Source organism: Alkalihalobacterium sp. TH-98 (assembly GCF_057473385.1).
In genome coordinates this window covers 1-57,671 of sequence record NZ_JBYCKM010000036.1, presented here as the reverse complement: position 1 = coordinate 57,671, position 57,671 = coordinate 1, and the positions used below count along the sequence as shown (strand labels likewise).

The following is a 57,671-nucleotide window of genomic DNA, read 5'->3' as shown; positions in this document are numbered from 1 at the left end:
TTAATTGAGCTTTTGCCGTCCCCAGTTACATTCGCCGGGATTCTAAGAGTAGCACTTATCACTTCATCTTTCACAACGTATACACGATACTCATTTCCAGGTATAAACTTTTCAATAAGATATTCATTATAGTCATATTCTGTTCGTAAACTTTCAATAGCACCATATAACTCTTGTGTATCTCCAATATTTGTATATACACCTTTGCCTAAACTTCCCGTTGTCGGCTTAAGAACTATAGGAAAGCCTAACTCAGCAACATAAGAAGTAACTTCCTCTATAGGAGTATCGACCAAAAACCTTCTCCCCTCAGGAACTGGAATATGTGCTAGTGAGAGAAGTTCTTTCGTTGTTTCCTTATTATTACAAATATCTACAGCTTCATTTGTTACTAGATCTCCTCTTGACCGGTTAAAAAAGTGTCGCTTTTCACCAAGACTTAGGGAGTACGTTTTTCCTAGGGGGTTAAAGCCAACGGTTTTTATATTTGTTACATTCCCAGGGGTATGATACCACTTAAGGGTTAACCCTCGTCTCCAGCCTTCCAATGCTACTAAATAGGCACAAAGGCTAAACCCGCGAACACCAGACATCTCTTTATTTGTTAAGCGATTTATAATGTAGTCTTTTCTTTCAACCAAATCTGACCCTCCTTTTCCATCGACATATTATGAATAACCTTACCTTTAAATTTAATATGCTATGCCAGATCAGGTGATTAAACCGGTTTCCTTATTAAATTTTTTAAATTTCTTATAAAGAACGTCATCTTCCAGGACCTACTGTTTTTTATCTTATGAATTTCTTTACTAAGTCGGTTTTTTTCTTTTTGTATTCTTTTTAGTTCTTTTTCTAAGTTTTTTAATCCTGCTTCTACCGATCGAGTACTTGATGCATTAAAACCTTCACTTATTTCGAAACCTACCTTCACAGGTGCTTTCCAGGCTTCTTCCCTTATATGTTTCACTTCACCAATATCCGGTCTTTTCGTAAATACTTCCTTGAAGTTATTTACTTCTTCTTTACTTGTACCTGAAATGACTACTTCGATTTCGCCACTACCTAAATTATTAATGAAACCATTTAAACTTCTATCTAAAGCTTCTTTTTTAATCCATTCATAATATCTCACACGTTTCACTGCACCAGATACAATGTACTTTTTAGAGTACATTTTCCCTATAGGGGCCGGTGCAACTTGCACCTCTACTGCTGATCGATTTTGTAATGGTTCTAGGACCGTATTAAAATCGAAGTAAACCATAGACTTTTCTTGATCATCCGATTTAGTCTCAGGAAAATAGTAATCAATGATTGCTGACGGGATATCACGTGCCCGCCCCTTAAGCGGGAATAATATTCCGCCGATTTGGGCAGTTGGATTCAATTCAATAACTACCGCTGATTCATTTACAGGTTTATTGTTATCTATAATTATATCTACACCGCCATGAAATAAACCTGGTATAGCTTTGACCGCATTTATTGCAATCTGTTTAATTTCATTTGGTAACTGATCTGTTACATCGATTGGATCTCCACCTGCTGAAACATTTGTCTTTTCATGCAGTAAAATCTTTTCTCCTTTTTTCGGGATACTGTCGAGTGTGTAACCTGCTGATCGAATAAAATCTATTGTGACTTCATCAATTTCAATTAGGCAACTAAATAAACGGGCGTTCTTTCTTCTCTGTTGATTTTTCATATCAATCAGTTGTGCTATATTATGGACACCATCCCCTGTTACATTGGCAGGTAACCTGTTATACGCAGCAATGACTTCATCCTCAATGACATACACTCGATACTCTTCTCCTGGAAAAAATCGCTCGACAATAACTTCACCGTAACCAAGCTCTTGACGTACATAGATCAGTGCTTTGCGAAGGGATTGTTCATCTTTAATGTTTGTAATAACTCCATTACCGAGACTACCGTTTGTCGGCTTAAGGACTACTGGATATCTTAACGTGTTTGTATACCTAACTATTTCCTCATCAGGGGTATCTGCTTCGAATTTGTCTCCCTCTGGTACAGGAACTCCAGCCCTAGAAAGCCAAAGTTTCGTTTCATCTTTATCGGCTCCAATTTCTACAGCTTCACTTGTGACTTTATCTCCTCTCGTTCTAAAGAAGTAATGGGTTCTTTCGTTTGAACTGAGAGAAAACAACCGTCCTGGTGGGTTTACTCCAAATGTAATCATATTATCAAATTTTCCTGAGTCAATTGTATACCATTTTAAAGTAAGACCTCTTCTCCATCCTTCTAAGGCTACCGCATATGCACATAATTTTGTTTTACGCGCACTTGTAACCATTTCATTTGTAAGATGAGGTAAAGTAATGATTTCAGTATTTTCCAAATTAATCACCTTTTCAGAGAACGTACTATATATTTAAATAAGTCTGCTAACTTACGAAATGGCATTGTTATTTGCCAAGAAAAGCTTTTTGAATACTTTCTGTGCTCACGTTCTATAACTTTGAACTCTTTTAGTAAGTCGTCCATCTCTTTTTTCATTAGCCTTAGTTGTTCGACTTGAGTTTTTAGATCTGCTTTTACGTCAAAACCAACCTTGACCGCACCACTCCAAGGCTCCTCTTTGATAGCTTCTACAGTCGATCTTTCGGGATCTTCTAGTAACGCTTGTCTGAATTTATCCAGATTTTGTATATTAGTACCAGCAACAATGACTTCGATGTCACCTGTCTCTAGAATACTGACATAGCCACTTAAGTTAAGCTCAAATGCACGCTTCCTCAATCCCCGATGGTAATCGACACCTTGTACATCTCCAGAGACCAAATACCTCTTAGTAAAAATTTCTCCGACTGGTGCTGCCGATACTGTTGTAACTGTTGATGCCTTAGAGCGTAAAGGCTCTATTACATCTAGAAAATCAAAGTAAATTTTAGACCTATCTGTGATAACCTCTGCTGTTTCAGGGAAATAATAATCAATAATTGCTGATGGTACATCACGAGCCTGTCCCTTCATAGGAAATAATAGGGATCCTATTTGAGCTGTTGGGTTAAGTTCAAGGATTACCGCTCCGTTTTCTATACCTCGATCTTTCTCAACCATTAAATCTACAGCACCATGGAACAAGCCTGGAACTGCCGATATTGCACGAACAGCAGTTTCTTTAACCATTGATGGCATTTTATCCAATACATCAATTGGGTCCCCACCTATTGAAATATTACTTTTATCCGTTAAAAATACCTGTTCACCTTTTTCAGGTATACTTTCTAATGTAAGGCCCTTAGAATTAACGAAGTCTACTAATTCCTGATCTATTTTTATTAAACAACTTATCAGACGAGGATTTAGTTCTCGTTCTTTATTCTTTTCATCTATTAATTCTTGGATTGAGCTTATTCCGTCACCAGTGACATTCGCTGGTACTCTATGGACCGCGGCAACTACACGATTGTCTACCACATAAACTCGATATTCCTCTCCTATTATATAACGCTCTAAAATAACATCTGGATACTTCATAAATGAGCGTACATGAACAAGGGCTTCTCTTAGCCTTTCTTCATTTTGAATATTAGTAATAACCCCACGTCCAAAACTTCCATCTGTCGGTTTCAAAACAACTGGGAAGCCAATCGTAGAAGCATATTTAACTATTTCTTCATTTTCTGTATCTTTATCAAACCTTTTACCTTCTGGAACCGATATTCCAGCCTTTAGAAGATAGTGTTTGGTTTTCTCTTTATCTGAACCAATCTCTACAGCTTCGTTCGTCACAATATCTCCTCTAGTTCTAAAGAAATAATGTGTGCGATCATTTGAGCTTAAGGAAAATAACTTCCCAGGCTTGTCTACAAACCACGTTTTCATGTCCGTGAAACGTTCTGAATCTTTCGTATGCCACCTAAGTGTTAATCCTCTTCTCCATCCTTCTAGGGCAATTGCATATGCATCTAATTCTGGACCTCTTGCATCTTCTACTACCATTGGTGTGAGATGAGGGAGCCATTCTCTGTTATCTTGCACCATCGTGCTTCCTCCTAAAAACGATCAAATGTGAATTCTATTGTCTATATCAATTCGCGGTTAAATTTTTATATCTATTGAATTGTTTACCTTTTAGTAAGTCCTCAATTAGTCGAGCCTCTGCTTCTAAGTAATAGTCACCAAGCCATTGGTCGGTAAGCTTATCAAATTCATCATAATTACCGGGTTTCGGTGTAAATTCACCAAATATAAGCTCCTGACTGGATTTTAAAAAGTCAATACGAATAAATGGTACTGGAATTTCAGAGCTTATTGAAGCAGCTAAATTTATTTGGTCTTGCGTAACACCTTCTCCAATAAATAAATCTTCTTCATACTTGCCAGTACTTATTCTCTCACCCTTTGCCGTCCACCAGCAATAGCTTATATATGGAAATCGGGTAATTTCCAAAATTAAAGCTACTTTTCCATAAAAGCAATAGAATTTTACATCTTTTGCGGGAGTTCGCTCTCTTTCATTTCCTAAAACTAACTCCTCTACCATCCAATTATCGGCACTTACCCAACCGAGCTCTAAATCCATTTTCATATGTTCTTTAAGTGCATCCCATGTGTTTAACTTTTCTGATCGTTTAACATCGTGAATTTCACTTTCATTTAAGACAAGGTAAACTCCTCTAGAACCTGCTCCCTCATAAGGTTTAATGACAATTCCACTATCTTTAGGGAGGTTCATCCATTGGTATTTATCTTTTTTTATCCAAGGTCTTCTGATGTTGAATTGATCAACAAAGTGGTACCCGGTTAGTTTATTATCTAGAATATTCTCTGGCGTATTTTCTCTCAGTTGTCTCACTCTTGCACGCATACTTAGCGCTGCACTAAAAGAAGAAGCTACCTTTAAAGACAGCTTACTTTCCTTTTCTGCTTCCCTAACTAAAAATTCCGGTACTCCTTCGGTTTGAAACCCTTTTAAGACTTGCCCGAATATAATTCCCTTATTATCTGGCTTTTCTTTATTGTATAGACGCGCAGTTTTAGTTAAGGCTTCAGCATAATAGGCTGCAGCCACAGTCTTTTTACACACTAAAGAATCAATGTATTCTATAATTTCTCCATTTTCTTTCGCTTTCTTTGCCTTAATATGAAGCTCTTGACTAACTTTTTCCGTGATTTTCTTAGTTATTAAGTTAGACGGATCTTTAAGACTATTTAACTCTCGGTTTATTTTTTGAAGTTCTTGTTTTAATTCCCAATTGGAACGTTGGACGTCTTCATGATCTTTTTTTAGCTTTTCATACTCTTTAATGGAAAATAATGACTTGACCTTAGTTTTCGCTCTTTCAGTGAAACTTATTACTTTACGTAGGGGGAAACTATATTTCCAAGCCAAGCTCTGCTTTATTTTTTTTATTTCTTTTTGATCGCGTTTTTCATTGCGCTCTATTTGTTGTAGTTTTTCTTCCTTAGTTAATACCTCTGAAAGGAGTGTATTTCCCCTCTCTTTTTCCTTCTCTAATTCCTTATCAATAGAAAGTGCATGAGATGATTGATTTGACTTTTCACATATGCTTTTTTTCTCCAAGCCTTGTTGGTCTTTTCTTTCATCGTTTGCCATATCATCACCTCTTATTAATCTAAATGAAAAGAGTGCTTATCTAAAAAGCATTCCTCCAACCTTGAAGCATGTTTTGTATATCCAAATTGGTTCTCTACAGAATCTTTGGCAATTTTCACCTGTTGTTCATATTTTTGTCGATCAGACATTAGTTCTTTAATCTTTGGCACAACTTCATTTGGATTAGCATAGATCGCTGCATCGCCAAATAACGGCTGGTAGTTTGGTGGAATAATTACTGGTACCCCGACAGCCATCGCTTCAAATATTACACGCCCAAACGCCTCTACCCACTTCGAATGTGTGTAATACACAAACACATCTAGCTGCGTTAGAAAGTCTTTCGGATGTAATTCACCAAATTCATAGACCCGCCAGTTACTCGGTAATTCTCCCAACACTTTCTTAGGTGCTTTTGCTCCACCTAATACGTGGATCTCATATTCTTCATTATTTGGGTAAATCATTAACAATTCATTTTTATCTTCAGGCCACTTGACATATTGGTCTCGGGAGTGGCGCCCGACACGAATCGCATTGTCATTTTGAGGGACAGTTGCTCTCTCCCACTCTTTTACATCAATTATATTTACCCAATCTTCGTCCATTAAGCTAATCGTTTTTAACTCTTCTGCATGATGCTCATACAAGGTTTCTCTAATTGCCGGCCCAATCGGAAACCATTTCCCTTGTTTACCAAAATACTGTTTTAAGTGTTTTGAACACTGGTGGATATTATATAAGGTAGTCCCTTTTTCACTATACTCTCTTTTGGGTGGCTGGTTAATAATAACGCGTACATGCTTTGCTTCAACATCCGGGATGTATTTTTGCCAGTCTTGTAAAACCGGCGGATGCCTTACAATTAATACATCACAACTTATCATTTCACCATAAACAAGCATTTCTACTTGATTAGCATCAACCAATTCTCGTATTTTTGGGTTAATTTCTTTAACCGATCTAAGGTCATAGCGCGACATTTGAATGAGCCCTGTACGAAGTCCCAACCTTTTCTGTGCTTTAATTTCTTCAACATTTGACATATTCGTCCCGCCAAGTAAACGAAATTCTGAAGCTATTACGACGTCAAAGTGTCTACGTCCCTTTGTTTTCTCTTCCCGTTTTGGCCGCATCGGTTCAGGTACAGGATATGGGCGTTGTACCTGGGGGTATGGATAATAAAGATCTTGTCCACTCTTATGATGTTGCTCATACACTTCTGTGTATTCCTTCCTTGCACCCATAAAGAAGCCATGGTAACCGAATACTTCATTACCAGTAAGTGAGTTTTCAGATTGCCTTTGAAATGAATAAGGCCCTGTTTTCAAATCAATTACTGCGTCTTTTCCAAAAATAATTTTGAGTCTTTTTTTAAATTCACCATCAGCCCCAAATCTTACACTATCCCAAAAACCTAGTTTTTCCATTACAAGTTTACGACGAAACATTAAAGAAGACATATTGGCAAAAATGTATTCTCCAGGTTTTCCTCGTCGGTAAAACTTGAGGCCTTCCGTGGCTCGTGCTTGCTCACTTGTATTTGCAACAATTGATTCATTTTCAATTAAATGTGTTACTTGATGCTCTATTTTTTGCGGGTGGGACCAATCGTCCGCATCATTAATTGTTACATAGTCACCCGTAGCCACTTTTAAGGCTTCGTTTCTTGCTACGTATGCTCCACTATTTCTTCTATTGCATACCAGTTTAACTCTATCGTCTTTCTCCATGTATTCTTGTACAACACCTACCGTACCATCTGTGCTACAGTCATCGGCTACAATGACTTCAAGGTTTGTCCAAGTCTGTTCAAGGATAGAGTCTAACGAAGTTGTTATACTCTTTTCAGCATTGTATGCTGGGATTATGATTGTCACTTTAGGACCTTTTTTTTGTTCGCTTTTATTAGTGTCATTTATTTTAACAGTTAAACGGTCATAAAAAGTTCCGGCTTTTGTTTCGTTCTCTTGTAACTGCTTTATATTTTTTATACCTAAACCTTTGTTAATCCATTTCAAGCGATCTATGTAAGATAACTCAAGGTTTGCTAATGCAAAGTATAGATCTATATGTTCTTCCATTTTTAGCGCCTGATTAATGACTTTTTTAGCCTCGTCAATTTCTCCTAATATATCATAGCTTTCTGCTTTTATGATTGCTATTTTCCTTAAAAACTCCTTAGAGCTTTCCCCTTTAGCAACAATCTTTAACAGCTCGAGGCACTTTTTTGCATAGTTTTCTTGATATTGATTGGCGTTCCATAATGCTAACTCCCAGGCAGAAAATTGCCGTATATACCGATTATCAGACTTGGCACATAGATTTTCTAATTCTTCTAGCGCCTTTTGAGTAAACCCAAGTTCATACAAACTATACTTAACTTTCTTTATCCTTTGATGTGCCTTTTTCTTTTGATGTGATCTATTTAATACATCTCTAACTGATCTTTTACCCGATAGAACTTTTACAATGAGTTTACCTTGGCGTTTTATATTAACTACTATACTCATTAACTTCCATACTTGGCTTTCTTTTAACAATCTGTATTCTGCTTCTATTTTCTCACGTTCTTGCTTCGTTGTTACGTTCTTTTCTTTTGCCTGTTCCACTTTTCGGTCGAGTTCTTTCAATTTAGTTGCCAGGTTACTGTTTCGATTTTGGACCTCTAAAAGTTGGTCCTCTTTACTGTGTGTTTTCTTCATGCATGCATTCCTCCAGCCTAGAGGCATGTTTTGTGTAACCAAAATGATTTTCTACATAAGCTTGAGCACTCTTTACTTGTCGCTCATATTCATCTTGATCGCTCATAAGCTGTTCAATCTTAGCTTGGACAGCTTGAGGCTCGGCATAGATCGCTGCATCCCCAAATAACGGTTCATAGCTTGGTGGTATAATGACCGGTACTCCTACTGCCATCGCTTCAAATATTACTCTTCCAAATGCCTCTACCCATTTAGGGTGAGTGTAGTATACAAATACATCAAGTTGCGCAAGAAAATCTTTTGGATGAAGTTCCCCAAATTCAAAAACAGTCCAGTTTGACGGAAGGTCTCCTAAAACTTTCTTTGGTGCTTTGGCTCCGCCTAAAACATAGATCTCGTATTCTTTTGCAGTTGGGTAGATCGTCAGTAGTTCCCCTTTATCCTCAGGCCATTTTACATATTGATCTCTTGAATGCCGTCCTATTCGAATTTTTTCTCTATGGCTTTCTCGTTTTGCTCTTTTCCATTCTTGTACATTTATTATATTCACCCAATCTTCATCAGCTAATGAAACTGAGTTCAATTCATCTGAGTGATGCTCGTGTAAAGTCTTTCTTATAGATGGTCCAATTGGATACCATTTCCCTGATTGACCAAAATACTCTATTAGGTGCTTTACACAACGCTCCATTTGATATAAAGTTGTTCCTTCTTTACTATAATCACGTTTTGGCGGTTGGTTTACAATTACACGAACATGCTTTGCTGCGACATCTGGAATATACTTCTGCCAGTCTTGCAAAATTGGAGGATGTCTGACAATTAAAACGTCACAACTCACTTTTTCTCCGTAAACTAATAGTGCTACTTGATTACCGTCGATTAACTCTCGAACTCTCGGGTTTACCTCAGTCACGGAGTTTAAATCGTAACGTGACATTTGAATGAGGCCTGTCCGTAAACCAAGGTTTTTCTGTGCTTTTATTTCCTCAACATTAGACATATTAGTGCCGCCTAGCAAACGAAACTCAGAGGCAATAATGACATCAAAGTGTCGGCGTCCCTCTACTTTCGGTTCCCTATAAGGCCACATTGGTTCAGGAACAGGAAACGGTCTATCTATTTGCGGAAACGGATAGTTCAGATTCTCACTCTTTTTATGGAAACTTTCATGTGCTTCAGCATACTCTTTTCTTGCCCCCATAAAGTAGCCCGGAAATCCAAAGGCTGAATTTCCCGTTAGCGAATTTTCCGATTGACGTTGGAATGATAAGGGAGCTGTTGCTACCTCAGTAATTGTTTTCTCCCCAAAAATCAGCTTAATTCGCTTGACAAATTCAGAGTCTCCAGCAAAGCGTACACTGTCCCAATATCCTATTTTCTCAAACACTTCTTTCCGACGGAACATAAATGAAGACATGTTTGCAAAAACATAGATCCCTGGTTTGCCTCTACGGTAGAATTTTAGGTCTTCGGTAACACGAGCTTGCTGCGAGAAATTACCGATTATATTAGGGTTTTCCTCTAGGTGTTCAACTTGAGCCTTTATCTTTTCCGGATGTGACCAGTCATCTGCATCATTAATCGTTACATAGTCACCCGTGGCTGCCTTTAGCGCAACATTTCTTGCTACATAGGCACCCCCATTCTTTTCCGTTGTTAATAAGTGAACACGTTGGTCTCTTTCTACGTATTGTTGAATAACTGCCTTCGTTTCATCAGAACTACAATCATCTACAACTAGTATTTCTAAATTGCTCCATGTTTGGTTTAACATCGATTCAATCGCAGTACCAATCGTAGTCTCAGAATTATATGCTGGAATAATAACTGAAACTTTTTTAGCAAAGGTAATGTTAGATTTTATCATGTTCTCAGTATCCACCGTTATTCGATCATAGGCCGACTGATTTTCTTTATCCTCTATGACAATTCCAGGCACTCCATATAGATACATACCTTTATTGATCCAGTTCACCTTTTCATCCAATTCATCAGCTAGACTCGCTGCAGCAAGATATAGGTCGATATGTCCTTGTATTTTCAATTGTTCTACTATCAGATCTTTAGCTTGGATTTTATCACCTAAGATTTGATAACTTTCAGCTTTTAGAATTGCTGCTCTGCGCAGGGCGTCTAAATCTTTCTCATCTTTTATAGCTGCTTCTATAAATTTCAGACAATTCTTAGCTCCATCTCTATTATACTGGTTCGCATGCCAGACAGCTAATTCCCAAGCTGCAAGTCGTTTTAAAAACAGATCATCATTTTGGTTAAAAAACTTTATCAATTCAGCCTTGCCTTTTTCTATGAAACCTAAGTTATATAATCGATATTTTACTTGTTCAATCTTTCTAAGTTGAGTGCGTTTTTTTCCAGGGTTTATAAGTTTTTTTAATTTCTCTTTTTGACTTTGAGTCAACAGGTTAGCAATTTTCTCTTTATGTTTTGTTTTTAAAAAACGGTAAAGAAACCAGTCCGTTCCCTCAATAACGCTTTTTTTAACTAATCGAAGCATAATTCACACCGCCGCCTTATCTAAGATACTCAGATTACTTCCTAAGGGGCCCTTTCCTTTGTTCAACGTGTTCTTGATAACGTTTTACTGCTTCGTCAGGTTCCCCATCGAAAGCCACTTGCCCCTTCTCCAACCAAATAGCACGAGTACATAATTGTCTTACTAAACTCATACTATGTGTTACGATTATAACAGCCTTCGCTTGTTCCATCATCTCTTGAATTTTCTCACTAGCTTTTTGTTTAAATGCCATATCCCCTGTTGATAACGCTTCATCAATAATAAAGATATCTGGTTGCAAGGTTGCAGCAATACTAAAGCCGAGTCTTGCTTTCATTCCACTGGAATATTGCTTTACCGGTTTTTCTATCGATGTTTCTAACTCCGAAAAAGTAACAATGTTTTGGTAATCCTTCTTCACTTTCTCCATTGGAATACCTAACAACATACCATTTAAAAAGATATTATCCTTACCAGATAATTGTTCATTGAACCCGGTCCCATACCCAAGAAGTGCGGTTGTTTTTCCATTTAGCTCCAAGCTTCCTTTTTCTGTATGTAAAATTCCTGTTAGTAATTTAGTTAATGTACTTTTGCCCGCTCCATTATGTCCAATAATTCCTACAACTTCTCCTTCTTTAATTTCAAAATTTATATTTTGAAGTGCCCAGAAATCTTTTCCTTTCAATTGGTAGGTCACAGCAACATCCTCAGCTTTTACAACGACATTATTTCTTATAATTGTATCTGTTTTTTCTAATTCTAATTTTCTTTTCCTTGATTTTTTAGGGGGCATCGTCTCTTTATACTTTTCAATGATTTGTTTAGGATCACTTATTTCTCGAATTTTTCCTTTTTCTAACCAAACCAACCGATCACAATTTCTTCGTGCAAAATTAAGGCTATGAGTCACAAGGATGACCATTTTGGCTTTCTTTACAAGTTCCTGCATTCTTTTGGCAGCCTTTTTACTAAATTCGCGGTCTCCTGTATTCAAGGCTTCGTCTAATATTAGAATTTCAGGCTCTAAGTGCGATGCAACACTAAATCCTAATCTAGCCTTCATACCACTTGAATAATATTTCATTGGTTGATCAAAAAAATCTCCTAACCCTGAAAAGTCATGGATTTCCTGAAGGTATTGGGTGATCTTTGCCTTTTCTACACCTAACATCATCCCATTTAGGTAAACATTTTCTCTTCCTGTTAATTCCTTTTGAAACCCCATCCCTAATGAGAATAAAGCTGTTACATTTCCGTCAACCTTTAGAGAACCTTCATCTGCTTGTAAGATTCCTGTAATTAGTTTACAAAGTGTAGTCTTACCTGCACCGTTTGATCCAATAATACCTAAGATTTCTCCTTTATATCCTTCAAAAGTTATATCCCTTAGCGGCCAAACCTTTTTATCTTCATCTTGATTTTTTCTAAACAGTCCCAAGGCTTTAGACTTATAATCATCTCTCTTTGGACCACTTCTATACGAAACCCCGATACTTTCCATTTCAATTATAGGCTCTTTTGTAATCTCTCCACTGTTCAACTTTACTTTTATCATAATTTATACCTCTACAATGCTTTAATAATTTTATGTTCATTCCGACTGTAGTAATATAATAGAGCAACACTGGCAAAAAACGAGATAATCCCTATTACAAGTAGACCCACGATATTTGGAACCTTCTGGTACATTAAGATATCACGGTAAGAATTGATCAGTACCGCAATAGGGTTTATTTCTACAATCCATCTATATTCTGGAGGTAAACGACTGCCTTCCCAGATAATTGGTGAGGCATAAAAAAGTAATCGAGTGAAGTGGGTCAACACGTAATCAATATCTCTAATGAAGACGGTAATATACGCTAAAAATAAACTTACAGCAATGAGAAATAAAAGCTGGACGAAAATTATCAGCGGTAAATATACAATATACCAACCTGGAACTATCCCATAAAACACTAAAAATAACGCAACAACGAGAAGGCCGAACGCAAAGTTAAAAAGCTGTGTGAATGTAAAAGAAAATGGAAAAATTGACTTCGGTAAGTATACTTGATTAATGATCGATGAATACTTCGTAATCGATCTTGCCGATGTATTTACTGTTGTGTTAATCCATCGCCAGGCAATTAAACCAATTACAAGGAAAACGGCGTAATTCTCTCCACCTCTCCCTAATATAATAGAGACCAAGAAGTAATAGACAGCTACATTTAATAATGGATCCAAAAGCCACCAGAAATAACCTAAATAGCTGTTACGATGTTCCGCCTTTAATCCAGATTTAACAAGATAAAACAATAAATCTTTTCGTTTAATAAGTTCGGATAAATAACTTTGCATAAATAAAAACAACACCACCTAGATGTTCTAATAACCTCAACTAGTCTACATTTATTAATACAATATAGTCTGCACAGTTTTCTATAATTTTTACCCTCTATATACCTACGTACACATATATTCACAATTTTTTATGTAAAGTTCATGATACATTATAATATTAAAAACCCCATATATCTAGGTACTAGGTATATGAAGGTGCTTTTTGGATTAAAAATGAAAATAGGAAAGACCACTAGCTTTAACTGGTGGTCTTTTAGAAATTAATCGGATTTATAATTTTTACCTATATGAAGTCTTAACTCGAACTGCACGTTTTACGATATCAAGAAACCCTCTAATAGGTGATGTGAGTTTCCACGAACGACTATTTTCAATCATGACATATTTTCTTTCTAAACGCTGACACTCATTAATAAGCTTTTGCTTTTCTCTTTTTACCTTTTCTATTTCTCTCTTAACCTTTTTGTATTTAATAGAATATCTTGCTGCCTTTTCTAGCTCTGTCTGTCCTAGGTTTATGCTTTTTTCCATAACTTTTAGTTGTTCGTCTTTTTTTCTAATTTCAGCGTTCTTTTTACTTATTAGCTTTTCTTTTCGTTTTACTGCCTTTTTTTGCTTTTGTAGTTCTTTTTCTAACTTAACTTTTAAAGCTGCTCCTTCACTTATCTCAAAGCCAACTTTAACTGGTTGCTCCCAGTTCATTTCAACAACATTAGTAACTTCTGCTCTATCCTGTTCTTCGGAAAAAACACTTTTAAACTCTTCTACAACTTCCTGATTCACTCCAGCAATAACCACTTCAAGGTTACCGTTTGCTAGCGTTTTAGCATGACCATTTAATTTAGATTCAAAGACTCTTTTTCTTAACCACATGTGATATGTCAAGCCTTTAAAGTTACCTTCTAACTCATATCTTTTAGCAAGCAATTCTCCTCTTGGAGCCGGTGTTACCTTAACTTCTAGCGCAGCACGACTATTTAACGGTTGTAAAACTTTTTTCATATCAAAATATAGACTTGTTTTCTCAATACCTACTGTTTCAGGGAAATAGTAATCTATTAACGCTTTTGGGATATCTCGTGCACTGCCTTGTACTGGATATAAGCTTCCCCCAATTTGAGCAGTAGGATTTAGCTCGATTACAACTCCTGTCATTTGTCCAGTTGGTTTAACCTGTACAATTATATCAACCCCGCCATGGAGTAGCCCTGGAATTGCATCTACCGCATGTATTGCAATATCTTTAATCTCTTTTGGTAACTCGTCAGTATAATCTACTGGATCTCCCCCTGATGACACGTTACTTTTTTCTAATAAGAAAACTTTTTCGCCCATTGGAGGAATACTATTTAAATCATACCCTAATTTACTAATATAATTATCGATTTCTTGATTTTTCTCAATAAGACAACTTGTTAGCCTAGGGTTAGCTTTTCTTTCTTCATTTTTTCTATCAATTAACTCTTCAATTGTATGTTCACCATCTCCAACAATGTTTGCTGGAATACGATTATAAGCAGCTATCACCTTGCCGCCTACAACATAAACTCTATATTCTTGTCCAGGCACGAACTGCTCTATAATTACATCAGAATAACCGAGATCTTGGCGTACATAAATCAATGATCTCTCTAGCTCTTCTACTGTATTAATGTTTGTAATTACTCCATCACCTAAACTACCATTTGTCGGCTTAAGTACTAAAGGGAAACCTATCGTTTCAGCAGAAGCTAGTATTTGGTTGTCACTGTCCTCACCAGTATACTTCTTACCATGAGGGACCGGCACTCCAGCTCTTTCTAACCAAATTTTCGTATCATCCTTATCCGCACAGATTTCGACAGCTGCGTTCGCTACTTTGTCCCCGCGAGTTCTAAAGAAATAATGCGTTTTATCAGCAGAACTTAAAGAGAAAAGACGTCCCGGTGGATTTACACCAAATACGATAAAGTCTTTAAATTCCTTTGCTTCTTTTGTATACCATTTTAGCTCAAGACCTCTTCTCCAGCCTTCAAGTGCAACAGCATATGAACATAACTTTGTTTTATCTATACCTGCTACTACATCATTTGATAAATGGTCTAAACAATTAGAGCCCGCGGATTGACTGTCTGAACATTCAACTGTATTTCCTTTTTCTAACATTAACGTACCCATACTTACAACCCCTAAACTAAAAAATTTTAACGCTGAGTTTTATGGTAATAAATTCTATTATTTCATTCGTATTACGAAGTATAGTTCTAAAGTAGAGTATAGTTACTATCTCTATATATGTCTATCATTTATGAGCATATTCTATCAAAAAAATACATTTTAAGACATAGTGAAAGCAAAACTTTAGTAATATTTTTTTACACTAAAACAGATATTTTTGATATTTTTACATAATATTGTTGGAGTGATACTACTTCTTAAACATATACTTCATTACTTTATAGTAGATATAATGGGAAAAGTACCAAACACTTTTTAAAAGATTCAATTTCTCTATTTTTCGATAAACGAACCAATTTTGTTTTGCCATCTTAATTTTATTGCTAGAAACAGAGTTCTCTACTACTCGATACTGAGCTAATACCTCTTTTAACCCGAAGGCAGGAAAACCTCTTTTGCTAAGCTCTAACCATAAAACATAGTCTTGTCTTGTGCGGATGTTAACCATCTCAATTATTCCAATTTTCTCTTTGTCTAACATTACAGTTAAACAGCCAATTGTATTGTTTTTTAGAAGTTGTTCATACGTTACTTTTTCTTGAACATCATAAACTAACCCTGTTTCTATACCACTTTCATCTATAACTTTATATTTGGTAAAGGAGAAAGCAACCTGCTTTTCGTTCATGAATTGCAATTGTCTTTCTAATTTTTCCGGCAACCATTGGTCATCGCTGTCTAAGAATGCTAGATAGCGACCTTTGGCATGCTTGATAGCTGTGTTACGAGCAACAGCCGGTCCACTATTCTCATTAAGTCGAATCAATTTGACTCTCTCATCTAGTTCTTTATACCTTGTTACTATTTCTATTGTACGATCTTTAGAACAATCATCAACAATCAAAATTTCCCAGTTTGTGTATGTTTGGGATAATACAGACTGAATAGTTGCTTCAATAAACTTCTCAGAGTTATAAGCCGGTGTAATGATTGATACTAGGGGTACGTTGTTTTCATTATTCAAAATGATCACCATTAATTTAGATTTGAGTATGCATTACATCTCCAATGGATATTTCTGTTTTTTACTACCTTTTTCTCTATAAAAAAGCAAAAGTTTTTCCTTTTCTCTAACCCAGTTTAATTGCTCTAGCACTGCCTGCCTACCATTTTGACCCATTCTTATCGCTTGTTCTGGATTTTCTTGTAAATATACAACTGCTTGCCTAATTTCTGCTTCGTTCGTAGGGTCGACCGCAATCCCGCAGGCATGCTGATCGACAAACGCTTTCCACACCGGAAAGTTAGAACAGATAATCGGAAGCCCGAAGCTCATGTATTCAAAGAACTTTGTCAGCTCTTTCTTATAGTAATGCTCGTCTGGTGGAAACAGCGCAATTCCTGCTAACCATTTGGTGGAGGCATATGCTTGGTCAATCTCCGTTTTCGGAACGTAGCTGTCAACTCCTTGAATGTGTAACTGGTCCTTACGTGGGCCCGCTTGCTCGTACATTTTATCAGCTAATGCTTTTGGGCATTTTCCGTAAAAGTGGACGGATGTGCCTTCGGCGATTTGCGGGATTCTCGCTTGAATGAGCGCCCCACGCTCCACCGATACATTACCTGTGTATATCAATTTATTTTCTGCAGGTTGCTCGTTTACCTCGTGATGGATGACTTTTTCATTTAAGAGCGGGTAGTTTAAAATACACGTCCCACTCGGGTTCTTTTCTTTATAGTATTTTTCCGCGAGTATGAGCTCGAGGTTTTTCGAAAAGAATTTCTCCATGAAGCGGTACGTTTTCGCTACGAATTTTCGTAGGGGCCTTGCGATATATTCTTTTTGCATAATGCTTGTTTCGTAATCTTCGTGAATGTCGTAGATGACGACATTGTGTTTATTTTTTAACAGCCACGCCACTGGCAGGAGCTCTGGGTCATGGATCTGGTAATAGTCTGCATTTAGCTTTCGTGCTTGTTTATAGGCTTGTACCGAAGACAGCAGCATTCGCAGCCACTTATTTTTGTGCTTTTTGATCGGGACGACCTGTATGTTGCTGTCTTGGATGACCTGATCGCCTTCGGGTGCAATTAAGGTCACATCGTAGCCTGCTTGCTGCAGCGATTGGCATTGTTTATAGTAAATCCGCGGATCGAGCGGATGATGTACAGTCGTAATATGCACAACTTTTTTCGTCGTAGGCATTGATTTACACTTCCTTATAGGGGTCTGCGAATCGCCTGTCCCCTTCTGTTTCTTCTTTTAGGGCTTTTGAGGGCTTTGACCTTTCTTCTTCTAGATGAGGGCTTCTGGCACCACCTGTTTTATTAAGTGAAAGCTTGTACCCATCTGTTCTTTTGATGTGAGTGTTTCTGCCCCAGATACTTGTAACCTTTCAATAAAGGACAAGACCTCTATAGAGCGTTATTTTTTTAATGTATCAAGAAACACGGCTTCGTATTGCTTCACAATTTGTTTCGCATCGAAGTGACTAGCTCTCATGCGGCCTTTCGAGATGATGTCTGCACGGTCCTCTTTATTGAATTGGAGGATGCGCAGCATGTTTATCGCTAAGTCATCTACGTCACCGACCGGACACAACGCCCCGTATACACCACCATCTAATACTTCTGCAGGGCCTGATTTACAGTCAGTCGAGACGACGGGAGTCCCTGTAGCTAACGCTTCAGCAATGACGTGGCTGAACCCTTCATGGATGGACGTTAAGACAAATAAATCTGCTTTACTAAAATAGATATACGGGTTACTTTGAAAACCGATAAAGTGAATGCGATCTTCAATCTTGAGCTGTGCAGCCTGCTGCAGAAGTTCGTCCTTTAGCGGCCCTTCACCGAGGATGACTAGACGGCTGCTTTCTTGTTCGTTAACTTTCGCAAAGGCGTTTAAGAGCGTGCGTTGGTCTTTTTGCGGGACTAAGCGCCCTGCAGTAATAATAATTTTATCTGTCGTATTAAAGATCTCTTGATGATCTGGATGGATAGTGCCTTTGTTGATTTGCTCGTTAATGTTTTCAACATCTACAGGGTTATAAATGACTCTAATATCTTGCGGCTTAATTTTATATCGCTTCACTAGATTTTCTTTAACCCCTTCGGATAAAGAGACGATCTGACTTGAGCGTTTATATACCATCCCAAATGCAAGCAGCTGAAGATTTTCACGGAAGCTCCCGCCTAAATTATCTGCCTCTCGAATGACGTTTTTCGCTTTTGAACGTGACAATGCGTTAGCTAATATCGCAATCGTATTCACTCTTGGAATCGTACTAAATACGATGTCGATTTCTTCAGTTTTAATGATATTCGCTAGATCCCCAATCGAGCGACTGAGTCTAGTTGTTTCTAATTTTATAAACTTAACGTCTTCTTTTAATTCCTTTTCATAGGAACCGTTCATATTTAAAGTTACTAGCATCGGGGCGAACTTGTTTCGGTCCAGATTATTAATAATATTGAGCAGCGTACGTGCTGCACCGCCTCCGCCCATTTGATAGATGAAAAATAATACCTTTATCTTACCCACTTTATGACCGACCTTTCTCGCCAAACTAGTTTGTTGACGATTCAATTGTGGCTGAAATTGTCTATTTCCAACAAATAATTATAGCATATCTCTATAAAAATCGTGGTTTATTCACACAGTTTTCCATATTATTATGATGTATTACCAGTATGATCGTTTGGGTGTAGTGGTAAACGGATGGAGAGAGATTTCGGTGGAGAGGTGCGTGGTAAAAACATAAAAAAAAATGGTGCCAGGCACCTTCAATACGGTAAAGGGTTGAAGGTGCCTGGCACCGCGATTGCGGTGCTGGGCGCTGTCACTATTTTGTGTCGAGTTTTTTTGTGATCTTTTCTAATAATAATTGGAGTTGTTTCTTTTTAGGGTTCTCTTCTAATTTGATTAATTCAATCGTTTTGTCATTGATCTTTTTTTGCAGCTCTTCTTGTAGCTCGAAGATGTAGCCGACATTATCTTGTAAGCGGTTAGAGGCTACTTCTAAGCAGACTTCGTCGACGATCTCTTTCTTTGTTTTTAGCTCTTCTAAGGCGGCATTCGTTGCTTCTAGTAATTTATTGACTTGCTTTAATTCATATTCAATATCTGCTTTCCATCGATCTAAAGACATCTGGAATTCTCCTTTTTTCGATCACTACGAGTTGTTTTAAATTCTAACTTATATCCGATTATGTGGAGAGATTGTTTTATTCATAACCATTCGGGTTGTTCACTTGCCATCTCCATGCGTCTTCACACATTTCTTTAATTCCTTTTGTGGCTGTCCAGCCTAGTTCTGTTTTTGCCTTTGTCGTGTCTGCATAGCAAGAAGCAATGTCTCCAGAGCGTCGCTCAACAATTTGATACGGAACCTCGCGTTGAGATGCTTTTTCAAAAGCTTTAATCATTTCTAAAACACTATAACCATTTCCTGTCCCGAGGTTATAGGTGTTTAATCCGGTAGTTTTCATTACTTCTTCTAGCGCTTTTAAATGGCCTTTTGCAAGGTCAACGACGTGGATATAATCTCTAACACCTGTGCCGTCCTTCGTCGCATAATCGTCACCGAACACTTGTAATTGATCTAGTTTCCCTATGGCGACCTGGGTAATAAAAGGCATTAAATTGTTGGGAATACCATTTGGATCCTCACCAATCCGACCACTGCGGTGGGCACCGACTGGATTAAAGTAGCGTAATAGGGAAATACTCCAGCTTGGATCGGAAGCGTAAAGGTCGCGCAGGATTTCCTCAATCATTAGCTTCGTGCGACCATAAGGGTTCGTTGCACTCAGTGGGAAGTCCTCTGAAATTGGGACACGATCCGGCTGGCCATATACTGTTGCAGACGAACTAAAAACCAGCTTCTTCACCCCGTATTTCCCCATTAGTTCACAGAGGGCCAGCGTTCCAGAAATATTATTATGATAGTACTGAAGTGGCTTTTCTGTTGACTCGCCAACGGCTTTTAATCCCGCAAAATGGATGACGGCTTCTATTTTATGTTTAACAAATACCTGTTCAAGGGCTTCACGTTCTAGTAGGTCGATTTTATAGAAGGGAATTGGTTTTTTTGTGATTTCTTCAACTCGGTCTAGCGCCTCCTTTTTACTATTAGAGAGATTGTCGACCGCAATTACGTCATACCCTGCTTCAAGCAGTTCTATACACATGTGGCTTCCTATATATCCTGCTGCCCCTGTTACGAGGATCATTGCCATCACTCCCATGAATGGATTTGCCTTTTCTTTTTATATAAGGGTAATGCACTATTTATCATTCTGATGTGTGCGGTTCGTTATCACATTGGTAGTAAATATTGGATTTTCGATTTAGGTTTTTATGTAAAAATTCTTTTCTTATCGTATCATAAAGGCTCTATTTTCGAAATGGACAAGCACCTTTGCAAAATGAAAAACTGCATCCTTCCATGACGAGATGGAGGATGCAGTTTATGTTGTTTGGTTTAGTTACATACTTTTACGATTTTTAATGAAGGCGTTTCGCTCCTAGGTATCGTTGGCTCCAGTAGCTGTTGCTCATGCTTGTCACAGTTACACCAGTTGATGATCCACTATGAATAAACTGATTGTTGCCTATGTAAATTCCATTATGCGACGGACCGTTTGTGTACGTTTGGAAGAAAACGAGATCTCCTACACTCGGCTTGTCGACCGACCTTCCAGCCGCCCACTGTTGCGCAGCTGTACGGGGGATAGATACCCCTTGATTTCTAAATACATATTGAATGAATCCACTACAGTCAAAGCCTCTTGGCGTAGTTCCGCCCCACAAATACGGTGTCCCTACTAAGTCAGCTGCTTCGGCAATTAAGTTAATTACATTAAAAGCTTGCTGTGCAGGTTGTGCGTTTGTTGTGTTTGACTTTAGTTGTGTTTGGTTTTGAGTCGTTTGCGTTCCCCCACTTGCAGCAGCTTCGATTGCACGAAGAGTTTGCGGACCAACGATCCCATCAACCGTAATCTGTTGACTTCTTTGGAAAGAGCGCACCGCTGAATGCGTAACACTGCCAAAATAACCTGTTACCCTATGATCAAAGTGGCCTAGCTGTTTTAACGCCTCTTGTAATTGAGTAACCACCGTTCCACTTGCACCTATGCGTAACACTTGTGTATTAGTAGTTACTGCAGTTCCAGACGTCGGCGCTGCATTCGTTGTCGGAGTTGGCGCAGGCTGTGTTGGCGTTGGTGTTGACTGAGCTGGTGCTGATGCTTGAGATGCAGTCGTTCTGCCAAGAATATGAGAAATCGTTTGAGGACCGACAATCCCATCAACAGTTAGGCCGTTTTTCCTCTGATAGTCTTGTACCGCATTTTGCGTCACTCTTCCAAAATAACCCGTTACTTGGTGATTAAAATGCCCTGCTTCTTTTAAGCGTTCTTGAAGCTCGGTTACAGCTTGTCCTTGTGACCCTGCACGAAGAAGACCTGTTGTTTGAGCAAGTGCACCACTTGTTGTTGATGTTGATGATGAAGCGATTTGAGTATTAGTTGCCTGTCTATTTTGTGAACTTGAACTTAGAAGTAAGTTTAAAGTGGCTGTATTCGCAACTCCAGTCATTTGGATGCCGTGCGTTCTCTGAAATTGCCTTACTGCTTCCTCTGTAATTGTTCCGTAGTATCCCGTTGAAGTATGAAAGGTAAAAAAGCCTTTAGCTCTTAATACCTCTTGTAGTTCTTTGACATCAGGGTGACTCATCCCCTTTTTTAACTGCTGGTCACCGAGTGCCGCATCTACCATTAATGGTGCAGTTAACACAATTCCTGTAGCAAACGTTGAAGATATTACCGCTTTTTTCACAACCGACTTTGTACTCATTATTCTTCCTCCTAAGTGCATTATAGTAGTTTAATAGATTCAAGGAACCATTAATATTGTCTTATATGTATTTTTATCGTCTATTTTATGGGTTTCTTTTATTATAAAGTGAAAATTATGGTAGTAGGTTACAGAAATGTTACAAAAGTCAGAGTTTATTGTTATTTAATACATGAGTTTATACCCTAGTTTTCGATAAAATAGTCGATCATTCCTTCTTTTATAGTTCTTTTCTTACACACTATTAGACATAGTATTTTTCGTTTCGACTTTATACTTCGTCTGATTTATAGGAAATTTGTCGTTTTATTGTAGAAGATTCAGGACCCTATTAGTCATAGTTTTTCGTAGGTTGCCTGGAATTACGTGCAGCGCGATGCATATATTTTTTTAGGAAATAGGGCTTCTTTTTTTAGAGGGCCGTAAATAAGACATTTTTTAAAATATTTTTTCTCAGTTATTGGAAGTTATATGTGCGTGCTGCGTTGCCTTTGATGTAGCATTCGTCCTTTTATGGGTGGTACTTATGCGCTTTATTTGTGCTGATGTTGGGGGATCGGTATGTTGTAGAAAAGAAATAGTGTACCGCATACCTTCCAGAGAGAAATTTAAAATTTGGCCATAAAAAAAAAGACATTGGTAATCGTTAAAGATTACCAATGTCTTTTTATTTCCGTTTATTGGAGAGATTGGAGTTTATCCATCATGCAGACTTTTAGAACATTGATTCGATTTCTCCTGTTTTGCGGTCTACATAATACCAGCCACGAGTCGATGAGTGACCGACACCGTTGTTACCAGGAATAACTTCGTATACGTGAACTAAATATCTGCCGTTTTCTTCATGGTCAACGACAACATGAACATCAGGCTCGAATTGGAGCTGTAGATGACTTTTAACTTTTGCAATGGCTTCTTGTTCCGTTAAGAGCTCATTTGAATCTCTATCGGTTTTATTTTGGTTGTTGTCTTTTGGTTGGGTGCTGCCTTGGTTGTTGTCTTTTTTGTTATCTCGGTCGTTGGTAGCTTCTTCATTTGAACCGTTGTTTTTCTCTTGATCTTTGTTAGGAGTTTCTTCTTTTTCGTTACCATTATTAGCCTCTTCTTCAGTCAGCTCTTGTTCATCTATGTTTTCTTCTACTTGTTCTTCTGGCGCCTGCTCATTAATATCCTCTATTTCTTCATCAACCGGCCTCGTACACGCTGTGATTAATAGTGTTGCCGCTAATAGCATAACTAGTAAGTATCTCACTTATTACCCTCCTTAATGGATCTTATATATATATCTATTATTATTTTACCACAAATTCTGAGTACGTGGTGCCAGGCACCTGTTGTGCTTTAACGCACTAACGGTGCCTGGTACCACATTAACACTTTTACTGCCCTTACCTATTAACTGTTTCATAGAGATTATTTGCATTTTCTGTAAAGGGTGCCGATAGTGTCGAGGAAAATCGTTGGCATTTTCTTAGGAATGATGCCTTTTTGGTAGTATTTATAGAATGCTTTTTTTGTATCTTCCCATTTTGGGCAGTATTGTTCTTGCTTGAAACGTGCGACATCCACAATCATGATATTTCCATTTGTCGTAATGAATATATTTTTCAGGTGGACATCTGAGGGGTTCAGTCCCTTATCTCTAGCTAACTTTAAGGCATGGTCCACTTCAAAGATAACCTGTTCTGAAACTTCAAAGCCTTGATTTAAGCATTGGTATAGCGTACTCCCCTCAATGAGGTCAATGACAATATAATTAGGCCCACTCGCATGTAAAGTAGGGTAGTACGGAATTTGTTCTAGTCTTCTATAAATCTCTGCCTCTTCTTTTGCCAGATGCTGAAACAACGGGTGGAACACCTTGAGAGCTAGGCCTGTAGACTTTATATGAAAGACTGCTGCACTTTTCCCTACACCTACTAATTTCAAATCTATGTCATAGTTTTCAACTTCTATTTTGTTTCCACGTTTAAACGTAACACTGTTTACCAATTTATTAAATTGCTTCATCTTCAATACTCCTTTCATAGAGGAAAAAACAAAAAGGCATTACGACCAATTATTTAGTCATAATGCCTTTTCACGGAATATAAAAAAGACCTCACCAAAATAATTGGTAAAGGTCTTGCAAACAACGATTACGTTGCCAACAAAGCCGGGGATCATTCCCGTAATGACGACTTTGCTGTAAATGCTACTCCCCTTTAGGAAGGATATAATATTATCTTTATTTTACTGCCTATTTGATCATTCTACAATCTTATTTTTATGGTTTTTTGTGGGAAATGCTATCTTAAATGAGATCATACTTCCATATCCAAATCCATCTCTACTCAAACTATCAATATCTCCATAGTTTGAATGTGCTTTTTCTACCTGAATTCTTGCCTCTATAAACGGAACACCTAATAAGTATAAACTCTTCATAAAACAAAAAAGACTGCACACATGCAGTCTTTTTTATATAAGTATAATCGTTATTAATCTTAAGCTTCTTCTTCTTCTTCTTCTTCAAGGTCAGCATCGTCTTCAGCTGGCTCTTCAAGCTCTAACTCAGCATCTTCTTCTAGTTCAGCATCTTCAGCTGGTGCTTCTTCTAACTCAGCTTCCTCAGCAGGAGCTTCTTCCATTACATCGTCTTCTACTGGTGTTTCTTCTGCGTCACCACATGCAGTTAATACGCCTAAAGCTAATACAGCTGTACCTAAAGTTAATACGAATTTTTTCATTTTAATCAAACCCCCGTAATGGTTTTTGTTATAACTAACGAATTTTTTGTTTCTGTTAGTCTGAGGTTATCTTAGCAAACGCAGAACCCTCCGTCTACCTAATTCAGGGATTTTTGGTAATGTTACGGTATTGTTACAAACTGTAATAGATTTTTACATATTTTACTTTCGTATGTGATTGTTTATAGTTTGGCTTGAAAGAGTTTGGTTTTACAGTAGTGATAGTCCTTTTGGAACACTTAATTTTTACACATTAATAGGACCTGAAGGCGGTGCCAGGTACCTTTAACACAATGAAGTGTTAAAGGTACCTGGCACCGAGTTTATTCCTCTACAACCCACCTAGACCACTTTTACATTGTCAGTCATGCTCTTCATAATGGAACTGCATTTTTTGTAGTTAAGGGGTTTACTGAACAGGTAGCCTTGTGCGTGGTGACATCCTTCTGTTTGGATCAGGCGTAGCTGTTCTTCTGTTTCTACTCCTTCACATATGACTGAGAAGTTTAGACTCTTTGCCATCGCTATAATTAATTTGACGAGTGCCAGGTTTTCTTGGTTATGACTGTTTGAATCTTGGATAAACGATTTATCGATTTTCAATGTATCGATCGGAATGTTTTTCAACTGACTGAGTGAGGAGTAGCCTGTTCCAAAGTCATCGAGCGATAGCTGAATACCCATCTTTTTTAGTTGAATTAGCTTTTCTACTGCTTCCTGGATTTGTGTGATCGCCATGTTTTCTGTAATTTCTAAACATAGCAAATATGGGTTAATTCCCGTTTCCTCGATGATCTGCTTCACTCTATTAACAAAGTCTGCTCGATCAAATTGCTTTTTTGAAATATTAACCGAGATGACGAGATCTTTAAAGCCTTCATCATGCCATTTCTTCGTTTGCTGACAAGCTGTTCGAAGCACCCAATCATCAATTTTTACAATGAGACCGGTTTCTTCGGCTGCAGGTAGAAACGCAAACGGTGATAGAATTCCTTTTTTAGGATGATTCCATCGCACGAGTGCTTCAATCCCGTAAGGCTTATTATTTTCTACGTTGACTTGAAGCTGGTAGTAGACCTCAAATTGCTGTTCATGTATTGCGCTCCTCAGCTCTCTTTCAAGTTGTAACCGCCCTCTTGTTTCTTCGTCCATTGCGTTTGTATATTCTCGGAATTGCCCTCTTCCCTCTTCTTTGGCCCTGTACATAGCGCTGTCTGCATTTTTTAATAGCGCATGAAAATCCAGGCCGTGTTCAGGGTAAAAACTTAAGCCAATACTTGTATTGGTATATATTCTTTCACCAGAACAATCTACAGGGGTTTCAAACGACTGTACAATTCGCTTCACTTTCCGATACGCTTCTAGTTTATCTTTTAAAGGGTAAAGTAATATCGTAAATTCATCCCCGCCAAAACGGCTTACCATCCCGTCGGTTCCAACGATTTGTTGGAGTCGCTTTGAAATATGTTGGAGCAGCTGATCCCCGATGTGGTGTCCTAGGGAATCATTCACTTTCTTGAAGTGATCTAAATCGAGAAACAACACCGCAAACTTTTTGCGGTTATATTTAGCCTGAAGCAGTGCTTCCTTTAACTGTTTTTTAAATAGGGTTCGGTTTGGAAGCTGTGTTAAGCCATCATGGTATGCAAGATGTGTAATTTGTTTTTCAGCTTGCTTTCGCTCTGTAATATCTCGCATCATTCCTATATAAAAAGAATCATCATCTCGTTCCTTTTTGATATGGGTGATTGTAATGAAGGACCAGAATTTATCGCCGTTTTTGCGTTTATTTATAAGTTCACCTGTCCATGTACCATCCGTTCGAATTTTCTCCCACATATCATTGAAGACTACACGTGACGTTTGACCCGATTGCAAAAATCTTGGATTTTTATGGGCTACTTCCTCAAACGTGTAGCCTGTCATTTTTTCAAAGGAAGGATTTACTGCGACAATGTTCTGGTTATGATCCGTAATCATTAGCCCATCATTCATGTGGTTAAGTAGATGCCAAACATTTTCATGGTCTTTAGAAAACTTTTGAAGAATTGTTTCCATCATTGTTGGCTCCCAGTGTGTATTGTTCCCCCCATGAAGCCCTCACCCACTTTCTTTAGAAGTGTTTTCTCTCTAGTATATAGTAGTTTTTATCCAGACCTTTTAGATTAGTTTATATTTAATTCTATAAATTTCGTCAAAATCCTACTAGAACATTTATTTTTTTAGAATATAAAGTAAGTGTGGTAGTAAATGTGGGGAAACAGGTAGGGGAGAGATTGTGGTGAAGAGATTGTGGAAAAGATGGTGAAAAAGAAGGTGCCAGGCACCTTTAACACAATGAAGCGTTAAAGGTGCCTGGCACCGGGTTTATTATTTGAGGGCGAACATTAACTCGGTTTCGCAGACGACTTTGCCGTCAACCGATGCTGTTGCTTTTCCTTTGCCAATTGGTCCGCGCAGGCGTACGATTTCTACTTCTAAGCGTAATTGATCGCCAGGCTTCACTTGTTCTTTGAAACGGCAGTTATCAATGCCTGCAAAGAATGCCAGCTTCCCACGGTTCTCTTCTTTCTTAAGTATAGCCACTGCACCCACTTGTGCTAATGCTTCAATAATTAATACTCCAGGCATTACCGGATAATCCGGGAAATGACCGTTAAAGAACTCTTCATTAGCTGTAACATTTTTCAAACCAACCGCACGTTGGCCTTCTTCCACTTCTAAGATCCTGTCAATTAGTAGAAATGGATAACGATGGGGAATAATCTCTTTAATTTCTTCAATAGTTAACAAACGCTTTACCTCCCTAAAGTACTAAAGGTACCTGGTACCAAGCACTGGACCGCATACCATTTTTAGATTTTATTGTTATATTGTACCACAGGGAAGACTAAGTCTTGAAATTTTGATGGGCGGTCACTTTGAAGAAACTTCTGATAGTGGTAGGAAGATGGTTTGGGGAAATAGGAAAGTACCGTTGATGTTGTGATATGGGGATTTTCGGTGTGATAGATATACGCTGCACAGCTACTCCATTGATAGTCTGCCGGGTTACTAATGATACCAGCCTCTACTGGATTGAGATGAATGTATTTACTTGCATCAAGGATGTAGTCAATCGCAGGGGCTAGCTTTGAATAATAGCGGCCTTGAAACACATGACCGCTTTGCATGTACCGGTCATTGTAGTATTTAGCATAGCTTACATTCAAGAAATGCATCGGTAGTGCCGGAGATTCATCAATTGCTTCTAAAAGAAGATGATAGTGGTTGCTCATGAGGCAATAAGCATGGAGATAAAATGGATGGCGCTGCCTTGCAGTCTCCATCAATTGAAGAAATTGCATGTAATCTTTTTCATCATGAAAGATCGGGAGCTTTCGGTTTCCTCGGTTCGCAATATGCAGTACAGCACCAGGATACCAAACTCTTTGTTTACGAGGCATGGGGAGAATCACTTCCTTTTATAAAATGGGGGAAACGAAACAGGAGCGCGAAAAGAAATAGAGGTGTGAATTAAGGAGAGCATCATTCTACCATCTATTATAGTAGGCAATGTGCTAGAGGTAAATTTCCGCCAATAAGTTTTACACTTTTTACAAAAACAAAAAAATCATCAACGATACCTAGTAAACTTACTCGGCACCGCTGATGATGTTTACAATATGTTCCCATGTTTCGCGCTGCAGGATATCTGTCGGTGTACCGTCTCCAACCACACCGTACCCAAACATCAAGCCCGCCACTAAGCTGAGCCCGCATAACAAAATGACGATAACTAAACGCAGCCAAATCGGGATTAAACGAATTCGTTCCCTTTTTTTCCGCTTCTTTTTCTTATTTCTCTCTTCACGTGTATCTTTTTCTTCTTCATCGGTAGAAGCGCTAGCTTTCTCTTCCTCGGTTGCATCTGCCTGTACAGCCGCTTCGCCTGATCGAGAATGAACTGCTGCTCGAGTTAGAGGTCCCTTGGAGATAATCGTATCTTGACTTAGGTCGACTGTACCTTCAGCTTCACTAGATGGATCAGAAGGTTCTGCTGACGAGTATACCTTCGTATCACTCGCCTCTACTGTTTCCTCTTTATTCTCTCCACCATACACTGCATCTTCATTAGATTTCTCCGCTGGGGGCTGATCAACTCCTGAGAAGACCTTTGTTTCTTCCACTTCATCACTCGATCTTTCCGGTGCAGCTAAAGCGTCAGCGTCATAGACCTTCGTTTCTCCCTCAACTTCATCCGTACTTCCCGTCTCAGGTGCAGGGCGCTGTACCGCACCACCCTCACCGTCTACACGAGTTGTCGTTTCAGGTTCTGAAGTTGCTTCGTTTCGGTCTTGTTCTTTATCTGTATTCAGTTTGTCTTTTTCTAGATCACGATTTTCCATAACTACTCCCTGTCCTGTCATACATAGTATTGTAGGGTTTTCGAGCTTGCTAGGTGATTGCCGTTTCTAAAAGCTAAGGCTAGCGCTTGTCCAATCATTGTGGAGCGTTAGCCTGTTCATCTATTTATACCATCGTAAAAACTAACGGATCGAGTTCACTAAGCCCATCATTTGATCTGCCATTGAAATCGAACGGGCATTAAATTGATAAGAACGCTGGGTTAATATCATTTCGGACATCTCTCTTCCCATATCAACGTTAGACATTTCTAATGCACCTTGTCTAAGGCTGACTTGCCCTGCTGCAACTACACCTAAAATATCAGCAGGTACATAACCTTGTTCAATTAAATTTCCTGGAAGTCCGAACAAATTCTCGCCAAGTTGTTCAAGAATTTGCGGTCGTTGTACTCTTACCATTTCCAACTGACCTGCGGGAACGGTAGTCGTTCCATCTCTTAGTATAACAGAGATTACCCCATTTTCATCTATTTGCACTTCTGAGTGATCCGCTGGCACAGTCATTGGACCATTTTGACCAAGGAGAAAATGCCCTTGGCTAGTAACAATATTCAATGCATTTGGATTGTTCGGGCTTTGAGAAAAATAAAAAGCTCCGTCTCTCGTATAACGTACTTCACGCTCACCATTTTCATTACGTACTTCTATCTGGAAAAAATGGTTTGGATTTTGAATGGCGAGATCAAGCTGTCGATCCGTTTGCTGAATGGAACCTTGTTCTGTTCTTAAGGCCGTTTGTCCAATTTTAGCACCTGCTCCAACACGCAGGCCATTCGGTGTAAGGCGTCCTGTTTCCATGGATGGAACCATTTGATTGTTCACTTGCTGGAATAATAGATCAGAAAACGATGCTTCACGGCGTTTAAATCCTGTGGTGTTACTGTTCGCCATATTATTTGCAATCGTGTCCATCTTTTTCTGTAATTGTCCCATTGTAACAGATGCTGTCATCATTGATGTATTCATGTCCTTACACCTCCTTACCCAATTCGTCCGACTTCATTAACAGCTTTTTCTAAGCTGCGATCGTATGCTTGTAAAACTTTTTGGTTGGCTTCAAAATTTCTAAATGCACTCATCATTTCAGTCATCGTCTGAGCAGAATCTACATTTGAACGCTCAATAAAGCCCTGTTGGATTTGATACGTAGCTTGTCCATTTCCAATCGCTGTTGGAAGGACACCGTCTTCAGTAAAACGAAGTAATCCGTCTCCTTCTTTCACAAGAAGCATCGGATCTTGAGCGAGCGCTACTAGAAGTTGGCCTAAAGGCACGTCATTTTCTGTAAAAACAAAGCCTTCTCGATCGACCCGAAACCCTTCATTACCAACTTGTATTGGTTGTCCCGCCGTACTTAGAACATTAAAACCTTGGCTGTTGACTAAGAAACCTTGACCGTTCACTGCTAGATTTCCGTTGCGTGTATAGCGAACTTCACCATCACCATTTTGTACGGTAAAAAATAGCGCGCCTTGTCTACCATCCTCGTTTACTGGTACCGTTCCTTGAAGAAGCGCAAGGTCTGTATTATTCCCCGTTTGCTGTAGGTCACCTTGGAGGAAATTTGGTGTTCTTTCTTGTAAGTATGAACCAGAAGCCAACGAACCAACAAAATGAGAATTGGGTTTCATATCGGACGTATTCATTGCTTGAATGAGCATATTCGGAAACGAACGTAATGACGCTTGGTCTGCTTTAAAACCAGGCGTGTTGACATTCGCTAAGTTATTTGTCAGCATTTCTTGTCGCTGTTGTTGGGCAATCATCGCCGCAGCTGAACCGTAAATACCGCGAAGCATGACCTACCTCCTTATGGGTGTTATGTTGTCTATCGTTTTTATACTTTAATTGTTACGTTTTTTATTCGGTGCCATTGTGCCGTGCATTAAGCGGTACCGTTTGTACGGTACCAGGTACCTTTAACAGACTAACGTACTAACGGATCTTCTTAATTTTTAGGCGCACTATTTTATATTTCAAAATTTCAAATTAGCTTTTAATCTATTCTTCTATTATATCGTCTACATACTACGAAATGGATAGAGGTAATTTTTTCTGTTGCTGTTTATCCAACAACTTACAGCATTTTCCTATTCCTATTCCTCGGCAGGTTAATTGCTATTAGGAATAACACTGTTCTCTAACATCAATAGACCAGACTTTAACCTACACAAGAATAAAATCGCTTTAAAGGTTTACAAGCGAATTTTTCTACCTAATTTATCTAGATTTTCTAAAAGAATGCCTGTACCTTTAGCTACACAGTGCATCGGCTCATCTGCAATAAATACTGGAACCTTCAGTTCTTCTGCTAAAAGTTGATCAATTCCATGCAGAAGCGCTCCTCCACCAGTTAAGATCACACCTCGGTCAATGATATCTGCTGATAGTTCAGGTGGTGTTTTTTCTAGCACTGATTTAGCAGCTTGTACAATATATGATACTGATTCAGTAAGCGCATCTTGAATTTCTTCTGAGTAAACAGTTATCGTTCGTGGAAGTCCACTAACTAAATCACGTCCGCGGATCTCCAATTCTTCTTGACGAGCACCTGGAAATACCGTTGCTACTTGCTTTTTAATTTCTTCAGCCGTTCGTTCTCCAATCAAGAGCTTGTACTTTCTTTTTATATAGTTGAGGATGTCTTGGTCAAACTTATCCCCAGCTATTTTTATAGAAGAGGCGGTGACGATATCACCCATTGAAAGAACAGCAACATCTGTTGTCCCACCGCCTATGTCTACGACCATGTTACCGCTCGGTTGAAAAATGTCCATTCCAGCTCCAATCGCAGCGACTTTCGGTTCCTCCTCTAAGTAAACGTTTTTTCCACCACTTTTCTCTGCAGCTTCTCGAATCGCTTTTTGCTCTACAGACGTAATTTCTGTAGGACAACAAATTAAGATCCTCGGCTTTGAGAAAAATCCTTTAACATTAATTTTACCTAAGAAGTGTTTGAGCATTGATTCTGTGAGTTCAAAATTTGCGATAACCCCATCTTTCATGGGACGTAAAGCAACGATATTTCCTGGTGTTCGTCCGACCATTCGAAACGCTTCTTCTCCTACAGCAAGTACTTTTCCAGTCGTTGTATCCAAAGCTACAACAGATGGCTCATTTAAAACAATCCCACTCCCTTTTACATAAACAAGAACATTTGCTGTACCTAAATCAATCCCTATATCCCGTCCGAACATTAGTATTATCCTCCCTGTTTTGGCTAATCAATCGACAGCTGTTTGCTGTATCCTACTAATGTTTTATTTTATCATATTTTGTCAATACAGGGATTGATTTTTTGTTTTCAATTTTGGGTTTTTACAACTTTTTCGTTCGGTTGGTCTGATTTTTTGTACTTCACCTTCGTTGCCTCACCACCACGTAAATGGCGTATCGACTTATGATATTCGAGGATTTCCTTTACTTCATTAGCCAACTCTTGATTGATTTCAGGTAATCGTTCAGTTAAGTCTTTGTGTACAGTGCTCTTGGATACGCCAAACTCTTTTGCAATCGTTCGGACCGTTTTCCTTGTTTCGACGATGTACCTGCCTATCTTGATAGTACGTTCTTTGATGTAATCGTGCACACCACTCGCCTCCTAATCAATGTTGGTGATTGGTACATTTTATTAAGGAGGAAGGGTATATATACCAAAAAGTCAAGTAGGACAAGGCATTTTTTCATACGGTGAAGGAATTATGTGTTGAAATATTATATTATTTTGAACTTTTTGTGCCTTCTTCAGAAGCGCTCAACCGTTCGTATGATGCGGTTTTCGTGTATTCCCGAGATTATATGGCAGCTCCGAAAATTTTATTAGTATTTCTTTAAGTAAATAGGAAAAAAGAATGGAAGTTTCAAGAATATGGTGTGATTTATTGACGGTAGCCCAGGGTGCTAAAAAATATATGCATGTAAAAAACCGGTGCCAGGTACCTTTAATGCAATACAGCATTAAAGGTACCTGGCACCGGTTGGGTTTAGAATTGGAGGACGCGGTTGCGGTTATTGGCGTCTGTTACTTGGACGAGGTCAGCCAGCGTGGTTTTGCCTCGATCTTCAAGCAGACGAAGAAGTTCGACGAAAAGGTGAGCTGTCGTTAGGGCGTCACCGATCGCACTGTGTCGTTCATAAATATTAGTACCGAATGACCTTGCATACTGTTCTAAGTCACGCATATCCCATGAAGGACAGAGATAACCGAGCATATCGAGTGTATCAATGTAGAGCGGCTGTTCAAAGGTGAATTTCGCGCGTTGAAGTTCTTTTCGAAGGACCATGACATCGAAGCTTAAGTAGTGACCCACCCAACCACCGCTTTTCGTCTTTTCAATAAATCGAAAGAGCGATTCAATCGCTTCAACTGCGTTTGGAGCGTTTTCTACATGGTGCTGAGCGATGCCTGTCAGTTTTGTAATTTCTGGCGGAATGTTTCGTTCTGGGTTGACGTACGTTTGAAACCGATTGTCTGTTACCATTAATCTTTCGACCTGGACAGCACCTATTTCGATGACACGGTCTTTGCCACCGACAGCAAACCCTGTTGTTTCTGTATCAAATACAGTAAAAGATAAATCACATAACGGCGTATCAAGTGAGGGCTGCTGGTCCAGTTGGTAATGCAGTAATTTCTTTTTCCAGAACATAACAATCTCCCCTTGTTTATATTCTATATCTAAAACATTTCTTAGCTACTTCACTACTTTGTTTTTTCTAGTGAATGCTCAGTCTCTGTGATCTCAAATCAGGTATCTAAACCAACTGAGAAGCAAGTAACTTTTTTTAAACGCTTACATAAAAGCAAATCTTTATTTGGCTAAGACTTTATTTGTCCAGCATTAAGCCAAATAACTGTTCATTATTTCCGCAGGAATATTCTCACTGTTGTATGACAATGATTTTATTTTACCGAATTTTCAAACTTTTTTCTACACTTAATCACTAAAATTTCTAGTTTTTATTTGAGCTTTTCGAAAAAAGGGCAGATGCCCATAAAAAAAGCGTTAGTTCTTACCCTCTGAACATCATAAGGGTTAAAACTAACACCTTCCTAATTTACGATTGTGATAATATCACTAGTCTACTTCGTCCTATCTAATGATTTGAAGTCCTTTATGATAAGTTCATATCGCGCCTAATTTGTATCAAATTTTACCTCTAGATCCGTTTTCACTAAATGTGCAACTAACACATAACGTTCAGGTGCATTACCAATGAACTGGAAAGGGTAACAAGTCGTTACAGTAAGCGTCGCTCGCGGCTTAGGGACAATGACGGTACGATCATCCTCATCGACGATACGAACCTTATTAACCCTGTAGGAAAATTGTCCAGCGATAGTTGTTACGATCAGTTCATCTCGTTCTCCGACCTCTCCTAACTTACGAAAGACTGTATCGCGATGCCCTGATAACACACTATTATCCAATTCGCCAGGTAAAACGCTTCCTAGAAAGTGCCCTACCCCACGTTCTAACTCATCTTCATCTGTTCCGTGATAAATGGGCAGCGTGGCTTCAAGCTTTGGAATGTAAAGCTCGCCTATTAGGTCACCTTGTTCGGGTCGAACTGGATAAAGAGGTCCATCCTTTTCTTTTTCTTCAACACTTGGAGCCTTCTCGAGAGGCGGGGGAGCTTCCTTTGTAGCTTCATTCACTTTATAAATCCCGTACCCCTTTAAAAGGGTATATGCATTGGTTGTTGTAAACCATAAGCCTCCGCCAAAAAGAACGATACAAACAGACAGAAGAAGAAGACGCTGTTTCTTCCGCCTTCTTCTCTTATATTCTTCAAGTCTCATTGTATTAAGCGCCTTTAACTTTGATGCGACGATAAATGATACCTGCTGTTAACATCATGCCTAAGCCAATAAGTGCATTCTGCATCGAATTGGAAGCAGTCTTTGGCATTTTAGCTCCTTTTTCTGTCTTCACTTGATCTTTGGCTGGAGCTTTTTTTACTATTTCTTTTACTTCCTTTAAGTCTTGAGTTGGTTCCTTAATTAAGTCAGAACCAAACATATCAGCCGTTATGATAATATCAGCGAGGAAAACACCTTCTAAATTGTAAAGCTCTATTAATAAGCTATAGCCCTCTAAACTCTCCAGCGTCACTAACGTTTGCAAAGTAATTGGCTGTTTACTTTCTTTATTTTTCCCTTGAATCAGGTAGTACTTTGCATCTAACTTAAATAGTTGCATTAAATCTGAGTAAATCGATAAAACTTCCGCAATCTCTTCAGCAGTTAAATCTGATGCACTATCAAAGTCAGGAAGTGCTAGGGCACGTTCGGCGATCTGATTTAAACGCTCTTCAAAAGCTGGGTCTTCTAAATCAAGAGTTAAAAAATGATCTACTAATCTCTCAAGCTCTTCATCAGTTAAGTCAAACTCAGCAAAAAGAGCATCGATCTCGGCAAGGAGCTCGTCCCAGTCGAAATCATCAAAGTCCTGGTAAACTAGTATAGCAAGTTCAAGGTCTTCAATAAATCGGTACTCATCTAAGGTTTCGCCATACTCAGCAAGGAGCTCTTCTAATTCTTCCTGCGTTAAATCATATAAATCTAGTAACTCTTGTAACGTTTGTTCATTAATGATCGGGCCAAGAAGTTCTTCCAATTCTGAGACGGAATTAAAATCGTCCAGTGACATACCATAAAAATCCTCTAAGTACTCTTCTAATTCCTCTTGTGTCCATCTGAGATCAGTTAGATACTGTGATAACTCGTCCTCAATAGGTGCTGCAAAGCTTGCTGCAGAAAACGAAAATGACAATAAAAATACGATAGAAGCCAACGATATAAAGAGACGCTTCACTAGATTTCCCCCTAAAATAAATTACTTTCTTCATATTTAATATAGGCCGAAAAAAATATAAAAAAAAGAATTGTAAAAAAATAGATTCCATATATAATTAAATGTCATCTTTTAGGAGAGTGATTGAGTTATTTGCTTTATTGAATTAAGAGCCCACTGCGAAGAATCTTTAAATTATTTCTCTTAAAAATTCAGAAAAAGTTCCTCTTATTAAAGTAGAGAAATCCACCTACCCTACACTAACTCACTTCTAGTAAAAATAAAAAAAGAACCAACACAAGTGCTGGTTCGGTGTGATCGATCTTAAGTAGTATCCATTTTACGCAGTATCTAAAAGTGTTCCTCTATTTTCTGCAACACCCAAAAAGCTCTATCATCTTTTTTTACAACATCCCAAAAGCGCCAAGCGTCTGGTTTTGCAAGGAACGGATTGCCTTGAGTGCAATCATGAGTTCTTCTTTATCGCGAGAGCGGAGGTGTGTGAATTTTACTTCACTCGAGCCTTCTTCTTTGCGCAGGTATCGGCCCCACGCTTGCTCTACTCTTACTTTTAACACGATTTCATAAGCGAAGCGGATATCGTCAGCTACCTCTGGTGTGAACACATTTAATTTGACGAGTGCATCGAGTCGCTGTAATGGTGTTCCTTCGACAATGCCGTGATGGGCGGATAAAACTTGCAAGCAATGGTGAAGTGGGAACAACGCATGCTTTTTAATGTCGATCGAGTCTCGCCTTAAACCGAACAGGGCTCGGATCGGATGGTCGAGTGTTGGAACCGGATGTTCTCTCTCTTGTTCTGCCATTCGATACAGATAAATGCGCGAGCGTGAAACTTGTTCTTTCACCATTTTTACAAATTCATCGTGAAGGTTGTCATCCCCATATAAGAACCGGAATGACATAAAATTATGACCTAACAATACATTATCATTCGTTGCTCTAAGCGCCCATCCGCGCAGACGTTCCTGCCACGTTTTAAGCGTACCGCGCCAGTTTTCCTCATTCGCCATCATCTTTCCGATACAAAGCTTATAACCGGCCTTATGAAGATGATCGACGATTTCTTGACCGAGCAGTGCAAAGTATTCCTCCACGCGTTCACTGTCACCGCTATCTGGATTATCATAGACAAGAAAATGATCTTGGTCAGTCAGTAAAAACTGCTCCCCGCGGCCGCTGCTTCCCATCGTAAACCAGCAAAACGGTACCGGAGGTGTTCCTTTTCCTTTCACTTCTAAGGAGGCAACGGCTAAATCTAAACAATGGTTGACGAGGCGATCGTATAGCTTCGTTATGATCTCTAGCGTATGTGTCGTTGGAATTTCATCATTAATCAACTGCCCTAGTACATCATAGATGGCACTCTTCACCGTAGGTAGATTAGAAAAAGTAGATTGCTCGATTTTTTGTAAAATTTCCATGGAGCCGCGGTTTTTCTTTCGTAAAAGGTCAGACAAAGTGACCATACCGACGACTCTTCCATCTTCTTCAACCGGCAAATGTTTGATGCCATTTAGTAGAAAGCTAGACATGGCTTCATAATAATACCCATAACGCGATATCGTGATGGGATTGGCCGTCATTATATCCTTCGCTTGAACCGGACCGTTACTTAAATTCGCAACAACGCGTTGCACAATATCTTTTTCCGTAATAATCCCGATTAATGTTCCATCAAAGTCATTGACAACGACTGAGCTCGCTCTTTGTTCGACCATTTTTTTAGCAACGACTTGAATTGATTCATCTTTTACCACCGAAATAACCGGTTCATTCATTAAGTCTTGAATCCGGCGAATAAACGGGTCACTTTCGCCCCATTGGTTCGCTAACTTAACTTGTTCCGCTAACGACCCGTAAATATCCCGCAGGCGGACCGCTACCTGGCGAAGAACAAAGTCTCGAACCGTTTCATCGTCCCACCTGGCTTCAACGACAGAATAAGGGATTTTCAAGCAGTAGGAGTCTTCGACAGCACGAACTTCAACCGTATATTTGGCCACATGAGGATTCGGCTCACCGAGAAAATCGGCTAAACTGGAAAAACCAATCATATCGCCGGTTTGAAGCACTTCGAGTACTTCTTGCTGAAAAAGACCGTCATCTCCTTGAACGTAGACTTCGGCCATTCCAGTTAAAATAAGAAGAAGCCCTTCTCGTGGTGTTTTCGAATAAAGGACTTTTTCCGCTTTGTTATAATGCTTCAATGTGCATTTTTCCATTAAGTTCGTAAATTCAGAATCAAGCACCCCTTGAAAAAGGGGGTGCTTGTGAATTTGTTCAAATAAATCTTTATTTTCCAGCTGATTCATCCATCCATACCTCGCCATCTTTATAAGTCATTTGTTCCGGGTAACGTAGGTCAATGACTTCGTCTTGGATGCGTTGAGATGGTGCAGCTGTAGCTTTAGACACTAGATACGTTACAAGTAAGTTCACCGGAACACCGATAATACCTGCACCTGTGTCTAGTATACCAAAGATTGTAATTCCTTGACGAGCTAAAAGAATGTACGTAATTGTGACAAATAATCCTGAAAGCATTCCAGCGATTGCTCCCTTAGCGTTACAACGCTTCCACCAAACTCCTAGTAAAAGGACTGGGAAGAATGTTCCGCCGGCAATAGCAAATGCCCATGCAACAATTTGCGTAATAACTCCTGGTGGGTCAAGTGCAACGATACCCGCAACAATTGTCGATAATACGATTGCCCAACGTCCAGCTGATAGACGTTTCTTATCACTTGCTTGCGGGTTCATTAGACGATAGTAAATATCATGTGCAAATGATGATGAAATCGTAATTAACAGACCACCGGCTGTTGATAATGCCGCCGCCATCGCACCAGCAGCTACTAAACCGATAACAAACATCCCTAAGTTTGCGATTTCAGGAGTTGCCATTACGACAATATCATTACTGATAACAATCTCTTGCCATTGAAGAATGCCGTCACCGTTTTCATCGGCAACTTTTAAACGGCCTGTATCGACCCAGTTTGTTGTCCAAGCTGGCAAGCTATCAATTGGGCTGCCTGCCACTTGCGTCATAAGAATGAAACGAGAGAACGCTGCATAAGCAGGAGCTGATAAGTATAGTAAAGCGATAAATAAAAGCGCCCACGCACCACTCCAACGAGCAGCTTTCATCGTTGAAACCGTATAGAAACGAACGATAACGTGTGGTAATGCTGCTGTACCTACCATTAGAGTAAATAGTAGTGCGATAAATTGTGTTTTATCACTTTGAGCAAATGGCGCGAAGTATTCACTGATACCGAGTTCTTTATCAAGTTCTCCAAGCTGTGAAACAATGTTTCCGTATGTTAACCATGGCATTGGATTTCCTGTTACTTGTAAGGACATGAAGACAATCGGAATAATGTAAGCAATAATTAAGATGATGTACTGAGCAACCTGAGTCCACGTAATCCCTTTCATACCACCTAATGTTGCGTAGATCGCGATGATGACGACCCCAATCATCGTTCCATACATCGCTTCAATGTTTAGGATACGTCCGATAACTACCCCTGAACCAGAAAGCTGACCGATGATATATACGAATGAGATAATAATGGTTGCAATCGCAGCAATTAAACGAGCCGCATTACTATCAAAACGGTCACCGATAAACTCAGGTACGGTATAACGTCCATATTTACGAAGTTGTGGTGCTAATAAGAATGTTAAAAATAAGTAACCCCCAGTCCAACCCATAATATAAGCTAGACCGTCATAACCTAAGATCATGAGTGTCCCGGCCATACCAATAAATGAAGCCGCACTCATCCAGTCTCCACCAATCGCCATACCGTTCCAGAATGGCGGTACCCCACGACTTGCTACGTAGAAGTCTGATGTTGCTTTTGCACGATTATAAAAAGAAATACCGATATAAAGTCCAAATGTTGCCATAATCATTAATATCGATACGATTGATTGATTATCCATAGTATTCCCCCCTCAACGGAATAAGGTTTCTCTTTCGTTACTTTTTTGGTAAAATAATAGTGTTCTTTTTTCATTTCATTCATTAAGTTTTTATCTTAATGATGAATGTCGCTTAATTGGGCTCAGCGCTGTACATACAGTCTGAGCCACTTTTTTTGTCTGTTTTTTAAAGAGAAGGTTCGACTGAACACGAGGTCAGTGTCTGAATCAGATGCAATTGATTAATGATCGAGTGCTTTTCCTGCCCCAATACGGGTATTTTGTTCTTCATCAATACCAAACTTCTTGTCAATTCTGTCACTGATGACCGCATTTACAAATAACAAGATGACAAAAGTTGCTACTGCTCCTTGAGCCCCCATATAGTAGTGGAAAGGCATTCCCATAAATGTTACGTCTACTAGAGATTCTGCAAAAGCAACAATCCCAAATGACGCTAACCCACCTATGATTAAACAAATAATGACAACAGTATTTCTCGCTTTGAAATATGCATCTGCTACAGACTTATCGATTTTTTTCATATTCTCACCTCCTTTAAATAATAAAACGCTATTTCTTCATAGATTTGTAACCGCTTTCAAAACATTTGGGTTATTAAAGTTTTACTCCAATGCTTTAATAGACTTCGTTTCTTTTAAGTTCACTTTTAGATCTAAGAACGCATCGTCTTATTTCCAGTCCCTTGTTGCACTTGCTTACAATTTCGACAAATGACATAGGGTGTTTTCTTTTTTGCAATTCTCATGTTGACAATAAATACAAACAAAATGAAAGTTAGTAGAATTGGATGAAAAATATAACTAAAGATGAGAGAGACAATGATAGGTAAGGTTGATAAGAAAAAGAAGTATTGCCACTTGTTCATTACTACCGTTTCGTCACTACTACATTTCGTACAGCTCGGATTTGCCATTCAATCACCTTAAACTGAAAATAAATTTAACAGTATCCCAAAAGGGTAGTGGTACCATTACAACTTGAACAAGTAAATAGACAAAGATGGAAGCGAACGGAACAGATAGGAACAACGGCTTCTTCTTACGGAAGGCAAATATAAAGCTGAACAATGTGATAAGTAAAAAGACATAAATCATATTACTTTCCCTCCTTAATGGATTACTTCACTAAAAACTGACTACATATTCAGCTTTTTAAAAGAGCATCATGAAATCAATATATCTTGTTAGACTGAACGCTAGAGTACATGAGAAAAATTAACCGGACATAGCAGTCGGGTTCAATCGAGTTATTACTTATGTATCTCGCAGGGGATAAGTCCTAGCTGATCTTCAGGTGTCGCTCAGTGAACCTAATTGTTGAAAACGCTATCATTTTTTACGTTTAAAAACTCTAGCATATATTTGTCTTGTAATACTTATTTTCTTTCTTTCATTTCTATGCCAAGTTGAATGAGGTTCCTAAAAAATAATTATTACATAACAGAATTTCATTGAAAGATTAACTGAATTTGATTTTGCTCAGTCTTAATTTATTGTTTTATAGTACACATTATTCCAAATTTTCAGATACTTAGTCAACTATTTTTTTGGATTTTTATGTAACTTTTTTATTACAAATCTCGCAACCATTGATAGATTAACTTTTCACCATGATCATATTAGAAATAAAAAAAAAGAGGTGCCAGGCACCTTTAACACATTGCTTCGTTAAAGGTGCCTGGCACCGGTTGTTATTTATTCTTGTTTGTTTTTGTCTTCGTCAACGGCTTTGTCTTCGTCTTCGTTCTTTTCTTCGTCATCTTTTACGTCTTCTTCATCCGCAGTATCTTCTTCAGCACTTGCGATGTCTTCGTCCATACGGTGACTATCGTCAACTAGTGTTTCAAGATTTTGGTTGAAGTAGTCTAACGGATTCACTGCATTTCCGTTATGACGAATTTCGAAATGAACATGAACGTTTGCATCGGCGTTATATAAGTTACGACCTGCACGTCCAATAATGTCACCTTGCTTAATTGAAGTACCTTCTTCTACTTCAAGTCCTTCTAAACTGTGGTAGTGTGTAATCACTCCATTGTCATGGTTAATTTCTACCACATGTCCTAGTAATGGATCTTTTTCAGCTTTTACTACTGTTCCGCTAAGGGCAGCTGTTACTTCAAAGCTTTCGCCATCTTCTTTAGCGATATCAATTCCTCTGTTTTGGTAATACATGTTATTGTAATACACTAATGCAGCTTCTTGCTCTTCAGCTGAAGAGTTGAAGTCGTAGAAGTATCCTACAATATCAACTTCACTTTCATTTGCTACTGGCATTTTAATAACTTCGTTAGCACTTGTTACTGGTACAGCTTCGCCTTCGATTACTTCAATCCCATCTTCCATTGGTTGACTGACCCCTGATGGATCTTCTAAAGCTGTATTATCTTGATTTTGCATGAGGAAAAAAGCACTAAGTACGATTGCAGCAGCTCCTAAGTAAACAGCGGGTAACATCCATTTCTTACGTAAGAAACGTTGAACATTAAATTTTTTCACTTCATCTGATTGTTTTGAAGATTGTTGTTTTTCTTCATCTCTCATTTGATCATCACCTCAGCAATCATTCTGATCAAATTGAAGAAATTATATACATTTTCTAAAAAAAACTTTTCTGATTATTTTTCGACAAAGTGATTAATATTATGCATGTTATTTAAAAATATTTTTTTCTCCATATAAAAGCTAATCTAAGAGTGCCCAAATGCTGCTATTATTGAGAGAGTCGATGTGATGTGATCTGATCTAATGGGATTGCCACTAGTCTATTGTAAAGCTAGTTATTTGAATTATTTCTAGTCATTACTAGGTGTATTTAAGGGAATAAGTGCCCTGAGTCTTCAAATATCCTTATAGTTTAGATTCTCTATCAATTGGGACCTCCTAGCCCTCTATATCCTCTTCCTGGGCTGAACGACAGCCAAATCCTGCATCAATAAAAAAATAAATCGCATGGAATGTTTATCACATATCCACGCGACCCACTTTTTTATCTATTATATGTTTTGTTGCCCCGTCTCTAGCTGTTGTTCTAAGCATAAGCAGACATAGGTCACCATATTACCAATTATAGTAATTTTTTTGCACTATGCTTTAGATTAGTCACCACTATTACCATATATAGGATAATTATTGTTCTAAATGCTGCTTTAGGTCACAATACTAACATTTACAGGAAAAATACTTACCTATACAACAATTTAGTTCATGGTTTTTCCATTTATAGGATAATATTTGCCCTAAACTCTACTTTAGATCACTAAATTCCCAGTTATAGGAAAATTTTGATCCTAAAGCTTAGTTTAGGCTTACTTATTCCCAGTTATTAGAATAATTATTGCCTTAAACTATATTTTAGTCCGCTTTATTTCAGTTTCAGGATAATGTTTGAGCTAGATCACACTTAAGCTCATTCTACATCGAGTTACAGCCCAGCTCCTGCCCTACCCTAACCTATAGTTGATGTCTTTTAAGTCAACCAAGCCCTGTTAATAGGAAAAATAGATCAGTCGATCATTTTCTTCATTAAACAAATACTATAGACCTACCTTAGAAAATGAAAGTCTGAAGCAGCTGTATCCCTTAATCCTTCTTAACGACAAGCTGACCGATATACGGGTCGACCGGTGAAACGGCTACTCCTTGATAATAATGTTCGATAATGTCTCTGTATGTTTTCCCTTGTTGTGCCATGCCATTTGCACCGTATTGGCTCATCCCAACACCGTGTCCCCAGCCTCTCGTTTCAATGACAACCTGATCTCCTTGTCTAGACCATTGAAAGTCACTAGAATCCAGGCCTAACTTTTCTCTTACAAAACGACCTGTTAATTCTTCTCCATCTTTGTTCACTTCTTTACCATTTATGTTCACTTTAGCTACACGCTTTCCGTCTGTTCGTTTAATGATTTCACCTACAGAACCATCCGCTGGCAGCTGTACTCCTAATTTTTGTTGGAATTCGCCTACAGAAATTGCAGTTGTCGCTGTAAATCTTGGTGAGTTTGTATCCCACGGGCTTTCAACACTTCGTAAGTATGGAATTTCATTTGGCCAATAGTCTTCCGAGTTCTCTGTGAAACCGTTACTCGTTGAAAAGAAAGCAGCAGTAATTGGTTCACCGTTATACGTTAATACTTGCCCTTGCGTTTGTAAGACCGCTTCTCGAATTCGATTAATGCGCCAGTCAAAATCTTTATCCCATTCTTGTTTCAATTGCTCGAGGTTTTTATATACTTGGTGATGGACGGTATCCGTTACCATTGCACCATCAGGCATAGCAATGTCACTTGGTTCTAGCATTTGTTTTAGAATATAGGTTCTTGCTGTCAATGCTTGTGCTTTTAATGCTTCAATTTCAAAACTTGCAGGCATTTCAGAAGCTACCACCCCAACGACATATTCTTCGAGAGGGACTTCTTCTATTCGGCTTTCTTGCGACCGGTACACGGCAATCGAGATTGGTGTCGCATTCTCTAACTGCTCTTGCCCGGTACCTGTCGAGGCGGCGGTTTGAACGGGTTGTGTGGTTTGAGGTCCGTCTGAAGAAAACATGATGACGAGCATAGCAGGTAGTCCTACAATAATAGAGCATAAAATAGTTCCGATAATTAATATTCGTTTCATGCCAAGCCTCCAGTATTTAAACTAAAAGTTCCACCAGTGTATCCCCCACTGATGGTAAAATAATCAAAATTACATGTTGAGAAAATAAGTATAAGTTCGCTATTCACTCATTTTTGGGATATGTTTTTTCTCTCTAAATCAGTTTATGCGGGCTTGTCATCATATAGAACTTATTTTTCAGTTTCTTTACAAATTTAATTTTTTTACATATTCTTGCGTTTTTTCTATATATTTTTATAAAATTCTGTTAATAATGGATATATGTTTAGTTCTAATAGTGCGATGTGAACAATAATCGCTGTGATTTCAAAGTTGATTTTTTCATCCGAAAAAAGACATGTGTGGAATTTCAATTTTAAAAAAAACACAAAAAAAGATGCCTTACACTGAAAAGCGTAAGACACCTTAATCGTATTTAAACAAGGTTTGAATTCATTTTTAAAGGAGCTGGTGCTTCTTTATTTTCAAGTTCTTCTGCAACAATCTCTTCAATGCGTTCCACATGCGCACCTAATTGTTTTAACTTACCAGCTAGATCAACATAGCCGCGGTCGATATGCTTTAATTCAACGACACGTGTTACCCCGTCAGCCACTAGACCTGCTAGAATAAGGGCAGCACCCGCACGTAAGTCAGTAGCTGACACTTCAGCACCTTGAAGTGAACTTGGTCCGCTAATAATCGCTGAACGTCCTTCAATCTTAATATTTCCATTCATGCGACGGAATTCTTCTACGTGCATGAAACGATTTTCAAATACCGTTTCCGTAATCACACTCGTTCCGTTTGACTTCAGAAGCAATGCCATCATTTGTGCTTGCATATCCGTTGGGAAGCCCGGATGAGGCATCGTTTTAATATCAATCGGTTTTAGCTCTTTCGGACCGATTACACGAAGACCCGTTTCTTCTTCGATAATTTCAACGCCCATTTCTTCCATTTTCGCAATTAGTGGACGTAAATGTTCAGAAACCGCGCCTTCTACAAGTACATCACCGCCAGTAATAGCGGCAGCTACCATAAATGTTCCTGCTTCAATACGGTCTGGAATGACGGTATGATCCGCAGCGACTAACTCATCCACACCTTCAATGCGAATCGTTCCCGTTCCGGCTCCACGAACCTTAGCTCCCATCGCATTCAAGTAGTTCGCAAGGCAAACAATTTCAGGCTCTTCAGCTGCATTTTCTAAGATCGTAGTACCTTCTGCCATCGCAGCTGCCATCATAATGTTTTCTGTTGCGCCTACACTTGGGAAATCTAAATAAATTTTTGCTCCTTTTAGACGCCCGGCGATCTTCGCTTCAATAAAACCATTACCAATTTCAACTACCGCTCCCATTGCTTCGAACCCTTTTAAGTGTTGGTCGATCGGTCTTGAACCAATCGCACAACCACCAGGCAAAGCAATTCTTGCATGACCGACACGAGCAAGCAAAGGTCCCATGACTAGGAAAGAGGCACGCATTTTTCTTACATATTCAAATGGTGCTTCAATCTTTAATGGTTTATCTGCTTTTACAGAAAATGTTCCGTTTTCATACGTCACATCAATATTTAAATTTCTTAAAACCTCTTCCATCGTGTATACATCAGCCAAAGATGGCACATCATATATGTTGCTAGTGCCACGGCTAGCGAGAATAGATGCAGCGATAACTGGTAAAACAGCATTCTTAGCTCCTTCAACTTTTACAGAGCCAGAGAGCTGGTTACCACCTTGGACGATAATTTTTTCCAACATATTCCCCTCCGCGTCTTTTTTTCAACGTCTCTTATATATCAATATTCAGTCGTTATTATAGGCGTTCCTATTGTTATGGTTGTTTTAGAGCCCAACCTTGGATCTTGTCTTAACGCAACCTGTAAGTTCATGTTGTTACCGTTCGTATCGAGAGAGTCTTCCCACTGTTCATTATATGCAGAGATTGAGATAAAAGTTTCCTCTTTTAATTCTTCAATTTTCTCAGCCGAGAAATTTTCTACGAGTTCCGATCCGAAATCATACAACACGCTTGATTTGATTTCTTCATGAAATCCTGTTACGGTTGTAAATACAGTAGGGGTTTCTACATACAACTGGTCCAAGCGTTTTAGAAAAAATGAAGTAATATTCTCTACATCTTGCGGGTAACCTGTTCCCATAAATTCATAAATGAGGTACATGGAGTATTGTTCTTCTAGAGGGTAAGCTAGAACAGTTAGTTGTTCAACATCATTTGTTCCGGTCACTTTCCAATGTTCGTGCTGTTTCCAATCTTTCAAATCCCATTGGAAATTTTGTTCAGAAGCCATCAATTGCTCAAGTTCTTCTTCAAACTCATGAATGTCTTTGACTTCTTTTCCAGTCCCTCTCGTGTACAGTCTCCAATTTTCAATCTGAACTTCTTGCTCTTCCATCAAGTGAACAATGTCAACTAGTTGTGTTTGTTCTTTCGATTCCCCGTGAGTTAAAACACTCATTGCGAATAAAAAAACCAATCCTAGAATCGGCACTATTTTTTTCATCTCTCTCTGTAAGCCCCTCTCCGTTACATAAACAATTAATTAGTAACATTTTTTCCATTGAGAGGCTTTACATACATGGAAGTTACAGTCAACTTTCGACAATGTATGGATTGACTTCACACTTGATTTTAAAATAGGTATTTAAGCATCGTTGACCAATTAAGATAATCCAAAAAGAAGCTGCTCACTAGATGTGCAATTGCAATCGTCAGTAAGATCATCAGTGTTTTCGCTTTTGGGCCCTTAGGATCTCGAAAAAACAGATCAAACTTAAAAGACTGAAGCGCCCACCAGGTGATCACTACGAACATAAGATTAACTGTAATATGTAGTAAACCTTGCATTCCAAAGCCATCCATCACTATTACTCCTTTTTTTAATCTGAAAAGAACACTGCATTGTTAACTATACTGTAACTCTCTTTTCCGTGAAAAGAGACGTTTTACCTAAAGTGAACGAAGCAATGCAAAATACATCATAACCGATTTTTCGATAAAAATCTACATTTCCTTGGAAATATACACAAAAGTACAAAATTGGCTTAAATGCTATTACCGTAAACCCTATACCTCCAACAAACACTCTTCATTACATTCCACCATTTCAGCTTTTTCAAACCTATTTTGACCTCCATATACATTCTTTATATACGGACTTTAATGCTTTTGGTTGCAATGTTACGGTAATCATTTTAAAAAAATTTATTTTCTAAATTAGATATATTTTCATAGGTAGAGTCCCATTCCAGATATTTGCTTCAAAATGTAAATTATTTCGTTACCAATAAGTAAAGTTTTTACCATTCACCCTTTCACTGTTTCCAGCACAAAAAAGAGCCTCCCATGAAGAAGGCTCTTTTCTCTATTTTTTCAATTAACTTATACACGCATGAAAATTTGTGAGAAGTCAAAGTTCGTATTGAAAAAGTCGATCGCTAACTGTGGTGCAATACCTAGGCCGATCGTTGCAATAACGGCAACCACAATGACGATTGAGGCGCCAATTGGCACTCGCATTGCTTCCGTTGTTGGCGCTTTTCTAAAGAACATTTGCGTCATAATTCCAAAGTAATAGAAGTATGAAATAACAGATGTCGCAATCATGACTGAAGCTAAGATGAAGTGACCCGTACTTAACGCTCCAATAAAGATATAGAATTTACCCATAAACCCAGCCGTAACAGGTATACCGGCTAATGAAACGAGGAATACTCCCATTCCAACCGCCATTAACGGTGAACGCTGACCTAATCCGGCAAACCCTCTTAGATCTTCCGTACCCGATTGCGTAGTTACAAGTTGCAAAACGGCAAACGCCCCTAAGTTCATAAAGAGGTAGGCCACTAAGTAGAACCATACATTTTCAAACATAACGATTGATAATGTCGCAAACGGTACTAATAAGTATCCAGCTTGGGCCACACTTGAATATGCAAATAATCGTTTGACATTCGTTTGACGAAGGGCCATTACATTACCGACGATCATCGTTAAACCAGCCACAACAGCAATGTAGATTTGCGTATCCAATAGTAATGGTTGAAGCATGTGAATACCGTGTGCTCCACCAAAGACAACGAGTAAAAATCTTAAAATAAGAGCAAATCCTGCTGTTTTAGAAACGACACTTAAAAACGCAGTAACTGGTGTTGGTGCACCTTGATAAACATCTGGTGACCACATATGAAACGGAACTGCTGCCACTTTAAATGCGAGTCCGACAAATACTAAGAAGAACGAAAAGGCTAATAGAAAACCGTTTTCTAGTACGACAGGGTTTTGAAGCGCGTCACTAATATCGAATAAATTCGTGTAGCCTGTTAGACCATACACATAACTCATACCGAATAACGTAATCGCTGTAGCTACTCCACCGTTCACGACATATTTAAATGCCGCTTCATTCGATTGGAGATTATTTTTTCTAAGACCTGCCATGACGTATGACGATAAAGATAATAATTCTAAACCGACGAACAATGTAATCATATCGGCACTTGATGCCATGATCATTCCACCAAGTAATGCCGTTAACAATAGGTAGAAAAATTCGCCGCGGTATTTGATTTCTTTTTTCCCATAATCTAACCCAAGTAATAATACAAACAGTGTTCCGACTAGTAATATCAGTTTAAAAGCAACTGAAAACGAGTCCAACCGGTACGTATCATATAAAATCATTTGGACAGGTGCACCGAATTGACCAATTAAGAAGATCAACGCGAGCACAACCCCACCGATCGCAAACCATCCTAGAACATTTCGATCTACTTTATCTTTCATGAATATATCGATAATCGATAGGAGAGTTGCAACGATTAGAATGGTAAACTCAGGTGCCATTATCCCCCACGGGTAGCTAAATAGTGTTTCTAAATCCATAATCGTTACCCCCCTATCCCTGCTAAGATGAATTGTAGTGATGCTTGCAACGGTTCAGCTAAAACACTTGGATATACACCAATTAAAACGATGAATGCCAGCAAAACAAGTACTGGAACCATTTCCACCGGTCGAATATCCTGAAGCTCTTTCCACTTGTCAGGCGTCGGACCGAATGTCACATTTAATGTAGCTCTTAATAAATATACTGCTGTTAAAATAATCCCTAATGTACCGATAGCTGCAATAATTGGCATTTCTCTAAATAAACCTAAAAACGCTAAAAACTCACTGATAAACCCAGACATTCCGGGCAGTCCGAGTGAAGCCATCGCTCCAACTAATAAAAATCCTGAAGCAATCGGCATTGAACGTGCTAACCCGCTTAAGTTTGGAATAAGCGATGTATTCGTACGCTCATAATACACACCAATTAAGAAGAAGAGTAACGCGGAAATTAATCCGTGAGAAACCACTTGGAAGACAGCTCCTTGTAGTCCGACATCGTTTAATGCCGCAACCCCAATCAGAACGATCCCCATGTGCGAAATACTCGAGTATGCTAGCACCATCTTTAAGTCAGTTTGAATGAGTGCCAGGTACGCACCATATAAAAGATTGATAACCCCTAAAATCGCAAGGATAGCCGCGATTTGATTCACCTGCTCTGGGAAAAAGCCTACTCCAAAGCGAATTAATCCATAAGCACCAATTTTTAATAGGACCCCTGAGTGAAGCATAACGATGGCTGGCGGCGCTTGAACGTGGACACGAAGCATCCAACTATGTAACGGAAAGATTGGCAGTTTCACACCAAACGCTACAAGTAACGCAATGAGTAATCCCCATTTGAGGTTATCCCCTTCTGGACCGACCATTTGCATCATATTTGAAATCTGATCAATATTGGTTGTACTTGTAACGACAAACAATGTAACGATCACTATTAATAAAACCGCAGATCCTAGTCCGTTATAGATTAGGAAGCTATTCGCTGCTTTTTCTCGATCTAAAAAGCCCCATCTGCCGATTAAGAAATACATCGGAATGAGTGTTAACTCAAAGAATAAGAAAAACAAGAATAAGTTTTGTGAAGCAAATACCCCAAGCATTCCAATCTCTAGTAAAAGAAACAACATGAAGTACGCTTTAAAACCTGATTTAATTTGAATAACAGATGCTAGAGCAGCAAGTGTAGAAACAATAGCTGTTAATAACACAAGCACCATCGCAAATCCATTCAACCCTAATTCATAAGGAATGGCAAGATCAATACCATACGCTAACAGACCGCTGTTACTAAAACTAATCCAGTCTCTCGTTTCCGCAAACTGATTGCCTGAACCGGCATGATCAAAGTTCACATAAACCATAAGCGCTAAAACGAGCGGCAGTAATGTTGTTAAAAATCCAATCGCTTTCAATAGCTGATGTTGCCCTTTAGGTACAAAAGCTAAAATGATAATCCCTACAAGCGGGGAGAAGATGAGTAAGGAAAGTAAGTATGAATCGATCATCTGAAGTACCCCCCTGTCAAGGTCAAGACGGCAAGGATAATAACTAATCCTAGAAACGCCACAGCTCCATACGTTTGGACTTGACCGTTTTGTAATCGAGCGTTCAATCGTCCAAGCGTATCTGTCGCACTTACAACGGCTTGAACCGTAAACTCAATAATATATTTCTCAATATATAACATTGTGTAACTTACAATCGTCGTACCTCTAACAAACGTTTTGTTATAAAGTTCGTCAATGTAATACTTGTTGTAAAGCACCATATATAGGCTGCTGTCTTCGGCTAATTTTTCTCGGGAAATAACACCTTTTCCGTAAATTAACCAAGCAATGAAAATACCAAGTAATGAAACCAAGATAGCTACTGGCATAATCCAGCCTGGATCGTGAAGGTACGTATGTCCTCGCGTCCACGGGCTATCACTGAGCCAATCGCCTAAAAACGTTCCAAACCAATGCGTATGAACAAAACCAGAAACAACCGCTAGAACACCGAGTACCATCATTGGAATCGTCATAATCGCAGGTGACTCATGAACTTTGCTTTGATCACCGCGTGGTTTACCTGTAAAGACCATAAAGAACAATCTAAACATATAAACCGCTGTTAATAAAGCAGTAATTAGCGCAAGAGCGAATAATACGTAACGACCGTCTGCAAACGTTGTTAGTAATATTTCCTCTTTACTGAAGAACCCTGAGAAAAGCGGGAAACCGGCAATCGCTAAACAACCGATTAAAAATAGCACGCCTGTTGTTTTCATCTTGTTCCACAGTCCGCCCATTTCTTCAATGCTCTGCGTATGAACCGCATGGATGACACTACCTGCTGCTAAGAACAGTAATGCTTTAAAGAAAGCATGTGTCATTAAGTGGAAAACAGCGGCAACATAACCTGCAGAACCTAAGGCAAGCATCATATATCCTAATTGACTTACGGTTGAGTACGCAAGCACACGCTTAATATCTTTTTGCGTTAACGCAATCGTCGCTGCGAAAATTGCAGTAAATCCACCAATGACGGCTACTGTTGTTAAGGCAACTGGTGAAGCTGCAAATAACGGGAACATTGTAGCCACTAAGTAAACCCCTGCAGCTACCATCGTTGCAGCATGGATGAGTGCCGAAACCGGTGTCGGACCTTCCATTGCATCTGGTAACCACGTGTGCAGCGGGAACTGACCTGATTTACCGATTGCCCCTACAAAAATAAGGATCGCAATAAGTGTAATCATTCCTTCCGTTAATCCATTTGCATTAACGGCTTCAAAAATGGCTGCATATTCGAAACTTCCAACTTGCCAGAATAAGAGGATCATCCCAATGAATAACCCGACATCCCCAATTCTTGTAACGATGAACGCCTTTTTCGCTGCGGCTCTCGCTTCCGTCTTGAAGAAGTAGAACCCGACGAGTAAGAAGGAACATACACCAACAAGCTCCCAGAAAATATAAAGCTGTAAAAGGTTAGGAGAAAGAACTAACCCTAACATTGAAAATGTAAAAAGTCCTAAATAAGAATAGAATACTGGTACACGATAGCTGTCTGTTGCTGTCATGTAACCTTTTGAATACGTATGTACTAAGAAACTAACAAGCGTTACGATAACGAGCATTAAGGCATTCAGCTGATTGACTTCAAAACCCATCGTGATCGTTCGGTCTCCAATCGCTAGCCAGTCAAATTGTACTAATACATTTTCACCTGCCATTCGCTCGAATAAAACGAGGATTGACATGATCAATGCGATGAAAGAAAGTACCATACCAACGTATGCACCGCTTTCCTTCAACCTGCGACCAAAGAGGACGAGGATGACGAAGGATAACAACGGTAACAGTGGTATTAACCATGCAATTTCCATCATATCTATCACCTGCCCCTTTCTATCGCTTCATTAAGTCCATCTCATCGACATTTACCGTTTTTCGGTTACGGTAAAGGGCAATCAAGATGGCTAAACCTACAGCGGCTTCTGCTGCGGCAACCGTTATTGTAAATAGCGCAAACACTTGACCTGTAATCCCAGGGTTCACACCGTGTATTGCAAATGCTACTAAGTTAATATTAACCGCATTTAACATCAATTCGATACAGATTAGAACGATAACTGCATTTCGTTTCGTTAACACTCCAAACATACCAATACAGAAAAGGAGAAGAGCGATTACGAGATAGACTGATAAAGGAATACTACTCATTTTCCATCTACCTCCTCTTCATTATCACTCTTCGCTAAAGCTACGGCACCTACAAGAGCGACTAAAAGAATAACCCCAACCGTTTCAAACGGGATAACAAACTTAGAATAAATTTCAATACCAATTTGTCTTACGTTGTTTTCATGAAGGTTTGTCGCTTGCTCACCAAGAGATAAATCGTTAATTCCAACAAACATAATAACAAAGAACACCGCTACACCAACTAGTGCAGCTAAAGTGCGCCAAATACTGACGGATGCTACTTTATCATCATGTTTCGTTAACATAATACCAAACAGCATCATAATCGTGATCGCGCCACCGTAGATGAGCACTTGAACGAATGCAAGAAATTCAGCTGATAAAAGGACGTATAGCCCTGCGATACTTATGAACGTAAAAGCTAAGGCGATAATGATATGAACTACTTTTCGTAGGTTAATCATTAAGACGCCACCGCTTATTGCAATAAGGGCAAGGACAAAGAATGCGAGAAATTCTCCACTCATGCTTTATTTTCCTCCCTCACGTTCGTATCGTTTTCATCTAGCCATTCTAGGTTTTTAAATAAATCATCTCGGCTGTATTCAGCTAGTTCGAAATTATTTGTCATGACAATAGCTTCTGTCGGACAAACTTCTGTGCATAAATCACACAAGATACATATCTCAAAGTTAATATCATATGTGTCAATAATTTTCCCTTTTTTATTCGGATCTGGATGTGGTTTTCCAGTTAATTGAATACAATCGGTCGGACAAATATTGGCACACTGATTACAGACGATACACTTTTCCGGATAAAACTTCTGTATGCCACGAAAGCGATCCGGCATATCAATCGGTTCGTCCGGATAACTTGTCGTCACATTTTTTTTCGTCAAGTTACTAAGTGTGTATTTCAACCCTTTGACTAATCCTTGACCTAACAATGTGATCACTCCTTAGTCGTGATAGATGTAGTATTCATGAGAAAGTTGAAAGCCCAATCTCGTTAGACTCTGCGTTTACTCTTAAAATACTACTTCTTAAACGTGCTTCAATAGTATAGTTCAAAAAGGAGGACAAAAAGTTCCAAGAAGTTCGAGCTGCTAGTTCGAGTACTGCACTTACATAGGATTGCTGTCGACGTTCCCCCGCAAAGTACAGGGTACTATCGTCTAAGCCCTGCTGCTATTAGAGGTTTTCCCGGGACTTTTTGAATTTCCTCTTATAAGAAAAATTCTTTAACTAACGCTGTAATAATAATGTTCACTAACGCAATTGGTAGTAAGATTTTCCATGCAAATTCCATCAGTTGGTCTCCACGTAAACGCGGGAATGTACCACGCATCCAAATCATGAAGAAGACAACAGCTGAGAATTTAAGGGCAAACCAAACGACACCAGGAATAAAGTCTAAGAACGGCAGTGGCTGCCACCCACCTAAAAACAACACAGTTGTTAATGACGCCATCGCAAATAAGTAGACATATTCAGCTAACATAAAAAATGCCCAACGGAAACCTGAATACTCAACGTGATATCCAGCAACTAGCTCTGACTCAGCTTCAGGTAAGTCAAAGGGGACTCGATTTAGCTCAGCGGTTGCTGCAATAACAAACACTAGGAAACCTAAAATTTGCGGAATAAAGAACCATAGATTAGCTTGTGCGTTAACAATCTCGATTAAGTTCAAACTACCGGTCAAAAGGACGACCCCTACAACTGATAGTACAAGAGGTACCTCATAAGAAATCATCTGAGCGGCTGCTCGCATTCCACCCATTAAGGCATACTTATTATTCGATGCCCAACCACCAGCTACTATTCCAATGGTCGTAATTCCTGAAACAGCAATGTAGAATAGAAGTCCGACTCCAATGTCTGTAAAGTAAAGATTTTCAGAGAAAGGAATAACGGCTAAAACTACAAATGCAGGGACGAAGGCAATGATTGGAGCCAAAATAAACAGCGGTTTATCTGCTTTCTTAGGAATGGTATCTTCTTTTAATAAAAGCTTTAATACATCGGCCACTGTTTGTAATAACCCAAGTCCGCCACCTGTACGGTTCGGTCCTACACGAAGCTGCATAAAACCTAAAACTTTTCGCTCTGCTAAGATCGCATACGTAACAAAACCTAGCACCGCTCCTAAAAGTGCAGCTCCTAAAGCAAAGTAAATTAAAAAGTTTGTCCAACTCGGCGCTGATGTTAGGAGATCATTAATCATTAGCCGTCAACCTCCCCAAGGACAATATCAATTCCACCTAAAATAGCAATTAAATTGGCGATTGGCTGCCCTACTAATAATTTCGGTAAAATTTGAAGGTTATAGAAAGATGGTCTTCTAAACTTTAAGCGGTAAGGCTCTTTCTTGCCTTGACTTGCTATATAACAGCCGATTTCTCCACGTGGTGACTCGATACGAACGAACGTCTCCCCTGCTGGCGGCTTAATGATTCTTGGTGTTTTTGCTAGGATCGGTCCTTCACTTGGAAATTGCTCTACGGCTTGCTCGATGATCTTGATCGACTCTTCAATTTCTTTCATACGGCACATGTACCGTGCCCAGCAGTCGCCCTTTTCTTCCACAGGAATATCGAAATCAAAACGATCATAAATTGAATACGGCTCATCTTTACGTAAATCCCAATTCACACCTGTTGAACGAATGTTTGCACCACTCAACGAGTATTTGATCGCTTCTTCTTTCGTATACGTTCCTACATCTTTAATACGACTCATGAAAATTTCGTTCCCTGTAACAAGGTTATGATAGCCTTCTAACTCCTTGCGCAAGTATGGAACTAAATCTCTCACCTTTTCAATCCAACCTGGAGGTGCATCCCATTTCACTCCACCAACACGCATATAGTTAAACGTTAATCGTGCACCTGAGATTTCATTCAGTAAGTTAATGATCATCTCACGCTCACGGAACGCATATAAGAATGGACTCATCGCCCCAATATCAAGTAAATATGTACCAAACCAGACAAGGTGACTAGCCACTCGACCTAGCTCCATTACGATGACCCTCAGATACTCGGCACGTTCTGGAATTTCTAATTCCATCATTGTTTCGACCGCATGACAGATCACATAGTTATTCGTCATGGCGGATAAGTAGTCCATACGATCTGTGTAAGGAATGATTTGCGTATACTGGAGGTTTTCCGCCAACTTCTCGGTACCGCGATGTAAGTAACCTACGACTGGAATTGCTTCTTTAATGATTTCCCCGTCAATTTTTACAACTAGACGGAAAACACCGTGTGTACTCGGATGCTGTGGACCTACGTTTAATAACATTTCTTCCGTACGTAACATCGTTACACCTCCTCGTCGTGCTGCTCGTAATCTTTTCGAAGGGGATGCCCTACCCAATCATCAGTAAGCATAATTCGCGTTAAGTTCGGATGACCTGTATATACGATCCCAAGTAAATCATACGATTCACGTTCTGGCCAATTCGCGCCTTCCCAAACTGGAGTAATCGACTCAATGATCGGTTCATCGCGATCAATTTTTACTTTTAATGCGATATTTTCCTTCGTTTTAAAAGAGTACATGTGATTATAAATTTCCATATGTGTCTCAAAATCTGAACCATGGTGCTCAGATAAATAATCAAACGCTAGTTGTTCGTTATGTTTTAAAAACTGAGCAAGCTTAAAGTACGTTTCCTTCTTTGCTACTAAAGTAGGGACGTCTTTGCCTAGTCTATTAATATAGGCATCTTCTAGCACATCTTCGCCTAAATTTTCTTTAATTACCTTTAAATATTTATCGAGATACTGTTGATTTGGTGATGGTTTCTCTGGCTCAGCATCAGCTGTAGGTGCTTCCCCGCCAGCGGCTTTTGCTTTAGCAGCTGCGGCTGCTTTTGCTTTCGCAATGGCTGCAGCTTTCGCTTTTGCCTTTTCATCATCACTATCTTCTGCTGCTCCACCAGCGGCTTTTCTTTTAGCTGCTGCTGCCGCTGCCGCTTTTGCTTTTGCGGCTGCGATTGCTTTTGCCTTCGCGGCTGCTTTTGCTTTTTCATCGTCTCCAGCTGGTTCTTCTGCTGAACCTTGCTTTGCCAATGCTGCCGCTTTGGCTTTGGCAGCGGCCGCGGCTTTCGCCTTAGCGGCAGCAGCTGCCTTGGCCTTAGCTGCAGCTGCAGCTTTCGCTTTCTCATCGGCTCCAGCAGGCTCTTCTGATGCACTTGCCCCAGCTTCTTTTTCTTTCATTTTCTTTAAAGCTTCTGCTTTTGCTTTGGCAGCGGCTGCTGCCTTGGCTTTCGCTGCTGCTGCTGCTTTTGCCTTCTCATCGGCTCCAGCAGGCTCTTCTGATGGGCTTGCCTCAGCTTCTTTTTCTTTCATTT

At 39.1% G+C, this 57,671-nt stretch carries 49 protein-coding genes (1 of these 49 running past the window's edge); all 49 read right to left on the bottom strand.

The window, feature by feature from the left end:
• Window positions 1–641, bottom strand: partial view of an acylphosphatase gene (locus tag AC2VNP_RS13310; protein ID WP_486917788.1) — the 5' portion only. It extends 1,018 nt beyond the left edge of the window; only the first 641 of its 1,659 coding nucleotides appear in the window; its start codon is at window positions 639–641; its stop codon lies beyond the left edge, outside the window.
• 77 nt (window positions 642–718) lie between these two features.
• The gene (locus AC2VNP_RS13305; protein ID WP_486917787.1) at window positions 719–2,362 is read right to left on the bottom strand and encodes an acylphosphatase; all 1,644 of its coding nucleotides are present in this window, start codon (window positions 2,360–2,362) and stop codon (window positions 719–721) included.
• A gap of 5 nt (window positions 2,363–2,367) precedes the next feature.
• Complete coding sequence (locus AC2VNP_RS13300; protein WP_486917786.1) at window positions 2,368–4,011, bottom strand: acylphosphatase; 1,644 nt, start codon at window positions 4,009–4,011, stop codon at window positions 2,368–2,370.
• 46 nt (window positions 4,012–4,057) lie between these two features.
• Window positions 4,058–5,587, bottom strand: coding sequence for an ATP-grasp fold amidoligase family protein (locus AC2VNP_RS13295; RefSeq protein WP_486917785.1), 1,530 nt, complete (start codon window positions 5,585–5,587; stop codon window positions 4,058–4,060).
• Window positions 5,588–5,601: 14 nt separating this feature from the next.
• A complete protein-coding gene (locus tag AC2VNP_RS13290) occupies window positions 5,602–8,292 on the bottom strand; it encodes a glycosyltransferase (RefSeq protein ID WP_486917784.1) in 2,691 nt (896 codons plus the stop codon).
• Window positions 8,273–10,810 (bottom strand): glycosyltransferase, encoded by a 2,538-nt coding sequence (locus AC2VNP_RS13285; protein WP_486917783.1) that lies wholly within the window; start codon window positions 10,808–10,810, stop codon window positions 8,273–8,275. Before AC2VNP_RS13285 ends, AC2VNP_RS13290 begins: the two co-directional genes overlap by 20 nt.
• Before the next feature lie 34 nt (window positions 10,811–10,844).
• Window positions 10,845–12,368, bottom strand: coding sequence for an ABC transporter ATP-binding protein (locus AC2VNP_RS13280; RefSeq protein ID WP_486917782.1), 1,524 nt, complete (start codon window positions 12,366–12,368; stop codon window positions 10,845–10,847).
• An 11-nt stretch (window positions 12,369–12,379) separates the two neighbouring features.
• Complete coding sequence (locus tag AC2VNP_RS13275) at window positions 12,380–13,156, bottom strand: ABC transporter permease (RefSeq protein ID WP_486917781.1); 777 nt, start codon at window positions 13,154–13,156, stop codon at window positions 12,380–12,382.
• A gap of 282 nt (window positions 13,157–13,438) precedes the next feature.
• Window positions 13,439–15,316, bottom strand: coding sequence for an ATP-grasp domain-containing protein (locus AC2VNP_RS13270; protein WP_486917780.1), 1,878 nt, complete (start codon window positions 15,314–15,316; stop codon window positions 13,439–13,441).
• A gap of 250 nt (window positions 15,317–15,566) precedes the next feature.
• Window positions 15,567–16,352, bottom strand: a complete 786-nt coding sequence (locus AC2VNP_RS13265) for a glycosyltransferase family 2 protein (RefSeq protein WP_486917779.1) — start codon at window positions 16,350–16,352, stop codon at window positions 15,567–15,569.
• A gap of 21 nt (window positions 16,353–16,373) precedes the next feature.
• Complete coding sequence (locus AC2VNP_RS13260) at window positions 16,374–17,522, bottom strand: glycosyltransferase (RefSeq protein ID WP_486917778.1); 1,149 nt, start codon at window positions 17,520–17,522, stop codon at window positions 16,374–16,376.
• Between the two features lie 219 nt (window positions 17,523–17,741).
• On the bottom strand, window positions 17,742–18,860 hold the full coding sequence (locus AC2VNP_RS13255) for a glycosyltransferase (protein ID WP_486917791.1): 1,119 nt from the start codon (window positions 18,858–18,860) through the stop codon (window positions 17,742–17,744).
• Between the two features lie 301 nt (window positions 18,861–19,161).
• A complete protein-coding gene (locus AC2VNP_RS13250) occupies window positions 19,162–19,467 on the bottom strand; it encodes a hypothetical protein (RefSeq protein WP_486917777.1) in 306 nt (101 codons plus the stop codon).
• Window positions 19,468–19,543: 76 nt separating this feature from the next.
• Window positions 19,544–20,551: a UDP-glucose 4-epimerase GalE gene (gene galE / locus AC2VNP_RS13245; RefSeq protein WP_486917776.1), complete on the bottom strand. Its 1,008-nt coding sequence runs from the start codon at window positions 20,549–20,551 to the stop codon at window positions 19,544–19,546.
• Window positions 20,552–20,825: 274 nt separating this feature from the next.
• Complete coding sequence (locus AC2VNP_RS13240) at window positions 20,826–22,175, bottom strand: C40 family peptidase (RefSeq protein WP_486917775.1); 1,350 nt, start codon at window positions 22,173–22,175, stop codon at window positions 20,826–20,828.
• A 715-nt stretch (window positions 22,176–22,890) separates the two neighbouring features.
• The gene (locus tag AC2VNP_RS13235; protein ID WP_486917774.1) at window positions 22,891–23,427 is read right to left on the bottom strand and encodes a hypothetical protein; all 537 of its coding nucleotides are present in this window, start codon (window positions 23,425–23,427) and stop codon (window positions 22,891–22,893) included.
• A 161-nt stretch (window positions 23,428–23,588) separates the two neighbouring features.
• Complete coding sequence (locus AC2VNP_RS13230) at window positions 23,589–24,185, bottom strand: protein kinase family protein (RefSeq protein ID WP_486917773.1); 597 nt, start codon at window positions 24,183–24,185, stop codon at window positions 23,589–23,591.
• 237 nt (window positions 24,186–24,422) lie between these two features.
• Window positions 24,423–24,602 (bottom strand): hypothetical protein, encoded by a 180-nt coding sequence (locus AC2VNP_RS13225; protein ID WP_486917772.1) that lies wholly within the window; start codon window positions 24,600–24,602, stop codon window positions 24,423–24,425.
• 59 nt (window positions 24,603–24,661) lie between these two features.
• The gene (locus AC2VNP_RS13220; protein WP_486917771.1) at window positions 24,662–24,904 is read right to left on the bottom strand and encodes a hypothetical protein; all 243 of its coding nucleotides are present in this window, start codon (window positions 24,902–24,904) and stop codon (window positions 24,662–24,664) included.
• 342 nt (window positions 24,905–25,246) lie between these two features.
• Window positions 25,247–26,965, bottom strand: a complete 1,719-nt coding sequence (locus AC2VNP_RS13215) for a putative bifunctional diguanylate cyclase/phosphodiesterase (RefSeq protein ID WP_486917770.1) — start codon at window positions 26,963–26,965, stop codon at window positions 25,247–25,249.
• 309 nt (window positions 26,966–27,274) lie between these two features.
• Window positions 27,275–27,697 carry a 3-hydroxyacyl-ACP dehydratase FabZ gene (fabZ, locus tag AC2VNP_RS13210; RefSeq protein WP_275119339.1) on the bottom strand — a complete coding sequence of 141 codons (423 nt, stop codon included), beginning with the start codon at window positions 27,695–27,697 and terminating at the stop codon, window positions 27,275–27,277.
• A 62-nt stretch (window positions 27,698–27,759) separates the two neighbouring features.
• Window positions 27,760–28,350: a transposase gene (locus tag AC2VNP_RS13205; RefSeq protein WP_486917769.1), complete on the bottom strand. Its 591-nt coding sequence runs from the start codon at window positions 28,348–28,350 to the stop codon at window positions 27,760–27,762.
• A gap of 189 nt (window positions 28,351–28,539) precedes the next feature.
• The gene (locus AC2VNP_RS13200) at window positions 28,540–29,292 is read right to left on the bottom strand and encodes a DNA-directed RNA polymerase subunit beta (RefSeq protein ID WP_486917768.1); all 753 of its coding nucleotides are present in this window, start codon (window positions 29,290–29,292) and stop codon (window positions 28,540–28,542) included.
• Window positions 29,293–29,433: 141 nt separating this feature from the next.
• Window positions 29,434–30,279 (bottom strand): flagellar hook-basal body protein, encoded by an 846-nt coding sequence (locus AC2VNP_RS13195; protein ID WP_486917767.1) that lies wholly within the window; start codon window positions 30,277–30,279, stop codon window positions 29,434–29,436.
• A gap of 14 nt (window positions 30,280–30,293) precedes the next feature.
• Window positions 30,294–31,112 (bottom strand): flagellar hook-basal body protein, encoded by an 819-nt coding sequence (locus AC2VNP_RS13190; protein WP_486917766.1) that lies wholly within the window; start codon window positions 31,110–31,112, stop codon window positions 30,294–30,296.
• A 396-nt stretch (window positions 31,113–31,508) separates the two neighbouring features.
• Window positions 31,509–32,510 (bottom strand): rod shape-determining protein MreB, encoded by a 1,002-nt coding sequence (gene mreB, locus AC2VNP_RS13185; protein ID WP_486917765.1) that lies wholly within the window; start codon window positions 32,508–32,510, stop codon window positions 31,509–31,511.
• Window positions 32,511–32,617: 107 nt separating this feature from the next.
• Entirely contained in the window at window positions 32,618–32,902 is a 285-nt protein-coding gene (gene spoIIID, locus AC2VNP_RS13180) for a sporulation transcriptional regulator SpoIIID (protein WP_209121801.1), read from the bottom strand.
• Window positions 32,903–33,296: 394 nt separating this feature from the next.
• Window positions 33,297–33,962 (bottom strand): 3'-5' exonuclease, encoded by a 666-nt coding sequence (locus AC2VNP_RS13175; RefSeq protein WP_486917764.1) that lies wholly within the window; start codon window positions 33,960–33,962, stop codon window positions 33,297–33,299.
• Between the two features lie 488 nt (window positions 33,963–34,450).
• Window positions 34,451–35,116 carry a class D sortase gene (locus AC2VNP_RS13170; RefSeq protein ID WP_486917763.1) on the bottom strand — a complete coding sequence of 222 codons (666 nt, stop codon included), beginning with the start codon at window positions 35,114–35,116 and terminating at the stop codon, window positions 34,451–34,453.
• A gap of 4 nt (window positions 35,117–35,120) precedes the next feature.
• A complete protein-coding gene (locus AC2VNP_RS13165) occupies window positions 35,121–36,131 on the bottom strand; it encodes a processed acidic surface protein (protein WP_486917762.1) in 1,011 nt (336 codons plus the stop codon).
• A 383-nt stretch (window positions 36,132–36,514) separates the two neighbouring features.
• Window positions 36,515–38,446, bottom strand: coding sequence for a DUF294 nucleotidyltransferase-like domain-containing protein (locus tag AC2VNP_RS13160; protein ID WP_486917761.1), 1,932 nt, complete (start codon window positions 38,444–38,446; stop codon window positions 36,515–36,517).
• Window positions 38,427–40,088, bottom strand: coding sequence for a sodium:solute symporter family protein (locus tag AC2VNP_RS13155; RefSeq protein WP_486917760.1), 1,662 nt, complete (start codon window positions 40,086–40,088; stop codon window positions 38,427–38,429). The genes AC2VNP_RS13160 and AC2VNP_RS13155 overlap by 20 nt, the downstream gene beginning before the upstream one ends.
• A gap of 221 nt (window positions 40,089–40,309) precedes the next feature.
• On the bottom strand, window positions 40,310–40,612 hold the full coding sequence (locus tag AC2VNP_RS13150; RefSeq protein ID WP_275119328.1) for a DUF4212 domain-containing protein: 303 nt from the start codon (window positions 40,610–40,612) through the stop codon (window positions 40,310–40,312).
• Between the two features lie 131 nt (window positions 40,613–40,743).
• The gene (locus tag AC2VNP_RS13145) at window positions 40,744–41,004 is read right to left on the bottom strand and encodes a hypothetical protein (RefSeq protein ID WP_486917759.1); all 261 of its coding nucleotides are present in this window, start codon (window positions 41,002–41,004) and stop codon (window positions 40,744–40,746) included.
• Window positions 41,005–41,008: 4 nt separating this feature from the next.
• Window positions 41,009–41,185 (bottom strand): hypothetical protein, encoded by a 177-nt coding sequence (locus tag AC2VNP_RS13140; protein ID WP_418197975.1) that lies wholly within the window; start codon window positions 41,183–41,185, stop codon window positions 41,009–41,011.
• Window positions 41,186–41,785: 600 nt separating this feature from the next.
• On the bottom strand, window positions 41,786–42,634 hold the full coding sequence (gene spoIIQ, locus AC2VNP_RS13135) for a stage II sporulation protein SpoIIQ (RefSeq protein ID WP_486917758.1): 849 nt from the start codon (window positions 42,632–42,634) through the stop codon (window positions 41,786–41,788).
• A gap of 1,038 nt (window positions 42,635–43,672) precedes the next feature.
• Window positions 43,673–44,716 (bottom strand): stage II sporulation protein D, encoded by a 1,044-nt coding sequence (gene spoIID, locus AC2VNP_RS13130; protein ID WP_486917757.1) that lies wholly within the window; start codon window positions 44,714–44,716, stop codon window positions 43,673–43,675.
• A 415-nt stretch (window positions 44,717–45,131) separates the two neighbouring features.
• On the bottom strand, window positions 45,132–46,457 hold the full coding sequence (gene murA / locus AC2VNP_RS13125) for a UDP-N-acetylglucosamine 1-carboxyvinyltransferase (RefSeq protein ID WP_486917790.1): 1,326 nt from the start codon (window positions 46,455–46,457) through the stop codon (window positions 45,132–45,134).
• A gap of 41 nt (window positions 46,458–46,498) precedes the next feature.
• Entirely contained in the window at window positions 46,499–47,179 is a 681-nt protein-coding gene (locus AC2VNP_RS13120; protein WP_486917756.1) for a YwmB family TATA-box binding protein, read from the bottom strand.
• Between the two features lie 173 nt (window positions 47,180–47,352).
• Window positions 47,353–47,583 (bottom strand): DUF1146 family protein, encoded by a 231-nt coding sequence (locus AC2VNP_RS13115; RefSeq protein WP_486917755.1) that lies wholly within the window; start codon window positions 47,581–47,583, stop codon window positions 47,353–47,355.
• A 519-nt stretch (window positions 47,584–48,102) separates the two neighbouring features.
• Window positions 48,103–49,605 (bottom strand): NADH-quinone oxidoreductase subunit NuoN, encoded by a 1,503-nt coding sequence (nuoN, locus tag AC2VNP_RS13110; RefSeq protein WP_486917754.1) that lies wholly within the window; start codon window positions 49,603–49,605, stop codon window positions 48,103–48,105.
• A gap of 5 nt (window positions 49,606–49,610) precedes the next feature.
• A complete protein-coding gene (locus AC2VNP_RS13105) occupies window positions 49,611–51,122 on the bottom strand; it encodes a complex I subunit 4 family protein (RefSeq protein ID WP_486917753.1) in 1,512 nt (503 codons plus the stop codon).
• Window positions 51,119–52,990, bottom strand: a complete 1,872-nt coding sequence (nuoL, locus tag AC2VNP_RS13100) for an NADH-quinone oxidoreductase subunit L (protein WP_486917752.1) — start codon at window positions 52,988–52,990, stop codon at window positions 51,119–51,121. The genes AC2VNP_RS13105 and nuoL overlap by 4 nt, the downstream gene beginning before the upstream one ends.
• Before the next feature lie 19 nt (window positions 52,991–53,009).
• Window positions 53,010–53,324: an NADH-quinone oxidoreductase subunit NuoK gene (nuoK, locus tag AC2VNP_RS13095; protein ID WP_216829936.1), complete on the bottom strand. Its 315-nt coding sequence runs from the start codon at window positions 53,322–53,324 to the stop codon at window positions 53,010–53,012.
• Window positions 53,321–53,833 (bottom strand): NADH-quinone oxidoreductase subunit J, encoded by a 513-nt coding sequence (locus AC2VNP_RS13090; RefSeq protein ID WP_486917751.1) that lies wholly within the window; start codon window positions 53,831–53,833, stop codon window positions 53,321–53,323. Before AC2VNP_RS13090 ends, nuoK begins: the two co-directional genes overlap by 4 nt.
• Entirely contained in the window at window positions 53,830–54,255 is a 426-nt protein-coding gene (nuoI, locus tag AC2VNP_RS13085) for an NADH-quinone oxidoreductase subunit NuoI (protein ID WP_209123351.1), read from the bottom strand. The genes AC2VNP_RS13090 and nuoI overlap by 4 nt, the downstream gene beginning before the upstream one ends.
• Before the next feature lie 278 nt (window positions 54,256–54,533).
• Window positions 54,534–55,535 (bottom strand): NADH-quinone oxidoreductase subunit NuoH, encoded by a 1,002-nt coding sequence (nuoH, locus tag AC2VNP_RS13080; protein WP_275119316.1) that lies wholly within the window; start codon window positions 55,533–55,535, stop codon window positions 54,534–54,536.
• A complete protein-coding gene (locus AC2VNP_RS13075) occupies window positions 55,535–56,635 on the bottom strand; it encodes an NADH-quinone oxidoreductase subunit D (RefSeq protein ID WP_275119315.1) in 1,101 nt (366 codons plus the stop codon). The genes nuoH and AC2VNP_RS13075 overlap by 1 nt, the downstream gene beginning before the upstream one ends.
• A gap of 2 nt (window positions 56,636–56,637) precedes the next feature.
• A partial coding sequence (locus tag AC2VNP_RS13070) for an NADH-quinone oxidoreductase subunit C (RefSeq protein WP_486917750.1) occupies window positions 56,638–57,671 on the bottom strand: 1,034 nt, incomplete at its 5' end.

Bases quoted from the DNA above. Each gene is read 5' to 3' on its own strand.
- AC2VNP_RS13260 (WP_486917778.1), bottom strand. From the start codon at position 17,522: ATGCCTACGACGAAAAAAGTTGTGCATATTACGACTGTACATCATCCG.
- mreB (WP_486917765.1), bottom strand. From the start codon at position 32,510: ATGTTCGGACGGGATATAGGGATTGATTTAGGTACAGCAAATGTTCTT.
- AC2VNP_RS13160 (WP_486917761.1), bottom strand. From the start codon at position 38,446: ATGAATCAGCTGGAAAATAAAGATTTATTTGAACAAATTCACAAGCAC.
- AC2VNP_RS13215 (WP_486917770.1), bottom strand. From the start codon at position 26,965: ATGATGGAAACAATTCTTCAAAAGTTTTCTAAAGACCATGAAAATGTT.
- AC2VNP_RS13170 (WP_486917763.1), bottom strand. From the start codon at position 35,116: ATGAGACTTGAAGAATATAAGAGAAGAAGGCGGAAGAAACAGCGTCTT.
- AC2VNP_RS13275 (WP_486917781.1), bottom strand. From the start codon at position 13,156: ATGCAAAGTTATTTATCCGAACTTATTAAACGAAAAGATTTATTGTTT.
- AC2VNP_RS13075 (WP_275119315.1), bottom strand. From the start codon at position 56,635: ATGTTACGTACGGAAGAAATGTTATTAAACGTAGGTCCACAGCATCCG.
- AC2VNP_RS13120 (WP_486917756.1), bottom strand. From the start codon at position 47,179: ATGAGTGTTTTAACTCACGGGGAATCGAAAGAACAAACACAACTAGTT.
- spoIIQ (WP_486917758.1), bottom strand. From the start codon at position 42,634: ATGAGAGATGAAGAAAAACAACAATCTTCAAAACAATCAGATGAAGTG.
- AC2VNP_RS13250 (WP_486917777.1), bottom strand. From the start codon at position 19,467: ATGTCTTTAGATCGATGGAAAGCAGATATTGAATATGAATTAAAGCAA.
- nuoH (WP_275119316.1), bottom strand. From the start codon at position 55,535: ATGATTAATGATCTCCTAACATCAGCGCCGAGTTGGACAAACTTTTTA.
- AC2VNP_RS13155 (WP_486917760.1), bottom strand. From the start codon at position 40,088: ATGGATAATCAATCAATCGTATCGATATTAATGATTATGGCAACATTT.
- galE (WP_486917776.1), bottom strand. From the start codon at position 20,551: ATGATCCTCGTAACAGGGGCAGCAGGATATATAGGAAGCCACATGTGT.
- AC2VNP_RS13140 (WP_418197975.1), bottom strand. From the start codon at position 41,185: ATGATTTATGTCTTTTTACTTATCACATTGTTCAGCTTTATATTTGCC.
- nuoK (WP_216829936.1), bottom strand. From the start codon at position 53,324: ATGAGTAGTATTCCTTTATCAGTCTATCTCGTAATCGCTCTTCTCCTT.
- AC2VNP_RS13290 (WP_486917784.1), bottom strand. From the start codon at position 8,292: ATGAAGAAAACACACAGTAAAGAGGACCAACTTTTAGAGGTCCAAAAT.
- AC2VNP_RS13190 (WP_486917766.1), bottom strand. From the start codon at position 31,112: ATGCTTCGCGGTATTTACGGTTCAGCTGCGGCGATGATTGCCCAACAA.
- AC2VNP_RS13105 (WP_486917753.1), bottom strand. From the start codon at position 51,122: ATGATCGATTCATACTTACTTTCCTTACTCATCTTCTCCCCGCTTGTA.
- spoIID (WP_486917757.1), bottom strand. From the start codon at position 44,716: ATGAAACGAATATTAATTATCGGAACTATTTTATGCTCTATTATTGTA.
- AC2VNP_RS13090 (WP_486917751.1), bottom strand. From the start codon at position 53,833: ATGAGTGGAGAATTTCTCGCATTCTTTGTCCTTGCCCTTATTGCAATA.
- AC2VNP_RS13150 (WP_275119328.1), bottom strand. From the start codon at position 40,612: ATGAAAAAAATCGATAAGTCTGTAGCAGATGCATATTTCAAAGCGAGA.
- AC2VNP_RS13270 (WP_486917780.1), bottom strand. From the start codon at position 15,316: ATGGGTACGTTAATGTTAGAAAAAGGAAATACAGTTGAATGTTCAGAC.
- AC2VNP_RS13225 (WP_486917772.1), bottom strand. From the start codon at position 24,602: ATGAAGAGTTTATACTTATTAGGTGTTCCGTTTATAGAGGCAAGAATT.
- AC2VNP_RS13220 (WP_486917771.1), bottom strand. From the start codon at position 24,904: ATGAAAAAATTCGTATTAACTTTAGGTACAGCTGTATTAGCTTTAGGC.
- AC2VNP_RS13295 (WP_486917785.1), bottom strand. From the start codon at position 5,587: ATGGCAAACGATGAAAGAAAAGACCAACAAGGCTTGGAGAAAAAAAGC.
- AC2VNP_RS13300 (WP_486917786.1), bottom strand. From the start codon at position 4,011: ATGGTGCAAGATAACAGAGAATGGCTCCCTCATCTCACACCAATGGTA.
- AC2VNP_RS13115 (WP_486917755.1), bottom strand. From the start codon at position 47,583: ATGGATGGCTTTGGAATGCAAGGTTTACTACATATTACAGTTAATCTT.
- AC2VNP_RS13195 (WP_486917767.1), bottom strand. From the start codon at position 30,279: ATGAATACATCAATGATGACAGCATCTGTTACAATGGGACAATTACAG.
- AC2VNP_RS13285 (WP_486917783.1), bottom strand. From the start codon at position 10,810: ATGCTTCGATTAGTTAAAAAAAGCGTTATTGAGGGAACGGACTGGTTT.
- nuoL (WP_486917752.1), bottom strand. From the start codon at position 52,990: ATGATGGAAATTGCATGGTTAATACCACTGTTACCGTTGTTATCCTTC.
- AC2VNP_RS13280 (WP_486917782.1), bottom strand. From the start codon at position 12,368: ATGATAAAAGTAAAGTTGAACAGTGGAGAGATTACAAAAGAGCCTATA.
- AC2VNP_RS13265 (WP_486917779.1), bottom strand. From the start codon at position 16,352: ATGGTGATCATTTTGAATAATGAAAACAACGTACCCCTAGTATCAATC.
- AC2VNP_RS13145 (WP_486917759.1), bottom strand. From the start codon at position 41,004: ATGGCAAATCCGAGCTGTACGAAATGTAGTAGTGACGAAACGGTAGTA.
- AC2VNP_RS13240 (WP_486917775.1), bottom strand. From the start codon at position 22,175: ATGAGTACAAAGTCGGTTGTGAAAAAAGCGGTAATATCTTCAACGTTT.
- AC2VNP_RS13200 (WP_486917768.1), bottom strand. From the start codon at position 29,292: ATGGAAAATCGTGATCTAGAAAAAGACAAACTGAATACAGATAAAGAA.
- AC2VNP_RS13230 (WP_486917773.1), bottom strand. From the start codon at position 24,185: ATGAAGCAATTTAATAAATTGGTAAACAGTGTTACGTTTAAACGTGGA.
- AC2VNP_RS13175 (WP_486917764.1), bottom strand. From the start codon at position 33,962: ATGTTCTGGAAAAAGAAATTACTGCATTACCAACTGGACCAGCAGCCC.
- nuoN (WP_486917754.1), bottom strand. From the start codon at position 49,605: ATGGATTTAGAAACACTATTTAGCTACCCGTGGGGGATAATGGCACCT.
- AC2VNP_RS13205 (WP_486917769.1), bottom strand. From the start codon at position 28,350: ATGCCTCGTAAACAAAGAGTTTGGTATCCTGGTGCTGTACTGCATATT.